The organism is Micromonospora sp. S-DT3-3-22 (assembly GCF_015354745.1).
GTDB classification, from domain to species: Bacteria; Actinomycetota; Actinomycetes; order Mycobacteriales; family Micromonosporaceae; genus Micromonospora; species Micromonospora wenchangensis.
The window spans coordinates 1-46,044 of sequence record NZ_JACGMO010000054.1; the positions used below are offsets into that span (position 1 = coordinate 1).

The following is a 46,044-nucleotide window of genomic DNA, read 5'->3' on the forward strand; positions in this document are numbered from 1 at the left end:
CCGTGGCCGCGCCGCCGAGCACCGGCGCGACCAGCACCGCCGCCCGGGCCGGGTACCGCGCCAACGCATGCGACACCACCAGGGCACCCGCGCCGTGCCCCACCAGCACCGCCTGCCGGGGCAGCCCCGCCGCCACCTGGACCACGTCATGGGTGTACGCCCGCAGCGTCGCCCCCGGCGCCGGTTCGCTGCCGCCGTGCCCGCGCAGGCTCATCGCGTACGCGGGGAAACCGCGCGACGCGGCGTGCTCCAGCCAGTGTTCGGCGAACGCCCACGCCCCGTGCCCGAACCCGGGGACGAACAGCAGCGGCGGACGCCCCTCGTCCAGCTCCGGGTCGACGCCGAGCACCTCGCGGCGGGCCGGACGGACCGGGTGGGCCCACTCCCGCCCCCGCATGATCCGGACCCGCTGATCGGTCGTGCCGGTCACTTGCCCTCCAGCTCGTCGAGGGCGCGCTGCACCGCGCGCAGGTAGTCGACGTGGCCCACCTCGAACCAGTGCCGGCTGCTGTCCTTGACCTTCCCCGCGTACCGCTCCCCCGCGCCGGCCGCCGCCCGGGAGGCGAACGCGGCGGCCCGCTGCGGCTGCTCCCGGCGCAGCCGCAGGGACCTGGCGAAGAGCACGGTCTGCCAGTGCGCCAGGGTGAACAGCCCCGAGTCGGGCTGCAACAGCCCGGCCACCGCCAGCGTCGGGTGGCCCGGCGGGAACGCGTGCAGCCACAGCCGGGGGCGGCCCGAGCCGTCGGCGTCGCCGAGGACACCCGGGTCGAGGAACTCGAAGCGGGGCAGGTAGCCGGTGGCGAAGACGACCAGCTCGGGGTCGATCTCCCGGCCGTCGGTGAGGGTCACCCCGCCGGGATGGAACCGGGCCAGCTCCGGCACGGGGGTGATCTCGCCGTGGCCGACGTAGTAGACCAGTTGGCTGTTGGCGATCGGATGCGTCTCGTAGACCCGGTGGTCCGGCTTCGGCAGCCCGAACCGGGTCAGGTCGCCGACGGTCAGCCGCAGCGTCCAGTGGTAGAGCCACTGCCGCAGCCGCAGCGGCACCCGCAGCGACAGCAGCGCGTCGTTGACCTGGTCGGCGGGGCGGCCGAGGACGTACTTCGGGGCGTACCAGTAGCCGCGGCGGGTGGAGTGCCAGCAGCGGGACGCCTGCTGGGCCGCCTCGACCGCCAGGTCGCAGCCGGTGTTGCCGGCCCCGACCACCAGCACCCGCTTGCCGCGCAGCTGGGCGGGGTCCTTGTAGGACGAGGCGTGCATGACCTCGCCCCGGAACTCCTCCAGCCCCTCGTAGCGGGGCAGCTTCGGCGACCAGTTGTGCCCGTTGGCGACCAGCACGGCGGCGTACCGGGAGGTGCGTTCCGGGCCGTACCCGCCGGTGCTGCGGGTGGTGACGTCCCACCGGTCGCCGTCGACCGGTTCCACCCGCACCACCTCGGTGCCGAACCAGATGTGCCGGCGCAGGTCGAAGTGGTCGGCGTACCGCTCGAAGTAGGACAGCAGCTGGCTGTGGTGCGGGTAGTCCGGCCAGGAGTCCGGCATCGGGAAGTCGGGGAACTGGGTGAACGGCCGCGACGAGATCAGATGGGTGCTGGCGTACACCGGGCTGCGGTCGTGCCGCCAGTTCCAGCCGCCGCCGACGCCGGTCTCGCGTTCGTAGCAGTCGACGCCGAAGCCGTGTTCGGTGAGGTTCTTGACGGCGGTGAGGCCGCTGGCCCCGGCCCCGATCACGCAGACCGTGTCGCCCCGGTCGGAGACCGGGCGGCCGTCCCGGTTCGGGGCGAGCGTCGTGGGCTCCGGATCGGGCCGGCCGTGCTCGGTGGAGGGGGACACCGGGAATCTCCTTATGTGCGGCCAGGTACGCCGGTTCGACCGGCATCCTTCCGGGCCCCCGACCCGTTGTCCAGCCCGGCTCGCGCGGGTGTCGGGACGCGACGCGGATCGGCCCCCGGGCCGCCGCGACGGCCGACCCGGGGACGCTGCCGCCGGTCAGCCGGTGACCGGCAGCAGCAGGTCGACCAGGACCGGGAAGTGGTCGCTGGCCCGGCGGGTCGTCGGGGTGTCCACCACGTCGTAGCCGACCACCTCGACCCGGGGGTCGACGAAGAGGGCGTCGATGCGGCGACGCGGGTCGGCGCACGAGTAGGTGTGCCGGTCGGCGGCGTCGGCGGCGATCGCGGCGTCGGTCAGGCCGGCCGCCACGGTGCCCCAGGCCGGGCCGTCCGGCCCCTCGTTGAGGTCGGCCCCGAAGACCACCGGCAGGTCGCTTGCGGACAGTTCCCGCCGCAGCAGCGCCGCCTGGCCGGGCCGCTCCGCCGGGTCGGTGGACAGGTGCGAGCCGGCCAGCAGGAACCGGGCCCCGCCGACCTGGCAGCGGGCGTACGCCGCGCCGCGCAGGTGCCGGCCCGGGGTCAGCGGGAACCGTTGGCAGTGCGTCCCGGTCACCCGGACCCGCAGGCTGGTCAGCAGCAGGTTGCCCAGCGACGGCAGCCCACCGGCGGCCACCACCAGGCCGAACGAGTCGGCCAGCGCGGCGGACTTCTGCCGCCACCGGAACCGGCGCGGCGCCTCCTGCACGATCACCACGTCCGGGGCGGCCTCGCGGACCACGCTCGCCAGCGCCGCCGTGTCGTCGCGCTGGCTGTGGATGTTGTACGACACCACCCGCAGCGGCAGCCGGCCGGCCGCCGGCTCGGGGACGGCGGCGGTGGGCCCCGGCCCGGTCGGCGCGGCGCTCATCGGCGGCGGGCCAGGTCGGCAGCGCCGATGACGCCGGCGCTGTTGCCCAGCTCGGCGGGGCGTACCTCGGCCACCGGGAGCCGGCTGCGCTGGGCCAGCGCGTCGGTGAAGGACCGCCGGGTCGGGCCGAGCAGCAGGTCACCGGCGTCGACCACGCCGCCGCCGACCACCAGCACCTGCGGGTCGAGGATCTGCGCCATGTCGGCGAGGCTGGTGCCGAGCCAGCGGCCGATCTGGGCGAACGCCTCGGCCGAGATCGGGTCGCCGGCCTGGGCGGCGGTGGTGACCATCGGGCCGGTGATCGCCTCGGCCTCGCCGCCGGCCAACTCCAGCAGGGCGGTGGCGCGCTGCGGCTCCTGGCGGGCGCCGGCGCGGGCGAACCGGACCAGGGCGCTGCCGCTGGCGTACTGCTCGATGCAGCCGAGCCGGCCGCAGCCGCACTGGTGGCCGTCGGGGACGGTGAGCATGTGCCCCAGCTCGGCGGCGATGCCGTGGGCACCGCGGACCAGTTCGCCGCCGAGGACGATGCCGCCGCCGACGCCGGTGCCGATGGTGAACATGACCATGGAGTCGTCGGCGTCGCGGGCCGCGCCGTGCCGGAACTCGGCCCAGGCCGCCACGTTGCCGTCGTTCTCGACGATCACCGGGAGGCCGGTGGCGGCGCTGACGTAGTCGCGCAGCGGTTCGTCGCGCCAGGCCAGGTTGGGGGCGAACAGCACGGTGGAGCGGGACGCGTCGATCCAGCCGGCCGCGCCGATCCCGACCGCGTCGACCTGGTGGCCGGTGGCCAGCTCGGTGACCAGCTCGATGATGACGTCGCGGGTCTTGCCGACGTCGTCCGCGGGGGTGTCCCGCCGGGCCTGCACGAGCACCCTGCCGGTGTCGTCCACGACACCGCCGGCCACCTTCGTGCCACCGACGTCGACTCCGATGGTCAGCGTCACCGCGGCCACTCCCCTCTGCTGTGCTGCCCGACATCGGCCTTACCGGCCGTACGCTGCCGGGATGTCCGGTGGTCAGGCCCCGTCGCCTGGTGCGTCCCCGTCCGCGCCGGCCGGCGCGCGCGAGGTGGGCACCACGGGACCGTCGGCCGTGGGCCGGACCTGCTGGGCCGGCGCGGCCGGCCCGGCGTCGTCGACGGGCGGTGCGGCGGCGGCGGGTTCGACCGCGTCCTCCGCCCGGGTGGCGGCGGACCAGACGTCCCGCTCCGGCGCCGACGCAGAATCATGCCCGGTGCGGGTGGCCTCGCGCCACACATGATCGGCTCCGGAATCGGAAGGGCTGGTCGGCGCGGCGGCGTCACCGGACGTCCCGGGGGTTGCTTCCCCTCCTGCGGGCGGGCCGAACGCGCGCATCAGGCTGGCGACGCCGGCCGCCAGATCCCCCGCGCCGGTGGCGAGCCGCTCGGCGAATTCGGGACTGGGATCACGCAGGGCGGCGACAGCCCGGCAGATCGGACAGATGCAGCACTCGGCCGATCCGGTGGCGAAACCCTCCGCCCGGTGGCTGCCGCCGGCCGACCGGGACGCGCCGGCACTGTGACCGAGGACACCCGAGACGATCCCACCGAGCGGACCCCACGGTCCCGCCCCCGGGCCGCCGCCGGCGGACGCCAGCCGGGCCGTCGCGAGCAGCGTGGCGACCAGCCGTTCCGCTTCCTCCCGGGCCGAGCCCGGTTCCGTTGCGCCCATGGTCGGCTCCTCCGTCGTGTCGCCGGCCGTCGCGTCGCTACGCCGCACCGGTTGCTTCTACCCGGCGCTTGAGCTGCTTCAACGCCGTATCCATGATCATTTTCTCGGCCTTGCGGCGAAACATGCCGAGCATGCCCACCGACAACTCGACCTCCAGCGTGTAGGTCACCGTGCAGGTGCCGTCCGGGTTGCCGACCAGGTCGTACGAGCCACGCTGGGACTTCTGCATCGTCGAGGGCGTCACCAGGTGCCACTCGATGCGGGACAGGTCCTCGGCGTACTCGTAGGCCAGCACGTACTCGTCGGCCATCACCCCGGCGTCGATGGTGAACCGGACCTGGCTGGCGTAGCCGTCCTCGTACTCCTCGACGACCTCGGTCCGGCGCACCGCCTCGGTCCACTCGGGGTAACGCGCGAAGTCGCAGACGACCGCCGCGACCCGGTCCGGTGACGCGCCGATGACGATCGACTGGGTGGAGGAGTCCGCCATGGGGGGAGGCTACCCGGCGCGTCCGGCGGATGCCCCGCTCCACCCCCCGGGCCGGGGTCGGGCCGGTGGACGGGCAACCTGGCTGGCGCATCCGCCCGGCCGGCCGGGTAGGTTTCGACCATGCCGGCCCGTGGTCGGCCCGGCCAGTGCGAGCACGAGGGAGTGCAGGTGCGCGAGTTCTCCGTCCCGCCGATCGTCACCATCGGCGACGCGGCAAACCTGACCGACCCGGTCTGGGACAACGCCGAGGCCGCGCCGGACGCGGTGCAGTTCGTCCGGCCCGCCGTCGAGGGTCGCGCCCGGGTCGACGTCACCTGCCGGCAGTTCCGCGACGAGGTGGTCGCGGTGGCCCGGGGGCTGGCCGGCGCGGGGATCTCCCCCGGCGACCGGGTCGCCCTGATGAGCCGCACCCGCTACGAGTGGACCCTGCTCGACTACGCCATCTGGGCCGCCGGGGCGGTCACCGTCCCGATCTACGAGACGTCCAGCGCCGAACAGGCCGCCTGGATCCTCGCCGACTCCGGCGCGGTCGCGGTGGTGGTGGAGACCAACAGCCACGCCACCCTGGTCGCCGGGGTCCGCGACCGGCTGCCCGAGCTGCGCGAGGTCTGGCAGATCGAGCTGGGCGGGGTCGACGAGATCGTCGCCGCCGGCACGTCGGTCGACCCGGACGAGATCGAGCGCCGCCGCACCTCCGTGCGCGCCGCCGACGTCGCCACGATCATCTACACCAGCGGCACCACCGGCCGTCCCAAGGGCTGCGTGCTGACCCACCGCAACATGTACGCCGACATCGCCAACGCGGTGCCGGTGCTGCCGAACCTGTTCCGGCCGGGGGCCTCGACCCTGCTCTTCCTGCCGCTGGCGCACGCCTTCGCCCGGCTCATCCAGATCGGCGTGGTGCAGGCCCGGGCCACGATGGCGCACTGCGCCGACACCCGCAACCTGGTCGCCGAACTCCAGGAGTTCCGGCCGACGTTCGTACTCTCGGTGCCCCGGGTCTTCGAGAAGGTCTACAACGGCGCCCGGCAGAAGGCCGAGGCCGACGGCAAGGGCGCGATCTTCGACCGGGCGGAGAAGGTCGCCATCGCCTGGAGCGAGGCGCAGGAGACCCCGGGCGGTCCCGGCTTCGCGCTGCGCGCCCAGCACGCGGTCTTCGACCGGCTGGTCTACCGCAAGCTGCGGGCCGCCCTCGGTGGCCGCTGCCGGGACGCGATCTCCGGCGGCGCCCCGCTCGGCGCCCGGCTCGGGCACTTCTTCCGGGGCATCGGGGTGACCATCTGCGAGGGGTACGGCCTCACCGAGACCTCCCCCGCCGCCGCGGCCAACCTGCCCACCGGCACGAAGATCGGCACGGTCGGCCGGCCGCTGCCCGGCGTGACGATCCGGATCGCCGACGACGGCGAGATCCTGATCGCCGGTGACCTGATCTTCCAGGGCTACTGGAAGAACGAGGCGGCCACCGCCGAGGCGCTCGCCGACGGCTGGTTCCGCACCGGCGACCTGGGGCACCTCGACGACGACGGCTTCCTCAGCATCACCGGCCGGAAGAAGGAGATCATCGTGACGGCCGCCGGCAAGAACGTCGCCCCGGCGGTGCTGGAGGACCAGGTACGGGCGCATCCGCTGGTCAGCCAGTGCCTGGTGGTCGGCGACCGGCAGCCGTTCATCGCCGCCCTGGTCACCGTCGACGAGGAGGCGCTGCCGAAGTGGCTGGCCGCGCACGGCCTGCCCGAGGACACCCCGGTCGGGCAGCTCGTGGCGCACGACGCGCTGCGGGCCGAGATCCAGGGCGCGGTGGACACCGCCAACCTGGCCGTCTCCAAGGCCGAGGCGATCAAGGTGTTCCGCATCCTGCCCCGTGACTTCACCGAGGCGACCGGCGAGTTGACCCCCTCGCTCAAGGTCAAGCGGCAGGTCGTCCACAAGACGTACGCGGCCGAGATCGCGGAGATCTACCAAGGCTGACTACGATCCGTCACGTGCCCGCCTCCACAGCCGTCCGCCCCCAGACGCGTCCCGTCGCCGCCGCCGCGCGTGCGGTGATGCTCGCGCTGGTCGGCGCACTGACCCTGATCGCCACCCGCGACCCCGCCCAGCTCTGGTGGATCGCCCTGCTGGCGGTCGCCGGAGCGCCCGCCCTGCTCGCCCCCGAGCATCGGCTGCTCGGCCCGCTGAGCCGGCTCGCCGAGGCGGTGGTGATCGGGCTGGCCGCCAGCCAGGTCGCCGTCTCCTCCGCCCTCGGCTCGTCGGTCGGCGGGCTGGGCGCCTCGGCGGTGCTGCCCTACCTGGCGGTGCCGGTGACCGTCACCGCGCTGCGCCGGCAGTTCCGCGAGGGCGCGGTGCTGCTCGGGGTCACCGCGGCCACCCTGCTGGTGGCGGGCGCCTTCACCGAGGTCGACGGTGGGCGGCAGCTCGGCCAGCCCGGTTACCTGGCGGTCTGCGCGCAGTGGCTGATCCTCGCCGGGCTCGGCCTCTACGCCGCCGGCACGCTGCACCAGGTGATGCGGGTCCGGGCCGAGGGCAAGCCCCAGCCGTACGCCGAGGCGACCCGGCTGCTGACCCAGTTGCGCACGGTCGCCCGGCAGCTGCCCGGGGCCACCCTCGACCCGGGCGGCATCTCCGAACACCTGCTGGAGGAACTGCGTACCGTCGCCCCCGGCAACCGGGGGGCGGTGCTGTCGGCCAGCGGCGGCGGGCGGCTGGTGGTGCTCGCCCAGGTCGGGGTGGACCGGGTCGACTGGGAGACGACGCTGGACGCCGACTCGGCGATCGCCGACGCCTGGGCCAGCCAGCAGCCGCAGACCTCGGCCCGGTCGCAGGCCCGCTCGCACACCGGCGGGGACGTCTCGGCGCTGATCGTGCCGCTGGTCGCCGGGGTCCGTACGGTCGGCCTGGTGGTGCTGGAGGCGGACGCGGCGCACGCCTACCCGCCGCCGGTGGTGTCCCGGGTGACCGCGCTGACCGGCCCGGCGGCGCTGCGCCTGGAGGCGGCGCTGCTCTTCGACGAGGTGCGGTCGCTGGCCACCAACGAGGAGCGGCAGCGGCTGGCCCGGGAGATCCACGACGGGGTGGCGCAGGAGCTGGTGATGGTCGGCTACGGCATCGACAACGCGCTGGCCTACGTCGACGAGGACCCGAAGGAGACCGCCGAGGCGCTGCGCACCCTGCGGGGCGAGGTGACCCGGGTGATCACCGAGCTGCGGCTGAGCCTGTTCGAGCTGCGCAGCGAGGTGGACCGGCACGGTGGCCTGGCGGCGGCGATCGCCGAGTACGCCCGGACCGTCGGCGCGTCGGGGGGCTTGCGGGTGCACCTGTCGCTGGACGAGTCGACCGCCCGGCTGCCGGCCGCCACCGAGGCCGAGTTGCTGCGCATCGCCCAGGAGGCGGTGACCAACGCCCGCAAGCACGCCGGGGCGGCTAATCTCTGGGTCACCTGTGAGGTGGACCCCCCGTACGCGCAAATTGAAGTGTCGGATGACGGTCACGGCATCGGTGACCAGCGCACCGACGGTCACTACGGCCTTGCGATCATGGCGGAGAGGGCGGAACGTATCCGGGGCCGGTTGGAGATCAGTCCCCGGCAACCCAGTGGTACGACCGTGGCGGTGGTGGTGGGTTCGTCGCCCCGGCGCGATAACGTGCGTGGCAGCGCAGCAGCAGAAGTGGAGTAATTCGAGGATGACCACAAGCCCGACACCGGCCACCCGTACCAAGGTCCTCCTTGTCGACGATCACGATCTGATCCGCAAGGGGCTGCGGCACGCCTTCGAGCGGGACCGTCAGTTCGAGGTCGTCGGCGAGGCCGCCACGGCGGCGGAGGGCGTGCGCCAGGCCGGCGCGCTGCAACCGGACGTCGTGATCATGGATCTGCGGCTGCCCGACGGCAGCGGCCTGGAGGCCACCCGGGCGCTGCGCAAGTCCAGCGCGTCGATGGGCATCGTGGTGCTCACCATGTACGCCGGTGACGACCAGCTCTTCGGCGCGTTGGAGGCGGGGGCGAGCGCCTTCGTGCCGAAGACCGCGCCGGCCGACGAGGTGGTGGCCGCCGCCCGGCACGCCGCCTCCTCGCCCAGCGCGTTCACCGCCGCCGACCTGGCCGAGGCGATGAAGCGCCGGCTGGCCCCGTCCGGCCCGCAGCTCTCCCCCCGCGAGGGGCAGGTGCTGCGGCTGCTCGCCGACGGCATGAGCGTGGCCGGCATCGCCAAGCAGCTCTTCGTCAGCGAGTCCACCGCCAAGACCCACATCTCGAAGCTCTACGAGAAGCTGGGCGCGGCCAACCGGGCGCAGGCGCTGATGACCGCCCTGCGGCTGGGCCTGCTCGAGGCGCCGGACGCCCCGAAGTTCTGAGGCGGGGCCACCCCGCCGGGACGGCAGGCCCGGGTCCACCCCGGACCCGGGCCTGCCGTCGGCACACCACCGGTTCGACTGCGCCCGGTGAGGGACCCGTCGCGCACTGATCACGGTCTTTGCACCCGGGCGGTGGGCGGGCAGAATACCCGGGTGAACCGTACGGTCGACCTTGCTCGCGGTGGTACTCGACAAAGGGGTTGGGGATGCAGCGACCGAACTGGGCACCCGACGACATCGACATCGAACGCCCCAGTGTCGCCCGCATGTACGACTACTACCTCGGCGGCTCGCACAACTTCGCCGCCGACCGGGTGGCCGCCCGGGCGATGGTGGAGGCGGTGCCCGACGCGCCGTTGATGGCCCAGGCCAACCGGGCCTTCCTGCGCCGGGTGGTGCAGCATCTGGTCGACTCCGGCATCCGCCAGTTCCTCGACATCGGCTCTGGCATCCCCACCGTCGGCAACGTGCACGAGATCGCCCAGCGGGCCGACCCGCGGGCCCGGGTGGTCTACGTCGATGTCGACCCGGTCGCCGTCGCGCACAGCCAGGAGATCCTCGCCGGCAACCCCAACGCCGCCGTCGTGCAGGAGGACCTGCGCCGGCCGGAGGCGATCCTGGCGCACCCCGAGGTGACCCGGCTGATCGACTTCTCCCAGCCGGTGGCCGTGATGATCGTGGCGGTGCTGCACTTCATCCCGCACTCCGACCATCCCGAGGACACCCTGCGGACGTTGCGCGCGGCGCTGGCCTCGGGCAGCTACCTGGTCCTCTCCCAGGCCAGCGACGACACCCGCAGCGGGGCCGAACGGGCCGAGGCGGAACGGGTCTACCGGCGTACCGACAACCCGCTGTGCATCCGCAGCCGGGCCGAGCTGACCGCGTTCTTCGACGGCTTCACGCTTGTCGATCCCGGGGTGGTCTGGGTGCCGCAGTGGCGACCCGAGACGCCGGAGAGCGCCGAGAACGCCGAGCAGGCCGTCTTCCTCGGCGGCGTCGGGCGTCTCGATGGGTGAGCCGGCGAGCCCCCGGGCGTCCTGCCCGGGCACGTTCGCCCGCGCCTGGGCCAAGGCCGTCTCCGGCACCAGCTACCTGCCGATGACCCAGGCCCAGCTGGAGGAGCTGCTGCAACGGCTCACCGTACGACTGGCCGCCGCGCTGCGGGCCGAGCCGTTCGACCCGCGCATCGGTCACCAGGTGGGTGCGGAGCTGGTGGCCGCGCACATCGCCTCGGCGGAGGGGCTGGGGCGTACCGTCGAGGTCGTCCAGCTCCGCCTGCTGCGCGACCTGGGCCTGGTCGGCGACGACATCTCCGACCGGCTGGCCCGGTTGCTCGCCACCATCACCACCGGGTACGCCCGCGCGCTGCGCGACCGGACCCTCGACGAGCAGGAGTCCATCCGGCGGGCGGCGATGGTGGCCCGCGCCCAGGCCGAACGGGCGCTGCGCGACAGCGAGTCCCGCTTCCGCCACCAGGCCACCCACGACCCGCTCACCGACCTGCCCAACCGCACCCTGTTCACCGAGCGGCTCGCCACCGCCATCGCCGCCCCGGGGCGGGGTTCCGCCCGGGTGGGGGTGTGTTTCCTCGACCTCGACCGGTTCAAGGTGGTCAACGACTCCCTCGGCCACCAGCTCGGCGACGCCCTGCTGGTGCAGGTGGCGCAGCGGCTGAGCCGGGCGCTCGGCGAGCACCTGGTGGCCCGCCTCGGCGGCGACGAGTTCGTCATCCTCGTCGAGCACACCGACGGCACCGACGACGTGGTGAAGGTGGCGGAGGCGGCGCTCGCCGCGGTCGCCGAGCCGGCCCTGGTCGAGGGGCACGAGCTGACCGTCACCGCCAGCGCGGGCATCGTCGAACGGCCGGTGGCCGGCACCACCCCGGGTGAGCTGATGCGGGCCGCCGACAGCACCCTGCACTGGGCCAAGGCGGCCGGCGGCGCCCGCTGGGCGCTGTTCGACCCGGCCCGGCACCGCACCGAGCTGGCCCGGTACGCCCTGTCGGCGGCCATCCCCGCCGCCCTCGACCGGGGCGAGTTCTTCCTCGACTACCAGCCGCTGACGTCACTGCGGGACGGCACCGTGGTCGGGGTGGAGGCGCTGGTCCGCTGGCGGCACCCCGAGCTGGGGGTGCTCGGCCCGGACAGCTTCATCGGCCTGGCCGAGGAGACCGGGCTGATCGTCCGGCTCGGCGGTTGGGTGCTCGCCGAGGCGTGCCGGGAGGCGGAGAGCTGGGCGGCCGGCGGCGGGCCGGCCCCGTTCGTCAGCGTCAACCTGGCCGTCCGGCAGGTCCACCGCCCCGACCTGGTGCAGGAGGTGCGCGGGCTGCTGGCGCAGACCGGGCTGCCGCCGCAACGGCTCCAGTTGGAGATCACCGAGAGCACCATGATGAGCACCGGCGGGGAGGACCCGGTCCGGGCCCTGCGGATGCTCAACGACCTGGGTGTCCGGATCGCCATCGACGACTTCGGCACCGGCTACAGCAACCTGGTCTACCTGCGGGACCTGCCGGTGACCGAGCTGAAGGTGGCCGGCGAGTTCGTGACCAGGCTGCGCCGCCCGCAGGTCGACCCGGCCAGCCGCAACGACGAGCAGATCCTGGCCTCGCTGGTGTCGCTGGCCCACGCGCTGGACCTGACCGTCACCGCCGAGGGGGTGGAGACCGCCGACCAGGCCGACCTGCTGCGCGCCATCGGCTGCGACGCCGGCCAGGGCTGGCACTTCGGCAAGCCCGCCCCCGCCGCCCGCATCCTCGAACAGATCCGCTGACCCACAACTTGAGGCCCGTTCCGGGGCGGGTCGACCGGCGGCTCAGCCAGGGGCGGCGGTGCCGGTGAGCAGGTCCGTCAGGCGGCGGGCCTGGGTCTCCCAGCGCCACTCCTTCTCCACCCAGGCCCGCCCGGCCGCGCCGAGCTGCCGGGCCAGGTCCCGGTCGGCGAGCAGGGTGGCCACCCGGTCGGCGAGCACGGCGACGTCCCGCCCCGGGACGACGTACCCGGTCTCGCCCTCGCGGACCGCGTCCGGTGCGCCGCCGGAGTCACCGGCCACCACCGGCAGCCCGGTCGCCGACGCCTCCAGGTAGACGATGCCGAGCCCCTCGACGTCCAGCCCCCGGTTGCGGGTACGGCAGGGCATCGCGTAGACGTCACCGGCCGCGTAGTGGGCGGGCAGCGCCTCCCACGGCACCGAGCCGGTGAACACCACGTCACGTTCCACACCGGTGGACCGGGCCAGCTTCTCCAGCGTCGCCCGGTACGGCCCACCCCCGACCACCAGCAGCGCCGCGTCGGGCACCCGGCGGCGGATCGCCGGCAGGGCCCGGATCAGCATGTCCTGGCCCTTGCGTGCGACCAGCCGGGAGACACAGACCACCACCGGCCGGTCGGCCAGCCCGAGCCGGGCCCGCACCGGAGCGCCGTCCACCCCGGGGTGGTAGGTGTCCACGTCGACCCCGGGGGCGAGCCGGTGCAGCTCGGTGACGCCGCGCAGGGCGCGTTCCAGCCGTACCCGGGTGTAGTCGCCGAGGTAGGTGACCACGTCGGTGTCCCGGCCGATCCGGCGCAGCGCGGCGCGGGCCCCCGGCAGCGTCGCCCAGCCGGCCTCGTGGCCGTGGGTCAGCGCCACGGCGCGGCGGATGCCGGCCCGGCGACGCAACCCCCCGGCGAGCAGACCCAGCGGGGCGGCGGCGCCGAACCACACCGTGTCGCAGCCGTGCTCCCGGGCCAGCCGGGCGGCCCGGCGGGCGACCCGCGGGGTCGGCAGCAGCACCCGGGTCGCGTCCCGGACCACCGGGAACGGCTGCGCGGCGTCGAACCCGGCGGTGTCGCGCCAACTGGAGGCGTAGACCACCACCGAGCCGGGCGGCTGGCGGACCGCCAGGTGGTGCACGAACGACTGGATGCCGCCGGGACGGGGCGGGAAGTCGTTGGTGATCAGCAGGGTCCGGGTCACCGGCCGGCCTCCCGGGCGTACGCGCGGGCGGCGGCCATCCGCTCCACCGTGGACGGGTGCGAGGCGAACCAGAGGTACTCCGCCCGGGGCGGGTCGGGATCGGCCAGGTTGACCCCGGCGAGCCGGCGTTGCATCGCCTCGAAGGTGGTCGGGTCGCCGGTGAGCGCCAGGGCGTGCGCGTCGGCCCGCGCCTCGACCCGGCGCGACACCAGCGCCTGCACCGGGCCGGCGACCAGCCCGACGACCGTCACCAGGGCGATCAGCAGCGCGAACGCCCGGGGCTCGGCGATCGAGTCGACGCCCGCCCGGCGCAGCAGCGGCGTCCAGGAGCCGACCAGGTAGAGCGCGACGACCGCGGCGGCGGCCCCGAGCGCGCCGGTCAGCGTGCCGGTCCAGACGTCGCGGTCCTTGGCGTGGCCCAGCTCGTGCGCGACCACGCTGGTCACCTCGGCCGGGGTGGCCTCGCGCAGCAGGGTGTCGTAGACCACCACCCGCCGGGTCGGCCCCAGACCGGAGACGTACGCGTTGACCGCCCGGGTGCGGCGGGAGGCGTCGGCGACCAGCACGTCCCGCACTGGTACGCCGTCGCGCTCGGCGAGCGCGGTCAGCTCGGTACGCAGCGGCCCCTGCTCCATCGGGGTGAACCGGTTGAACACCGGTTCGACCAGCACCGGCAGCACGAAGGACAGCAGCACCACCAGCCCGGCCGCGCCGGCCGCCCCGAACGCCCACCACCAGCGCGGGGCGAGCCGGGTGACGGTGTAGAAGCCGAGCAGCACGGTCGCGGCGAGCACCGCGCTGAGCGCGTACGACTTGAGCAGGTCGACCGTCCAGCCGCCCCAGCCCTGGGTGCTCAGCCCGTACCGGGTCAGCACCGACTGCCGCCAGGCGGCGAACGGGAGGGTGAGCAGGTCGGCGACGAGCACCACGGCGATCCCGCCGAGCACGGCGCGGGCGATCCAGTGGTCGCCGAAGGGTCGCCCGGCCAGCTCGACCAGCCGGGCGCCGAGCGGGGTCAGCCCGAGCAGCAGGGCGACCAGCAGGCCGACGGCCAGCCCGGTGTAGCGGCCGGGGCGCAGGGCCGCCTGCAACGCGCGCCCCCGGGCCACCTGGTCGGCGGGCAGGTCACGCAGCGCGGCGAGCTGGTCGGCGCGGGGGGCCGGGGGCCGGCTCCACGGGACCAGCAGGGCACCGACCACGACCAGGGCCAGCACCAACGCCGCCAGGGTGAGCACCGCCCAGCCGCGCGGGGTCACCGGGGCGCCCCGGGGCCGGGTCTGCGGGCATGGCGTCGTACCCGTGTCATGCCGCCGCTCCTCCCGCCGTGAGCGCCCATCCTATGGCCCGCCGGCGCGGCCCCGCCGTGGTGTCCACCAGCCGCCGCTCCGGCGGGGCGGCGGTCAGGCGACCCGGCGGCGGGTCGACCGGGCCCGGCGGGTCTCGTGGGCCAGCACCTCCACCTCGAAGCCGGAGCGGGTGAGCACCTCGATCGCCCGGTGCTCGGCGGCGCCCAGGCCGGCCGCCGGGGAGTCGGTGTCGAGCAGGGCCGTCACCAGGCAGCCGGCGCAGCCCGCACCCCGGACCCGGCAGCCGTCGCAGTCGATGAGCATCGTGCCTCCTGACGCTGTGCGGCGTCGGGCGGCAGACCCTCGTCACCGCCCGAGCACCGTCGGTCAGGTCGGACACTAGCCATCGGGTACGACACAACCGGACAACCGGTGATCAACACGTCAGGAGCGGGCCAGCCGGCGCAGCAGCGAGTCGGCCCCCAGCGGGTACGCCCCGTGCCGGCGTACCCCGTCGGCGACCTCCCGGTCGGAGGAGACCACCACCACCGGGCGGCCGGGCGGCTCGGCCCGGACCAGCCGGCGGATCAGCTCGTCGGCGGTCTCCCCCTTGCGGGAGAAGAGCACCCGCACCCCGCGCGGGGTGGGCGGCAGGCCGTGCATCCGCTCCGCCCCGTCGAAGACCACCGTCACCTCGTCGCCGGTCTGCGCGGCGATCCCGCCCAGCCCGGTGATCAGCCGTTTGCGCTGCTGCTCCAGGGACATCTCGCCGAACCCGCGTTTGGTGACGTTGTAGCCGTCCACCACCAGGTGCGCCCGGGGCAGGGCGAGCAACTGGTCCAGCCGGGCCGGGTCGTCGGTGTCCCGGGCGCGGGCGGCCGGCCCGCCCTGGGCGGCGGCCGGGGCGTCGGTGAAGGCGTCGGCCACGAAGTCGGCGGGGAGCTTGTCCACCGGGTCCAGGGCCAGTTCGCGGCGCAGCCCCACCGCGGCCTGGCCGATCGTCTCCAGCAGCAGCCACAGCCGGGCGTCGTCGACCGAACGGGCCTCCTTGGCGCTGGCCCTGGCCACGCCCGCCGCCGCCTCGGCCTCGGCCAGCCGGGCCCGTGCCCGGCGCAGCTCGGCGTCGCTGTCGGCGGCGGCACGGGCGGCCCGGCCACGCTCGGTGGCGAGCAGCTCGTTGGCCCGGCGTTCCCTGGCCTGGGTCTCCCGCAGGCCGCGCTGGAGCTGGCGGTTCTCCTCCCGGAGCTGGCCGAGTTCCTCGCGGACCCGGGCCAACTCGTCGCGGAGCTTGTCCGCCTCCACCCGGGCCACCGCCCGGTCGTGCTCGGCCCGGGTGGCCCGCTGTTCGGCCTCGCGGACCAGCTCGGCGACGACCGCGCTGTCCGCTTCGGCGCGGACCGCCGCGCCGCTGGCGTCGATCAGCTCCCGCCAGCCCCGGGGGCGCACCAGGTAGGCCAGGGCGGCCACCTCGACCGGGTCGGCGGCGGCCGGAGCGGTGCCCTCGACCACGGCCGCGCCGAGGTCACCGGCGTCGGTCAGCACCCGGGCGGTGACCCGCTGCCGGAACAGCGGGTCGGCGGTGAGCTGGGCGGCGATCACCGAGCCGCCGAGCCGGGCCCGCCGGTTGGGGGCGAACTTCGCCACCCGGCGCAGCGGCACCGGCACCTCGTCGGCGGGCAGACCGGGCAGGACCGCCGCGGTGAGCGCCACGATCCGCTGCCGGACCGGCTCGGGCAGGACGGGCTCCGGTTCCGGCAGCGCCGTCTCGGCGGCGTCCGCGTCGGTCGTGCCACCGCCGGACGGGTCCGCGTCGACGTCGTCGGCCCCGGCCGCAGCGGCACCGGCCGCCGGCTCCGGGTCGACATCCGGCGGGCCGGCGTCGACCGAGGGCGGGCCGACGTCGGGCGGGACCCCGGGATCGGGCCGGGCCGCCTCGGGCGCCCCCGCACCCAGGTCCCCGCCGGCCCCGGGCGCGGCGGTGGACGACCCCTCCAGCGGGAGGTGGTCGTCGTACGGGTCGGTGAGGGGCATGGGGCAAGTCTCCCACCGCGACCGGGCCCACCGCCGGATGAGTGAGCCGATCTCTCATCCTATGCCGCCCGGGGCCCCTGGGGCTGCGGTGACGGGAGTGTCGCACCGAACGGTTAGCCTGCCGCCCGTGGCACCTGGGGAGTACGTCCAGCAGACCCTGGCCGGCCTGGACCGGTCGGCCGGCGGCGTCGATCCGGCCCTGCCGCTGTACGCGACGACGTTCGTGGTGGTCGACCTGGAGACCACCGGCGGCTCACCCGACGGCGGGGGCATCACCGAGATCGGCGCGGTGAAGGTACGCGGCGGCGAGGAGCTGGGGGTGCTCGCCACCCTGGTCAACCCGGGGGTGCCGATCCCGCCGTTCATCACCGTGCTGACCGGCATCACCCAGGCCATGCTGGTGCCGGCCCCGCCGATCGAGCAGGTGCTGCCGAGCTTCCTGGAGTTCGTCGCCGACGCCGTGCTGGTGGCCCACAACGCGCCGTACGACGTGGGTTTCCTCAAGGCCGCCTGCGCGAAGCACGGCTACCGCTGGCCCAACCCCCGGGTGCTGGACACGGCGGCGCTGGCCCGGCGGGTGCTCAGCCGCGACGAGGTGCCCAACCGCAAGCTGGGCACCCTGGCCGCCTACTTCCGCACCGCCACCCAGCCCACCCACCGGGCGCTCGACGACGCCAAGGCCACCGTGGACGTGCTGCACGGCCTGATCGCCCGGCTCGGTGGGCACCGGGTCGACACCGTCGGCGAGGCGATCGAGTTCGCCCGCGCGGTCACCCCGACCCAGCGGCGCAAACGGCACCTCGCCGACGGGCTGCCCCGGGGGCCCGGGGTCTACATCTTCCGGGCCGCCGACGACCGGCCGCTCTACGTCGGCACCTCCGGCGACATCGCCACCCGGGTCCGCAGCTACTTCACCGCCGCCGAGAAGCGGGCCCGGATGTCGGAGATGCTGGCCGCCGCCGAGCGGGTGGAGGCGGTCCAGTGCGCCCACCCGCTGGAGGCGGAGGTCCGCGAGCTGCGGTTGATCGCCGCGCACGCGCCGCCGTACAACCGGCGGTCGAAGTATCCGGAACGGATGGTGTGGCTCAAGCTCACCGGCGGGCCGTACCCCCGGTTGTCGGTGGTGCGCGGCCTGGCCCCCGGCGACACCGCCTACCTCGGCCCGTTCCGCTCCACCCGGGCCGCCGAGCTGGCCGCCGCCGGGTTCCACGACGCGGTGCCGCTGCGCCAGTGCACCCACCGGCTGTCGCTGCGCACGGTCACGCCGGCCTGCGCGCTGGCCGAGCTGGGCCGCTGCCCGGCGCCCTGCGAGCACCGGATCACCCCGCAGGAGTACGACGACCGCGCGGTCGCCCCGTTCCGCACCGCCACCACCAGTGACCCGCAGGTGGTGGTGGACGCCCTGCTGGCCCGGATCGAGGCGTTGGCCGCCGCGCAGCGCTACGAGGAGGCGGCGGTGGTGCGCTCCCGGCTGGCGGCGGTGCTGCGGGCCACGGTCCGGATGCAGCGGCTGGCCGGGCTGACCCGGATCGCCGAGCTGGCCGCCGCCCGACCCGCCGCCGGGGGAGGCTGGGAGCTGGCGCTGGTCCGGCACGGGCGGCTCGCCGGGGCCGGGGTGTCCCCGCCGGGCGTCCACCCCCGACCGACGATCACCGCGATCCGGGCGACCGCCGAGACGGTGGAGCCGGGCGGTCACGGGCCGGTGCCCCGGGCCACCGCCGAGGAGACCGAGCGGATCCTGTCCTGGTTGGAACGGCCGGAGACCCGGCTGGTGGAGATGACCTCCGAATGGTCGTCCCCGGTGGCCGGCGCGGGACGGTTCCGCGACCTGCTGGCGAAGGCCGAGGGCGGCGGGTCCCACCAACTCTCGACCGAACGCTCATGAGCAAGTGTCCGATCGGACGACCTCGCCTCGCTTAGTCTGTTAAGGGAGTGCAGTCCTGCCCGTTTCGTGGGCCTGCTTCCGGTTGCCGGCGACGGTGACCGTGGAGCCGGGGTGAGGAGGTGTCCCTCGTGGACGTCGACGCCGGACACGGCGCCGCCCTGGGGGGTGCGCTCCCGGCCCAGCCGGGTGAGCTTCCCCTGGCCCGTCGGCTACGGTCCCTGCTGAGCTGGCCGGCCGGTGACGGCGACCCGGTGACCCAGTTGGTGCGTACCCACCGGGGCATCCATTCGAGCGCGGACGCCTCGGTGCTGCGCCGGGCGTACACGATCGCCGAGAACATGCACCGCGGCCAGTTCCGCAAGAGCGGCGAGCCGTACATCACCCACCCGCTGGCGGTCGCCCAGATCTGCGCCGACCTCGGGATGGACACCACCACCCTGGTCGCGGCGCTGCTGCACGACACGGTGGAGGACACCCGCTACACCCTCCAGGCGCTCAGCGAGGACTTCGGGCCCGAGGTGGCGCACCTGGTCGACGGGGTGACGAAGTTCGACAAGGCGTTCTACGGCAAGGCCGCCGAGGCGGAGACGATCCGCAAGATGATCATCGCGGCCGGCAAGGACGTCCGGGTGCTGATCATCAAGCTGGCCGACCGGCTGCACAACATGCGTACCCTCGGGGTCCGCTCGGCCGCCTCCCGGGAGCGGATCGCCCGCAAGACCCAGGAGGTGCTGGTCCCGCTCTGCGACCGGCTCGGCATCCAGACCCTCAAGCGCGACCTGGACGACGTGGTGCTGCTGCACCTGGAACCCGACGAGCACGCCCGGCTGGCCCGGCACGTGCACGACCGGCCCGGCTGGGACGCCTACCTCGACGACGTGGTGGCCCAGGCCAAGGTGGCGCTGCGCCGCAGCCGGGTCGACGCCGAGGTGAGCGTCCGGCCCCGGCACCTCTACTCGATCTGGAAGGACACCGTGGCCGGTGGGCACGCCGTGCCGTACGACCTGCCCCGGATCGTGATCGTGGTGGACGGCCCGGCCACCGACTGTTACGCCGCCCTCGGCGCGGTGCACGGCCGCTGGCGACCGGTCCCCGGCCGGTTCAAGGACTTCATCGCCTCCCCCAAGAACAACCTCTACCGCTCCCTGCACACCAGCGTCTGCGGCCCGCAGGACCGCACGGTGGAGGTGCTGATCCGCACCCGGGAGATGCACCGCTGCGCCGAGTACGGCGTGGCCGCCGACTTCCGTTTCCCCCGGGCCGCCACCGGGTCCAGCAACACCGACCAGCTCTCCTGGCTGCGCCGGGTGCTCGACTGGGAGCAGGAGGCCCCCGACCCGGCCCAGTTCCTCCAGTCGCTGCGGTGCGACCTGGCCGAGGCGCAGATCCAGGTGGTCGCCGACGGCCGGCAGGTGGTGCTCCCGGCCGGGGCCACCCCGGTCGACCTGGCCTACGAGTTGGGCACCGAGCGGGGCGACCACTGCCTCGCGGCGCGGATCAACGGCCGGCTCGCCCCGCTGGCGTCCGAACTGGACGAGGGCGACGTGGTGGAGATCTACACCGAGAGCGACGCGGAGAGCGGCTTCGAGGCCACGGCGGCCCCGCGTGGGCCCCGCCGCGAGTGGCTCGACTTCGTCAAGTCGCCGCACGCGCAGATGCAGATCAGCCGCTGGTTCACCGAGCACGTCGAGCCCGGCATCTCCATCGCCGACAAGGTCCGCCTCGGGCGGGCCACCATCGGCCTGGCGCTGCGCAAGCACAACCGGGGCCTGGCCAGCGACCTGCCGCTGCTGCGGCTGTCGGAGGAACTCGGCTACCCCGACCTGGAGACCCTGCTGGTCGCGGTCTTCGACCGGGCGGTCGAACCAGACACCGTGGTCCGCCAGCTCATCGACCTGGTCGACCATCGACAGTGAGGCCCTGGCCGGGTGACCGGTCGCCCCGCACCCCACGACACCGCACCGACGGCCTAGCCTGGAGGCCATGATCCTCCGTTCCCGCGCCACCGGCCGGGCCGTCGCGTACAAGGTCTTCTACCGGCTGCCGGTCTCGGTGCGTCGTCGCCTGGTCCGGCTCGCCGGGCCGAAGTACGTGGTCGGCGCGGTGGCCCTGGTCCGGGACAGCGGGGCCGCCGGGGCCGGCCGGCTCCTGCTGCTGCGCCAGCCCCCCGGGCACAGTTGGACGCTGCCCGCCGGTCTGCTCCAGCGCGGGGAGGCCCCGGTCGTCGGCGCGGCCCGCGAGCTGTACGAGGAGTCCGGCGTCCGGCTCGCCCCGGAGCAGCTCCGCCCGGCCGTGCCGAACGCCGTGGTGCACACCCGGGGCTGGGTGGACATGGTCTTCGAGGCGGAGGTGCCCGCCGCCACGACGGAGCTGGCCGTGGACGGCGCGGAGGTCTTCGAGGCGGCCTGGCACCCGCTGGACGACCTGCCCCGGCTGAGCCGGGCCACCGCCAACCTGCTCGGCCACTACGGCATCGGGCCGCAGGCCGGCCAGCCGACGACGTGACCGCCCCGGACGGCCTGTGCGCGGTGGTGCTCGCCGCCGGTGAGGGCACCCGGCTGCGCCCGCTGACCGCCCGGGTGCCCAAGGCGCTCTGCCCGGTCGGCAACGTGCCGCTGCTGGACCGGGCCCTGCACCGGCTCGCCGGGCTGGGCCTGACCGGGCCGGGGCGGGTGGCGGTGAACGCCTGCTACCTGGCCGACCAGGTGGTGACGCACGTCGGCGACCGGGCGCATCTGTCGGTGGAGCCGGGTGACCCGTTGGGCACCGCCGGTGGGCTGGGCAACCTGCGGGACTGGATCGCCGGCCGGGGGGTGCTGGTCGGCAACGCCGACGCGTACCTGGCCGATCCCGGTGCCGCCCCCGGGCCGGACGTCGCGGCGCTGCTGGCCGGGTGGGACTTCCGGTCCGTACGCCTGCTGGGCCGGCCGGCACCCGACCCGCGCGCCCCCGGCACCTTCGACGGGCACGTCTTCACCGGTTTCTCGCTGCTGCCCTGGCACCGGGTGCGGGAGCTGCCGGCCAGCTTCGGTGACCTGGTCCGCACGGTGTGGCGGCCGGCGGAGGCGGCCGGCGAGCTGACCGTGGTGCCGTACCCGGGCACGTTCTTCGACACCGGCACGCCCGCCGACTACCTGGCGGCCAACCTGCACGCCGCCGGCGACGACGCGCTGGTCGCCCCGGACGCCACCGTCACCGGCCGGGCCCGGCACGCGGTGGTCGGCGCGGGCGCGGTGGTACGCGGCGACGTGGAGCGCGTGGTGGTCTGGCCCGGCGCGACGGTCGGCCCCCACGAACGGCTCCGCGACGCGATCCGGGCGGGCGACGGGCTCACCGTGGCCGCCTCACCAGGCGAAGGTTGATCACCGGTGTCAGAATCACCGGCATGCAGCCCTCCGTGCCCCGCATCCCCCTGTCGGTCGGCTACCGGTCGAGCCGTACCGGTCGGGTCGTCTCGCTGCTGGTGCTGGGTGCCCTCCTGACGGTCACCTGCGGTTGTGTCGGCGCGTTCCTCGGGACCGGTCTGAACGCGGCGGGCGGTGACGGCAGCCCGGCGCTGCCGGCGCTCGTCGCGCTGCTGTCGGCCGGGCTGGTCATGCTCCTCGTCGGCCTGCTGGTGACCAGCATCGTGCGCACCGGCGCCTGGCTGGAGGGCAGCCGGCTCACCGTGGTCGGGCTCACCGCCAGGAGCGTCGACCTGCGGTCCGCCCGGTCGGTGTCGCTGCACGCGGCGGCCGTCGCGCATACCGGCGTCTCCGGCGACGGTTCGCTGGTCGCCACCGGCGCGGTCACCCGGACCCCGGTGCTCACCGTCACCGCCGACACCGGCACGGTCAAGCTGGGGCTGCGCAGCAGGGAGAGCCTGCTCATCCCGCCGCCCGAGATGTACGCCCTGGCCGCCGCGCTGGACACCGCCCGCTGCCCGGGGGCGGCCGAGGCGGCGGCCTGGCTGCGTGCCATGGCCGCCGACCCCCGCACCATGCTGCTCTGACCGGCACGCCCGGCCCGGTCTTGATCGACCCGATGTCGCCGATGTAGCGGCCTCCACCCGGCCCGGACAGCGCAATATCAGCGACATCGCGACAGGCCCCGACCCGGCGGCCCGGGGGCGGGTGGGGGCGGCACTAGCATGGTCAACGACGCCAGGTCGGCGTCGCGCCGGGCACGACGAACGGAGAATCGTCAAGTGATCACCGCGATCGTCCTGATCGACTGCGCCACCGACTCGATCCCCGAGGTGGCCGAGAACCTGGCCAACCTGCCCGGTGTCAGCGAGGTCTACTCGGTGGCCGGGCACGTCGACCTGATCGCCATCGTCCGGGTCCGGGAGTTCGAGCAGATCGCCAAGGTCATCGCCGGCAGCATCTCCAAGGTCCCCGGGGTGCTCAACACCGAGTCGCACATCGCCTTCCGCGCCTACTCCCAGCACGACCTGGAGGAGGCGTTCGCGATCGGCCTGGCCAGCGCCGACTGACCGCCGCCGGACAGGCGACGGTGGCCGGCCCGCTGGGGACCGGCCACCGTCAGGTGGTACGGGACGTCAGCTGTTGCCCGGAGCCGGCGTCTCGGTGGTGCCACCCGGTTCCGGCGACTCCGTGGTGCCGCCCGGGGCCGGGGACTCGGTCGTGCCGCCCGGAGCCGGCGTACCGCTGCCACCCGGGCTCGCGGTGCCGCTGGCGCTGGTCTGCGGGACCGGGACGCCCAACTCCTGGGCCAGGGCGACCAGCGCGTCGTAGTGCGCCTGCAACACCGGCAGCGCGTCCTGCGCGAGCTGGACCACCGACTGCTCGGAGCCCTGCGAGATCTCGGTCTGGGTGGCCTGGATGGCCTGCACGTGACCGGCCAGCTCAGCGGTCACCCACGCCTTGTCGAACGCGGCACCGTTGAGGCCGTTGAGCTTGTCGATCACCTTCTGCTGGTCGGCCGTCGGCGCGTTCGGCAGGGTCACGTTCAGCTGCTGGGCGGTGCTCTTCACCGTCTGGTCGAGCTGGGTGTGATCGGTGACGAACTGCTGCCCCAACTGCTTGACCTGCTCGTTCTGCCCCTTCTTCTGGGCCAGGTTCCCGGTGACGATCTCGGCCAGGTTGACCTGGTGCACCGCCTGCAGGTACTGGGTGTCCTGCGCCGACGGCTGCGCGGCGGCCTGCGCGGCAGCCGCGGGGGCCAGGCCGACCACCACCAGCGTGGCCAGCAGTCCCAGGCGTTTGATACCCAACATGTTCCCTCCCCGTTTTTCGTTGGACCGCACGGATACCCGGCTGGCGCGGGTTATTCCTGCGCTTTCCACCCGTTGGTGGCCGGTCACGCCGCCCGCCGACGGTGCGGCCGGCCGGCCGCCGGAACGGACGAAGCGCCCGCCGGAGGACTCCGGCGGGCGCTTCGGCGCAGTGGTACGGGAAGGTCAGCGGCGGGAGTCTCCGCTGCCGATCTCCTCCCGCTCGGGGCGGGGTTCCACCGGCGGGTGCCCCGGCGAGACCGGCGCCTCGACCGGCTTCTCGATCGGGTAGAAGAAGCCCCGGATCGCCGGGCCGAGCGCCCCGAGCCGGTTCATCTTCTTCGGCACCACCCAGCCGACGTAGTCCAGTTCACCGTGCCCGTGGCCGTCACCGGCGCTGAGCGGCTGGTGGACCTCCTCGAACCGGCCGTCGGGCAGCCGCCGGATGATGCCGGTCTCCACGCCGTGGGCCAGCACCTCCCGGTCGTGCTGCTGGAGACCGAGGCAGATCCGGTACGTGACGTAGTACGCCAGCGGCGGGATGAACAGCAGGCCGATCCGGCCCGCCCAGGTCATCGCGTTCAGGCTGATGTGGAACTTGTCGGCGATCACGTCGTTGGCCCCGGAGAGGGTCAGCACGATGTAGAAGGCGACGGCCATCGCGCCCACCGCGGTCCGGGCCGGCACGTCCCGGGGGCGTTGCAGCAGGTTGTGGTGCCGGTAGTCCTTGAGCTGCCGCGCCTCCACGAACGGGTAGAGCGTGGAGAGCCCGACCAGGATGCCCGGCAGCACGACCGTCGGCCAGAACAGCGGCGGGATGACGTACCCGTTGCCGATCGGGATGTTGATCTCCCAGGCGGGCATCAGACGGGTCGAGCCGTCGAGGAACATGACGTACCAGTCGGGCTGGCTGGCCGCCGAGACCACCCACGCCTCGTACGGGCCGAAGTACCAGATCGGGTTGATCTGGAACAGGCCGCCCATCAGCGCGATCACGCCGAAGACGACCATGAAGAAGCCGCCCTGCTTGAGCGCGTAGCGCGGGAACATCCGCTCGCCGACCACGTTCTCGTTGGTCCGGCCGGGGCCGGGCCACTGGGTGTGCTTCTGCTTGAACACCAGGCCCAGGTGGGCGCTGATCAGCGCGACCAGCAGGCCCGGGATCAGCAGCACGTGGGCGATGAAGAACCGGCTGATGATGATCTCACCGGGGAACTCGCCGCCGAAGACCGACGAGGTGACCCAGGAGCCGATCACCGGGATCGACAGCATGATGCCGGAGGCGATCCGCAGGCCGGTGCCGGACAGGCCGTCGTCCGGCAGCGAGTAGCCGGTGAAGCCGGCCAGGAAGCCGACCCAGAACAGCAGCGAGCCGATGATCCAGTTGGTCTCCCGCGGCTTGCGGAACGCGCCGGTGAAGAAGACCCGCATCATGTGCACCACGATCGCGGCCATGAACAGCAGCGCGGACCAGTGGTGCATCTGCCGCATGATCAGGCCACCCCGGACATCGAACGAGATGTCCAGGCTGGAGGCGTACGCGGCGGACATCGGGGTGCCCCGCAGCGGGGCGTAGCTGCCGTTGTAGACCACCTCGGTCATCGCCGGCTCGTAGAAGAAGGTCAGGAAGACCCCGGTGAGCAGCAGCACGACGAACGAGAAGAGCGCGATCTCGCCGAGCAGGAACGACCAGTGGTCCGGGAAGACCTTGTTGAGCAGCTTGCGCAGCGGGGTGGCGACCTGGAAGCGGTCGTCCACTCCCCCGGCGGCCTTGCCCGGCACCGCTGCTACGTCAAACTTTCGGCGCTTCATGGCCGCTCCCAGAAGTCGGGGCCGACGGTTTCGGTGTAGTCGGACTTCGCCACGAAGAAGCCGTCCTCGTCCACCTCGATCGGCAGCTGGGGCAGCCGCCGGCTCGCCGGGCCGAAGACCGGCCGGGCGTTGTCGGTGATCAGGAACTGGCTCTGGTGGCACGGGCAGAGCAGCCGGTTGGTCTGCTGCTCGTACAGGCTCGCCGGGCAGCCGGCGTGGGTGCAGATCTTGGAGTACGCCGCGTAGTTGCCCCACATGTAGTCACCGTGGCCGACCCGCGAGTTGGCCTGCCGGGACTTCTCCGCGTCGGTCTCCCGCAGGTGGATCAGCAGGGTCGGCGAGTCGGCGTGCTTGTTGCTGACGCCGTGCTCGATGCCGGGGAAGACGGTCAGCTGGCCGCCGGCGCTGACGTCGGCGGGGCGGATCGGCCGGCCGTCCTCGCGGACCAGCCGGATCTTCTTGCCGTCGGCCGGGGCGAAGCCGGTGGTGAACATCTGGTTGTTCTTGTGCGGGTTGGAGATCAGCCCACCGACCAGCGGGGCCGCGGCGACCGCGCCGACCGGCAGCAGGCCGGCGACCAGCGAGACGCCGAGCAGCGGACGACGCCGTACCCCCATCTCGTCGGCGAGGTAGAGCATGGTCTCGCCGGTGATCTTCCGGTCCTCCGCCGAGCCGGGACCGTCGTGCCGGTCCTGGATCGAGACCTCCTTGGGCAGCAGCTTCTTGCCCCAGGTGAGGATGCCGAAGCCGATGCCGAGCAGGGCGACGCCGAGGGTGAGGCCGAGCAGCGGGGTGTACCACTTGTCGCCGCCGCGACCCGGCTCGTACTCCCAGGGCCACCAGATGTAGACCACCAGGAACGCGGTGGCGGCCAGGCCGGTGAGCAGGAACATCGCCGCGACCGTACGGGTCAGCCGGCGCTCGGCCTTGCTGCCCGGGACGACCTGCTCCTCGTAGTGGACGATCTCGATGTCGTCCCGCCGGGCCCCCTCCTGGACGATGTCGAACCGGGAGAGCCGGGGGTCGTGGACGTCGAGCGGCTCCCGGTCCTGCGGGGCGTGCTGCTCGGTCTTGGTGCTCATGCCGTCACCTCGCTACGGGCGGTGCCGGCGCACGGCACCACGGCAATGGTGTTGACGATCCGCCCGGTCACGACTTGCCCGCAATCCACAGGCTCGCGAAGACCAGCGCGACGATGCCCACCAGGAAGATCGCCAGGCCCTCGGTGGACGGACCGTACCGGCCGAGGTTGAAGCCGCCCTGGTCCTGGTCGGCCTTCAGGGTCTCCTGGATGTAGGCGATGATGTCCGCCTTCTGCTCCGGGGTGATCTGGTTGTCGCCGAACACCGGCATGTTCTGCGGGCCGCTGAGCATCGCGGCGTAGATCTGCGCGTCGCTGGCCGGGGCCAGGCTCGGGGCGTACTTGCCGGAGGAGAGCGCGCCGCCGCCACCGCCGAAGGCGTGGCACTGCGAGCAGTTGATCCGGAACAGCTCGCCACCGGTGGCCAGGTTGGCGCCCTCGCGGAGGTTGCCCTGCGGGACCTGCGGGCCCCCGCCGAGCTCCTGGATGTACTGGCCGAGCTGACGCACCTGCTCGTCGGTGAAGACCGGCGGCTTGCGCATGGCCTGCGCCTCCTGCCGGGCCATCGGCATCCGACCGCTGCCGACCTGGAACTCGACCGACGCGGAGCCGACCCCGATCAGGCTCGGGCCACGACCCTCGACACCCTGGGCGTTGCGACCGTGGCAGGTCACGCAGCTCACGTCGAACAGCGCCTTGCCCTCGGCCGCGGCGCCGGTGAGCGGCGGGTTTTCCTGCGCCTGCACGCCGGGGGCGAAGACGGTGTAGGCGCCGCCGGCCAGCGTCAACGCGGCGATCAGCCGGAACGCCGCGCCCAGCCGGCGGCGGCCCCTGCTGCGCGCCGCGGGCCGCCCGCGCAGGCGCGCGAGCAGACCGCGTCGGCGGTCGTTGTCAGAAGTCATGACCTGTGTCCTTAACCGGTTGGACCTTGTCTCAGGGGACGGAGCAGCGGCGCGGAACGTGACACGCCAAGATCACTGAAGCCAGTAGATCATGCCGTACAGCCCGATCCACACGACATCGACGAAGTGCCAGTAGTACGACACGACGATCGCCGACGTGGCCTGGGCCGGGGTGAACCGGCCCATGGTGGTGCGGATCATGAAGATGATGAAGGCGATGAGACCGCCGGTCACGTGCAGGCCGTGGAAGCCGGTGGTCAGGTAGAACATCGACCCGTAACCGTCTTCGTTGATCTTCACGCCCTCGTGCACCAGGGTCAGGTACTCGTTCGCCTGGCCGAGCACGAAGATCAGGCCCATCACGAAGGTGATCGTGAACCAGCGCCGCAGGGCGTGGACGTCACCCTTCTCGGCCGCGAACACACCGAGCTGGCAGGTCACCGAGGACAGCACCAGGATCACCGTGAAGGTGGTCGCATAGGGGATGTTGAGGACCTCGGTGTGCTTCTCCCACTGCTCCGGCGCCGCCGCGCGGATCGAGAAGTACATCGCGAACAGCGCCGCGAAGAACATGAGTTCGCTGGAGAGCCACACGATCGTCCCGACGCTGACCATGTTGGGCCGCGTCAGAGAGTGGATCCGGCTCTTGTCAATGGCTGGGGCCGCAGTCACGCGGTCATTATTGCCCTTGACCGGGGCGGGCGATCAGCGGGGGGCCAAACCCGGGGAGGGGATGGCCCGATCGTGGCGGTCCGGTTCGCCTGGCCTAGCCTGAAAAGCGTGCTGCACGTCGATTCGATCTTCGCCGCCACCTCGGCGACCCCGCCCACCAGCCTCGCCGCCGGCGGCGTCGAGGTACCGCCGCCGTTCGACATCACCCGGGTCTTCACCGAGACCCGGCTGGACAGCTGGCTCGCCCTGGGCCTGGTCCTCGCCGCCGGCCTCTACCTCTACGGGGTCCACCGGCTGCGGCTGCGCGGCGACCACTGGCCGGTGATCCGTACCGTCTGCTTCCTCGGGCCCGGCCTGGGCGGCATCGCCGCGGTCACCGTCAGTGGGCTGCACGCCTACGACACCGCCCTGCTCTCGGTGCACATGGTGCAGCACATGGTGCTGTCGATGATCTCGCCGATCTTCCTGGCCCTGGGCGCGCCGGTCACCCTGGCGCTGCGCACCCTGCCGGTCGGCCCGCGCAAGCGGCTGCTGGCCGTCGTGCACAGCCGGATCGCCCGGATCTACGGCTTCCCGCTGGTGGCGTTCAGCATCTTCGTGGTCAACCCGTTCGCGCTCTACTTCACCGACCTGTACCGCTACACCCTCGAACACGCCTGGGCGCACGAGCTGGTGCACGCGCACTTCATCATGACCGGCTGCGTGTTCTTCTGGCCGCTGCTCGGGCTCGACCCGCTGCCCGGCCGCTGGCCGTACCCGGCGCGGGCGCTGCTGATGCTGCTGTCGGTGCCGTTCCACACCGTGCTCGGGCTCACCATCATGCAGAGCACCACGCTGTTCGGCGGCGACTGGTACCCGTCGCTGGGCCTGGCCTGGTCCGACCCGTGGAACGACCAGGTGGTCGCCGGCGGCATCCTGTGGGCCGGTGGCGAGTTCGTCAGCGTGACGATGATCGCCGTGCTGGTCGTCCAGTGGATCAAGCAGTCCGAGCGGGAGGCCCGCCGGGTGGACCGCGAGCTGGACCGGCAGGAGGCCCGCGACCGCGCCGCCGAGGCCGCCGCCACCCCGGCCGCGGCCCCCGGAACCCCGTCCTGAGCTGCCGCGACACCCGGTCCGCCGGGGGCCGGCAGGCGGGATGTCGGGTACGCCACACCGCCCGGTACGATCAACGGGCAGCAACGAGGAGTACAGCCCATGAGTGAGCGCAGCGAGCGAGTCAGGCTCAGTGCGACGGTGCCTCATCACGGCACGGAGCGAAGCGGAGTGCCGGCATGAGCGAGCGTCTTTGCACCGTCCTGCTCTACAGCGACGACCCGCAGGTCCGGGACCGGATGCGGCTGGCCGTCGGCACCCGTCCCGCACCCGGCCTGACGATCGAGTTCGTCGAGGCGTCCGACTACGCCGGCTGCGTCCGGCTGGTCGACGACTACGAGATCGACCTGATGCTGCTCGACGGTGAGGCCAGCCCCGGCGGCGGCCTCGGCATCGCCCGCCAGATCAAGGACGACCGGGACGACGCCCCGCCGACCTGCGTGGTCATCGCCCGGGCCGCCGACCGATGGCTCGCCTCGTACGCGCAGGTCGACGGCGTGCTGATGCACCCGCTCGACCCGGTGACCACCGGCACCACGGTCGCCGAGCTGCTGCGTACGCACGCCGCCGCCTGAGTCGCAGACACTCGGCGGCGCCCAGGCGCCCGGGGTGACGGGCGCACCCGTCCACCCGCACCCCACGCCCGCCTCGGGAGGCCCACCATGGGCGATCGGACCTGGCCGCACCTGCTCAACGCGCTGCTGCGCGGCGACGAGCTGTCCACCGCCGACACCGCCTGGGCGATGAACGAGATCATGGCGGGTGCCGCCGTACCGGCGCAGATCGCCGGGTTCGCGATCGCGCTGCGGGCCAAGGGCGAGACCCCGGCCGAACTGGCCGGCCTGGTCGAGGCGATGCTCGGCAACGCGGTGCCGGTGACCCTGCCGGAGGAGCTGCGGCGCACCTCGGTCGACGTGGTGGGCACCGGCGGTGACCTCGCCCACACGGTCAACATCTCGACGATGACCGCGCTGGTGGTGGCCGGCGCCGGCGTCCGGGTGGTCAAGCACGGCAACCGGGCCGCCTCGTCCCTGTGCGGCACCGCCGACCTGCTGGAATTCTTCGGCGTGCCGCTGGATCTCGGCCCGGAGCAGGTGACCCGGTGCGTGGCCGAGGCGGGGATCGGCTTCTGCTTCGCGGCCCGGTTCCACCCCGGGATGCGCCACGCCGGCCCGGTCCGCCGGGAGATCGGCGTGCCGACCGCGTTCAACTTCCTCGGTCCGCTGACCAATCCGGCCCGGCCGCACGCCGGGGCGGTCGGTTGCTTCGACGCCCGGATGGCCCCGGTGATGGCCGAGGTGTTCGCCCGCCGGAGCGACTCGGTGATCGTGATGCGCGGCGAGGACGGCCTGGACGAGTTCACCACCGCCGCGCCGACCCGGGTCTGGGTGGCCCAGCAGGGCACCGTACGGGAGGCCCTGCTGGACGCGGCCGACCTCGGGGTACCCCGGTCCACCCTGGCCGACCTGCGGGGCGGCGACGCGGCCCACAACGCCGCCGTGGCCCGGCGGCTGCTGGCCGGCGAGACCGGCCCGGTCCGCGACGCCGTCCTGGTCAACGCGGCCGTCGCGCTCGCCACCCAGGCCCCGCTGGACGGTGACCTCACCGAGGCGGTCCGTGCCGGCATGGCCCGGGCCACCGAGTCGATCGACTCGGGGGCGGCGGCGGCCGTCCTGGAACGCTGGGTCGACGTCGCCCGCTCCCTCTGACAGCGATGATGTGGGAACGGGTCACCCGGCCGGGCGGTGTGCCGGCCCCGGGCTGGTGGCGGCGCGTCGGGGCCCGGTGCGCCCGGCCGTGCCGTTGGGGCTGACGGGGGCGTGTCGGAGGGGCGTGGGAAACTACACGGGAGTAGTTTTTCCGTTTCCGACGATGGCGGCGATGCCCATCGGCGGGTTCCGGAGCGAGAGGAGACGCCCGTGTCGGACCGCGAGCTCTACTGCGACACCTGCGAGGGCGTTCAGCCGTTCGAGGCGCCGCCGTGCCCCGACGGTCACGGCGTCGACTGTCCCGAGCTGGCCTGCACCGGCTGCGGCGCGGCGGTGCTGATCGCGACCTTCGCCTTCCAGCCCACCCGCCTGGCCGACCGTCGCCGCCGCCCGTCAGCCGGCCGTCACGCGGCCTGACCCTGCGGAGGCACCGCCGGCTCCCGGGTCCCGTCGCGGGCTCCGGCCTGCTGAGCGGCATGACAGGATCACCGGATGCTCCGACTCACGGATTTCATCATCGACTGCCCGGACACGATGCGGCTGGCGGCCTTCTACGCCGCGGTGACGGGTCGCCCGGTCAAGGAGGGCAGCGACGAGGAGTGGGCCGGCATCCGGTTCGGCGAAATCGAGCTGGCCTTCATCAGGGTGGCGGAGTACCACGCCCCGCGGTGGCCCGACGGCGAGCACCCCAAGCAGTTCCACCTCGACTTCGAAGTCGACGACATCGAGGCCGAACAGCGCCGCGTCCTGACCCTCGGCGCGACCCTGGAGCAGGACTTCGTCGGCCCCGAAGGCTACGGATGGCGGGTCTACACCGACCCCGTCGGTCACCCCTTCTGCCTCTGCCGCAACCGGGGTGTCACCTGGACCGACCAGGGACCCGTCTGGCCCGATCGGCTCAACTGAGCCGAAGCGGCGGTGACAGGTCCGCCGGGACACCGCCACCTCGGCCCCCTGGAGTCGATCACGCGACGACGACGGGCCCGCCTCCCGGGTAGGGAGAGGCGGGCCCGTCGTCGTCGGATCAGTGCTCGGCGGTGCGCCGGGTGCCGGAGTAGTACTCGAAGAGCAGGCCGCAGGCGGCGAAGATGACCAGTACCAGGCCCAGGCCGAGCAGCCAGAACTGCCAGAACACCAGGCCGAGGCCGGCGATCGCGGCGGCCAGCGCCAGCCCGAACGGCCAGTAGCTGCCGGGGCTGAAGAAGCCGATCTCGCCCGCGCCGTCGGCGATCTCACCGTCCGGCCGGTCCTCGGGGCGCAGGTCGATGCGGCGGGAGACGAACCAGAAGAAGCCGCCGCACATCGCGCAGAGCAGGAAGGAGAGCAGCAGAGCCACCGTGCCGACCCACTCGACGTGGCCACCGGAGTCGCCGTACGTCCACGCGCCGTAGAGGGCCGTCGCGCCGAGCAGGAACACGGCGATGATCAGGAAGATACGCCACTCGGTCTTCATGCCGGATACCTCAGTTTCCCGCGCTCGCGGACGCGTCGTCCGGGTTGAAGTTGTCCTTCGTACGACGGGTGTCGAAGGGCTGCGTGGTCTTCGCGTACGGGTCCTGGCCGATGGCGGTCAGCGCCTCCTGCGTCGACTTGCCGTCCCGCTTCGCGGCGAGGAACTGGTCGTACGCCTCCGGGGAGACCACCCGCAGCTCGAAGTTCATGAAGGCGTGGTAGCTGCCGCACAGCTCGGCGCAGCGGCCCACGTACGCCCCCTCGGACTCCAGCTTGGAGACCTCGAACACGTTACGGATCTTGCCGGGCATCACGTCGCGCTTGAACAGCAGCTCCGGCACCCAGAAGGAGTGGATGACGTCGCGGCTGGTCTCCTCGAACCGGATGGACCGGTTGGTCGGCAGCACCAGCACCGGGATGACCTCGCTGGTGCCCAGCACCGACGCGACGGTGTTGGCCTCGGTGCCCTGGCCGTCGCGGTAGTTGAACTGCCAGTTCCACTTGAAGGCGACGACCTCGACGGTGACGTCGGGGTTCTTCGTCGTGCGCACCACGTCGGTCTGGACCACCGCCGTGTAGTAGAAGAGCACGGAGACGATCAGGATCGGCGCGATGGTGTAGAGGAACTCCATCGGCAGGTTGTAGCGGGTCTGCACCGGCAGCTCGTTGCCGCGCTTGCGGTAGCGCACGACGCACCAGAAGATCAGGCCCCAGACGAAGACACCGACCGCCAGGGCGGCGATGCAGGAGGCGATCCACAGGTCGTACATCCGGTGCGACTCGGGGGTGATGCCGCCCTGCGGCCAGCCGAAGCCGTCGACCGAGCGGCCGACGTCACACCCGGTGAGCAGAACCAGCAGCGCAGCTCCGCCGAGACCGAGCCCGGCGAGCCGGCCAGCACCACGCCGCCGACGCACACCGGCTCCGGGGGAAGCACCGTGCCGTACGGCCGACGGCCGTACCTCCGAACTCCTTGCGACCACCTGGTCCTGCCTCCCTAGCGCGCCGCGGTGGGGTATTCCATCAGCACCGACGGCAAAGGCGTCACCGACGGTCGCAGATTACTCGACCATGGCGGGCTCGACGGTCTTGGGGTCAGTGTCCGCCCCCATCGGGGGGTGCCGTCCGCCCCCACGCGATAGCGTCTGCGGTCGTGAGTGCCCACCCGGTCTACCTGGACGCGGCCACCGCCGCGCCGCTGCACCCGGTGGCCCGGCAGGCGCTGCTGGCCGCCCTCGACGACGGCTGGGCCGACCCCGCCCGCCTCTACACCCGGGCCCGCCGCGCCGGGCAGCTCCTCGACGCCGCCCGCGAGGCCACCGCCGCCACCCTCGGCGTCCGCCCCGACGAGGTCTCCTTCACCCCCAGCGGTACGCACGCCGCGCACTCCGCCGTGCTCGGTGGCCTGGTCGGCCGGCAGCGGGCCGGGGCGACGCTGGTGCACTCGGCGATCGAGCACTCGGCGGTGCTGCACGCCGCACAGCGGCACGGGTCGGCCGGCGGCGTCGCGACCTCCGTACCGGTGGACCGGCTCGGCCGCCTCGACCTGGACGCCTGGTCGGCGGCGGTGCGCTCCCCCGGGGTGGCGCTGGCGACGCTGATCGGGGCCAGTCACGAGGTGGGTACCGTGCAACCGGTCGCCGGGGCGGCCGACGCCTGCGCCACCGTCGGGGTGCCGCTGCACGTCGACGCGGCCCAACTCGTCGGCCGGATGCCGGTGCCGGCCGGCTGGTCGGTGCTGACCGCCAGCGCACACAAGTGGGGCGGTCCGCCCGGGGTCGGGCTGCTCGTGGTCCGCAAGGGCACCCGCTGGGAGTCGCCGTGGCCGGCCGACGAACGGGAGTTCGGGCGTACCCCCGGGGTGGTGAACCTGCCGGCGGTGGTGGCGGCGGCGGCGAGCCTGCGCGCGGCGGCGGCCGACGCGGCGGCCGAGGCGGCCCGGCTGACGCCCCTGGTGGACCTGATCCGGTCCCGGGTCGCCGCCGAGGTGCCGGACGTGGAGGTGGTCGGCGACCCGGTCGACCGGCTCCCCCACCTGGTGACGTTCTCCTGCCTGTACGTCGACGGCGAGGTGCTGCTGCACGCGCTGGACCGGCACGGCTTCGCCGTCTCCTCCGGTTCCTCCTGCACCTCCTCCACGCTGCGCCCGTCGCACGTGCTGGAGGCGATGGGGGTGCTGTCGCACGGCAACGTCCGGGTCTCGCTGCACCGGGAGACCACCACGGCGGACGTGGAGCGGTTCCTCGCCGAGCTGCCCGGGATCGTCGCCGAGCTGCGCGCCGACGCCGGCGTGGTGGGCCTGTGACCACCCCGACCGGGCCGGATCACCTTCCGGCCGGCGCGGGCGGCGACGAGGCCGGGCCGGTGGGCCGCCCGACCGGGATCAGCGGCGACGGGACCGCCCCGACCGAGGTGCTGGACTGTCGGGGGCAGCGCTGCCCGCTGCCGGTGATCGCGCTGGCCCGCCGCCTGCCGGAGCTGCCGGTCGGCGCGGTGCTGCGGGTACTCGCCGACGACCCGGCCGCCGCCGTGGACATCCCCGCCTGGTGCCGGATGCGCGCCCAGGAGTTCGTCACCGCCCTCCCCGACGGCCCGGCCTACGACATCCGCCGCACCCGCTGACCCACCCCGCCCCACCCCACCCCACCCCGCCCCGCCCCGCCCCGCCCCGCCCCTGTCGATCATGGAGTTATGGTGGTCGGTCTACGGCATTACTGCCGGTTCGGAGGCACCGCAACTCCATGATCGACAGGGGTGGGGTGTCGATCCGGATCGGGGGAGGCGGCGCGGCCGGTGTGGGTGAAGAGCCGTGACGCGCTCTCGGCGGTGGTGCGGGACCGGTCGACATCCTCCCGTCGCGGCTGCCGTGCTCCGCGCCTGCGGGGCCGACCAGCCCGCGATCGACCGGCTCACCGCGCTGGCCACCCGCTCCGGGACCAGGACAGCCGGCCGCTCACAGTCAGGCGAGGTACCGCAGGATCGCCGGGAGCGGGTCGATCGCGATGGTGGTGTCGACCACCAGCCGGGGGCCGATCAGCGGTTCGTACCCCGCGCCGCGCTGCCGGGTCTGCTCCCAGGTCGGGGCGAGCGGGTCGGCGGCGTGCCGGGCCTCGACCCGGCGACGCAGTTCCGCCTCGTCGCCGCAGTACACCTCGATCAGCCGCAGCGGCACCCCGGCCCGCTCGGCCAACTCGAACCAGAGCCCCCGGGTGCCGGCTCCCGGGTTGACCGCGTCGACCACCACGCTGGTGCCCAGCCCGAGCTGCACCTCGGCCAGCCCGGCCAGCGCGTCATAGCCGGCCAGGCCGGGACCATGGCCGGCCAGCCCCGCCCCGTGGCCGGCCAGCCCGTGTCGGGCCAGCGCCCGCTCGATCGGGTCGACCGGCAGCACCGCAGCGCCCAGCGCCACTCCGACCCGCCCGGCGAGGGTGCTCTTACCCACCCCCGGCAGACCGGCGAACACGACCAGGAGCTGCGTCATGGCACCAGGTGCGGCCGAACGTCCTCGGCGGCGGCCTCACCGTACGACTCGGCCATCCGCTTGACGAACAGGTCACGGCGTACGTCGTACTCCTGGGTGCCGACGGTCTCCAGCACCAGGGTGGCCAGCAGCGAGCCGACCTGGGCGGCGCGTTCCAGGCCGAGACCCCAGGACAGGGCGGCGAAGAAACCGGCCCGGAAGCCGTCGCCGACACCGGTCGGGTCGACGGCCCGGATCTCCCGGGCGATCGGCACCCGGAACGGCTCCGCGTCCCGGGTGGCGATCTCGACGCCGTCCTTGCCGAGGGTGGTGACCCGGACCTTCACCCGCTCCAGGAGCTGGGCGTCGGTCAGGCCGACCTTGCTCTGGAGCAGGGACTTCTCGTAGTCGTTGGTCATCAGGTACTCGGCGCCGTCGATCAGCGAGACCACGTCGTCGCCGTCCATCCGGGCGAGCTGCTGCGACGGGTCGGCGACGAACGCGTAGCCCCGGTCCCGGCACTCGGCCGAGTGCCGGACCATCGCCTCCGGGTCGTTCGCGCCGATCAGCACCAGGTCCAGGCCGCCGAGCCGCTGCGCGACGGGGCCCAGCTCGATGTTGCGGGCCTCGCTCATCGCCCCGGCGTAGAACGAGGCGATCTGGCACATGTCGGTGTCGGTGGTGCAGACGAAGCGGGCGGTGTGCGCCACCTCACTGACGTGCACCGAGTCGCAGTCCACGCCGTGCCGCTCCAGCCAGGAGCGGTAGTCGGCGAAGTCGGCGCCGACCGCGCCGAGCAGGATCGGGCTCAGCCCGAGCTGCCCCATGCCGAAGGCGATGTTGGCGGCCACCCCGCCCCGGCGCAGCACCAGATCGTCCACCAGGAAGGAGAGCGACACCTTGTGCAGCTGGTCGGCGATGAGCTGGTCGGCGAAGCGACCCGGGAAGCTCATCAGGTGGTCGGTCGCGATCGAGCCGGTCACGGCGATCTTCATGTCAACCCTCGGGGTCGGGAGCACGGCGCGGGTCAGCCTACCGGTCGCGCTCGGGCGACGGTCGGGGGTCGGACGACCACCGGCCACCACCTGCTCATCCGCCCGACACGGGCCGGCCACCCCGTGCCGGAGCCCCACCGACGGGCCGGACCGTCCGGCCGGACGGGTGGGCCGGACGCGACGACGGGGCCGTCCCGTGGTGGGACGGCCCCGTCGGGCGCGACGGCCCGCGACTCAGCTGAACGAGTCGCCGCAGGCGCAGGAGCTGCCCGCGTTCGGGTTGTCGATGGTGAAGCCCTGGGCGTCGATCCGGTCGGCGAAGTCGATGGTCGCCCCGGTCAGGTAGGGGGCGCTCATCCGGTCGACGACGACCTCGACCCCACCGAAGTCGGTGACGACGTCACCGTCGAGCGAACGCTCGTCGAAGAAGAGCTGGTACCGCAGGCCGGAGCAGCCACCCGGCTGCACCGCGACCCGCAGCCGCAGGTCGTCGCGGCCCTCCTGCTCGATCAGGGCCTTGACCTTCTGCGCCGCAACGTCGGTGAGGACGACGGAAGTGGGGGCCTGGGCCTCGGTCGGGTCGGTCTGCGCTGGCGTGGTCACGTGGAAATCTCCCTGCGCGGTATGGGTCCGGACACCCTGGCCAACAGCACGTCGCGGCCAGTGATTCCCGGTGTGGTCCACCTCCGATGGTACGCCGCCCCGGCGGAGCCCACCCGGCCGGCGCGATCGCCGCCGCCGGCGGGCCACGGCGGCCCCGGCCGTCCCGGTGGGCTCAACGGCTCCACTGCCGGGCCAGCCGCGCGCCGAGCGCCCGCAGCCCCTCGGCGGGCCGGCCCATCGCCGCCGCCACCCCGCCGCCTTCCTCGCCGCCGAAGTGCTCCACCAGGCTGTACGCCTCGGTCACCCCGGCCGAGGCGGCCTCCCGCCGGCCGGTGCTCACCCGTCCCGCCAGCACCACGCAGGGCACCCCCCGGTCGCGGGCCGCGCCGGCCACCCCGGCGACCACCTTGCCGCGCAGCGACTGGTGGTCGAACGACCCCTCCCCGGTGATCACCAGATCGCAGTCGTCCAGCGCGGCCTCCAGGCCGATCGCCCGGCCGACCAGGGCGATGCCGGATTCGCAGCGCCCGCCGAGGGCCAGGATCGCCGCGCCGAGGCCGCCGGCCGCGCCCCCGCCGGGCAGCCCGCCGAGGCCGGGCGGGCAGCCGGGCAGGTCCTTCTCCAGCACCGCCGCCCAGCGTTCCAACGCGGCGTCGAGCAGCAGCACGTCGGCCCGGTCGGCGCCCTTCTGCGGGCCGTAGACGCTGCTCGCGCCGTGCAGGCCGAGCAGCGGGTTGTCCACGTCGGTGGCGGCGACCAGGGTCGCGTCGCGCAGTCGGGGCGTCCCGTCGAGGGCGGCGACGGCGGTCAGCGCCGCCCCGCCGTACGGCAGGGCCCGGCCTGCGTCGTCGAGCGGCGTCGCCCCGAGGGCGGCGAACAGGCCGGCCCCGCCGTCGTTGGTGCCGGAACCGCCCAGCCCGACCACCACCGTCCGGGCCCCGTGCTCGACGGCGGCGGCGACCAGCGCGCCGAGGCCGTACGAGGTGGTGGCCTTCGGGTCGCGTTCGGCGGCGGTCAGCAGGTGCAGCCCGCACGCCTGGGCGCTCTCCAGGTAGCCGACGCCGTCGGCGGTGAGCAGGATCTCACCGGTCACGGGCCGGCCCAGCGGGTCGACCGTCGGCACCGGCACCCGCCGCCCGTCGAGCGCGTCGGCGAGCACCGTGACGAAGCCCGGCCCGCCGTCGGCGAGGGGACGGATGAGCAGCTCGTCGGCGTCGTCGACCTCGCGCCAGCCGGCGGCGACGGCGGCGGCCACCTCCGGGGCCTCCAGGGTGCCGGCGAACTTGTCCGGACAGAGCAGCACGCGCATGCCCCGAGTGTGGCAGGCCACATCGGCGCGGGGCAGTGTGGCAGCCCACACCGGCAGCGGTCGTGCGAACGGCCCGTTGTGGGACCATGAGGACGTGACTTCGACCTGGGTGGAACCCTCCAACACGGCGACCGCGCTGCTGCTCCTCGGCCGCGGCAGCGACCCCGCCACCGAGCGTGGCGTGGAGTGTCCGGGAGACCTGCCGGCGCCGAGCGACCCGGACCTGGTGGCCCGGGCGACGGCGGCGAAGGCCGCGCTGGGCACGAAGGTGTTCGTTCTCGGCCACCACTACCAGCGCGACGAGGTGATCCAGTTCGCCGACGTCACCGGCGACTCGTTCAAGCTGGCCCGGGAGGCCGCGGCCCGCCCGGACGCCGAGTACATCGTCTTCTGCGGCGTGCACTTCATGGCCGAGAGCGCCGACATCCTCACCACCGACGCGCAGCGGGTGATCCTGCCCGACCTGGCGGCCGGCTGCTCGATGGCCGACATGGCGGTGCTGTCGCAGGTCGAGCGGGCCTGGGAGGTGCTGACCGACCTGGGCGTCGCGGCGGACACCGTCCCGGTGACGTACATGAACTCCTCGGCCGACATCAAGGGCTTCGTCGGCCGCAACGGCGGCGTGGTCTGCACCTCGTCGAACGCGAAGCGGGCGCTGGACTGGGCGTACGCGCAGGGTTCGAAGGTGCTGTTCCTGCCCGACCAGCACCTCGGCCGCAACACCGCCGTGCTGGAGCTGGGCTACTCGCTCGACGACTGCGTGCTCTACGACCCGCACAAGCCGCAGGGCGGGCTCACCGCTGAGCAGCTGCGCGACGCGAAGATGATCCTGTGGCGGGGGCACTGCTCGGTGCACGGCCGGTTCACCCTGGACAGCGTGCAGGACGTCCGGGCCCGGGTGCCCGGGGTCACCGTGCTGGTCCACCCGGAGTGCCGGCACGAGGTGGTCACCGCCGCCGACCAGGTCGGTTCGACGGAGTACATCATCAAGGCGATCGAGGCGGCCCCGGCCGGCTCGGCGTGGGCGGTCGGCACCGAGCTGAACCTGGTCCGCCGGCTGGCGCTGGCCCACCCGGACAAGCAGATCATGTTCCTGGACAAGGCGGTCTGCTACTGCTCCACGATGAACCGGATCGACCTGCCGCACCTGGTCTGGGCGCTGGAGGAGCTGGTCGCCGGACGGGTCGTCAACCAGATCACGGTCGACGCGGACACCGCGCACCACGCCCGGGTGGCGCTGGACCAGATGCTCGCGTTGCCGGGTGCCGACACCCCGCCGCCCGCCACCGCCTGATCACCCGAAGTCACCACCGAAGTACGGAAACGTACCGGAATCGCCGGTTCGTTCCCGTACCGGCGCGGTGACCAATTCCTATTTCGTCACGGAGGGCTATGCTGCCGGGGCGACGTACCACGGGGACCGTTTTGGGCCGGCCCCGTTCCGGGTAGCTGGACAGCTCGTACCGGACAGCTGGACAGCATGCCCCATCATCGACTCACCCCGCACCACCCGACACGCGCTGGAGGTTTGCGTTGACGGACGATGTCCTGGTCGTACACGGAGGTACCCCGCTCGAAGGGCGGATCCGCGTGCGCGGCGCGAAGAACCTGGTCTCCAAGGCGATGGTCGCGGCACTGCTGGGCGACTCGCCCAGCCGGCTGTTCGACGTTCCCAGGATCCGTGACGTCGAGGTGGTCCGCGGGCTGCTCGGCCTGCACGGGGTGAAGGTGACCGACGGCACCGAGGACGGCGAGCTGGTCTTCGACCCGTCGAACGTCGAGAGCGCCAGCACCGACCAGATCAACGTGCACGCCGGCTCCAGCCGGATCCCGATCCTGTTCTGCGGCCCGCTGCTGCACCGCCTCGGCCACGCCTTCATCCCCGACCTGGGCGGCTGCCACATCGGCCCGCGCCCGATCGACTTCCACCTCCAGGCGCTGCGCGAGTTCGGCGCGACGGTCGACAAGACCCCCGAGGGCCTGCACCTGTCCGCGCCGAACGGGCTGCACGGCACCAAGTTCGCCCTGCCGTACCCGAGCGTCGGCGCGACCGAGCAGGTGCTGCTGACCGCGGTGATGGCCGAGGGCGTCACCGAGCTGCGCAACGCCGCCGTCGAGCCCGAGATCATCGACCTGATCTGCATCCTGCAGAAGATGGGCGCGATCATCAAGGTGCACACCGACCGGGTGATCGAGATCCAGGGCGTCAAGAAGCTGCACGGCTACACCCACCGGCCGATCCCCGACCGGATCGAGGCGGCGAGCTGGGCGGCGGCGGCGCTGGCCACCCGGGGGCACGTCGAGGTGCTCGGCGCGCAGCAGGCCGACATGATGACCTTCCTGAACGTCTTCCGCTCCGTCGGCGGCGAGTACGAGGTCACCGACGCCCGCCCGCCGAAGCTCGGCGACCCGGGCCAGGAGGGCGGCATCCGGTTCTGGCACCCGGGCGGCGAACTGAACGCGGTGGCGCTGGAGACCGACGTGCACCCCGGTTTCATGACCGACTGGCAGCAGCCCCTCGTGGTGGCGCTGACCCAGGCCCGGGGCCTGTCGATCGTCCACGAGACGGTCTACGAGCAGCGGCTCGGCTACACCGAGGCGCTGAACACCATGGGCGCCAACATCCAGGTCTACCGGGACTGCCTCGGCGGCACCCCGTGCCGGTTCGGCCGGCGCAACTTCAAGCACTCCGCGGTGATCGCCGGCCCGAGCAAGCTGCACGCCGCCGACCTGGTCATCCCGGACCTGCGGGCCGGGTTCAGCCACCTGATCGCGGCGCTCGCCGCCGAGGGCACCTCCCGGGTGTACGGCGTCGACCTGATCAACCGGGGCTACGAGGACTTCGAGGCGAAGCTGGCCAGCCTCGGCGCGCACGTCGAGCGGCCGTAACCAGCCGCGTCCCCCGGCCGGCCCGGACCCCTGCCGTCGTCCCGGCCGACCCGCTCCACCGAGCGCCCGGTGCACCCGTGATGTGCACCGGGCGCCGTCGTATGGCTACCCTTCACCTCGTGCCGTCGCTGTTTCGCCGCAAGTCCGCCGACTCCGACTCCTCCGCCACCGCCCCGGTAGTGACCGAGGAGCCATCCGCCGCGCGCCCCCGGGGCTACACCCCGAGCAAGAAGGAACTGGGCGTCGAGACCCCGAAGCGGCCGGTCGCCGGTCGCCGGCCGGCCGGCCCGACCCGGCCGCTGACCAAGGAGGAGGCCCGGGAGCAGCGTCGCAAGGCGCGCACCGAGGCCGCCGCCGAGTTCCGCCGCGAGGGCGGCCCCCGGGACCGGGGGCCGGAACGGCTGCTCGCCCGCAACGTGGTCGACTCCCGGCGGACCATCGGCACCTGGTTCTTCGGCGGCGCGTTGATCGTGCTGATCGGGTCGAACGCGGCGATGCCGTCGGCGATCCGGCTCGCCTCGAACGTCGTGTGGGGGGCGCTCGCGCTCGGCGTGGTGATCGACTCGGTGCTGATCTCCCGGCGGATCAAGAAGCTGGTGCGGGAACGCCACCCCAACAGCGGCGAGCGGATGGGGTCGCTCTACCTCTACGCGATCATGCGGTCGATCACCTTCCGCCGGATGCGCGCCCCGGCCCCCCGGGTGAACATCGGCGACCCGATCTGACCGACGTCTCCCGACGGCCCCGCCCGGCGGCGGGGCCGTCGTCGTGTCCGGCGGGCCGTCGTCGTGTCCGGCGGGCCCGGACGGCGGGGCGGGAGCGGGGCGGTCAGGACGGGCGGCGCGGGTCGGGGGCCGGGCTCCGGTAGAGCCGGGCCACCACGTCCTCGATGTCCGGTTCGACGATCGAGAGGTCCCGCAGCGCGGCCAGCCCGGCCAGCGCGGACACCACCTCCGCCACCCCCGCCGACTCCAACGCGTAGACCAGCCGGTGGCCGTCCGCCTCGACCCGGTGCAGCGCCGCCCCCGCCGGTTGCGGCGGGACCGCCAGCGGGGCGTCCAGGTCGGCGACGACGAGCCGGCGAGAGCCGTACCGGGCGTGCAGGGCGGCGATCGACCCGTCGTGCACCACCCGGCCGTGGTCGACCACCACCAGCCGGGCGCAGAGCCGCTCGATGTCGGCCAGGTCGTGGGTGGTGAGCACCAGCGTGGTGTCGCCGGCCCGGCCCAGCTCGGCGAGGAACCCCCGGACCGCCTGCCGGCTCACCACGTCCAACCCGATGGTCGGCTCGTCGAGGAAGAGCACCTGCGGGTCGTGCAGCAGCGCGGCCGTCAACTCGCCCCGCATCCGCTGCCCCAGCGACAGCTGGCGTACCGGGGTGGTCAGGAAGTCGTCCAGGTCGAGCAGGTCACGGCAGCGGCGCAGCCGGGCGGCGTGCGCGGCGGCCGGCACCCGGTAGAGGTGCCGCAGCAGGTCGAACGAATCGGCAAGCGGCAGGTCCCACCACAGTTGGGAACGCTGACCGAAGACCACCCCGATCCGCAGCGCCAGCCGGGTCCGGTCGGCGACCGGGCGCAGCCCGCACACCCGGGCCCGCCCCGCCGACGGACTCAGCACCCCGGTGAGCATCTTCAGGGTGGTCGACTTGCCCGCCCCGTTCGGGCCGATGTAGCCGAGCAGCTCGCCGCGCTCCACCCGCAGGTCGATGCCGTCCACGGCGGTGACGGTCCGTTTCTCCCGGCGCAGCCGGCCCGCCTTCACCCGTACCGTGAACTCCTTGCGCAGCCCGTCCAGTTCGATGACGCTCATGACCCCGTACTCCGGTAGTGGCGGATGCCGGTGCGCCAGGCCGCCGCCGCGCCGGCGACGGCGACCAGCGCCACCCCCGGCGCGACCCAGCCGGCCCACGACGGTAGGCCGAGCGGGTCGGCGCGGCCGAGCAGCGCCAGCGCCGGCTGGTAACTGACGAAGGCGAACCCCAGGCCGTACGCGAAGGCGGCCCGGAACCACCCGTCGAAGACGGTCACCGGGTACGTGGTGAAGTCCCGCCCGCCGTAGGTGACCGCGTTGGCCAGCTCACCGGAGTCGACCCACCAGAACGACACGGTGGCGGTGGCCACGAAGACCGAGCCGAAGAAGACCACCCCGGCCAGCGGGGCGACCACCGCCAACACCACCCGGGCCGGGGTCCAGTCGATCCCGGCCGAGGTCAGCGCCACCACCAGCACGCCCACCCCGAACAGGCCCCGGGACACCTTGCGCAGCGGCAGGTTCATCAGCAGCAGCTGGGGCAGCGCGCCGAGCGGGCGGAGCAGCACCGCGTCGAACAGGCCGGTGCGCACGTGCGCGGGCAGCCGTTCGATGTTGCCGACCAGCAGGTCCGCCACGGCGAAGGCGCTGGCCGACAGGCCCACCATCACCAGCGTCTCGCGCAGCGTGAACCCGCCCAGCTCCCGGGTCACCCCGTAGATCACCAGGACGGTGACCACGTCGAACACGGTGGCCCCGACGTTGCCCACCAGGTCCAGCAGGAACGACGCCCGGTAGGTGGTCTGCGCGCGGGCCTGCGCCCCGAGCAACGCCCGGTACGCCGCGAACGTCCCACCCGCCCGTGGCTCAACCACCCTGCACCACCAGGTGACGTTCGGCCCGCCGCTGCACCAGCCGGCAGACCGCCAGCACCAGCACCGCCCAGCCGAGCTGGAGCGCGACCAGGCCGACCTGGACCGCCGGCGGGTCCCGCTCCACGAGCACGTCGAGCGGGGTCTGCAGCAGGCTCGGGAACGGCGTGCCGCACCACAGCACCAGTTGCAGCCATTCGGGCAGGAAGCGCAGCGGGAAGTAGAGCCCGGCCAGCACCCCCGAACCGAGGGTCCACAGCAGCATCGGGCCCCGCGCGTCCTGCCACCAGTAGGCGGTGGCGTTGACCAGGAACCGGCAGCCGAAACAGAGCACCACGGCGGTCACCACCGAGACCACGAAGAGCCCGACCGTCGACCACCGCGACGGCAGGTAGACGTCGAAGAACAGCGGCCCCACCAGGACCGGCGGCAGCAGCCGGGCCAGGGCGGCGTACCCGGCCCGGCCCAGGTCGGTGGCGAGGTAGCTGGTCACCGGATGCACCGGGCGGAGCAGGTCGGCGGCCACGTCGCCGGTACGGATCCGGTCGGCCAGGTCCGTCCAGCCCCAGAGCAGCACGACGGCGATCAGCCCCTGACCCGCCCAGACGAAGGTGGCGAGCTGGGCCCGGTCGTACCCGCCGACGCCCGCGGAACCGGCGGCGGCCAGCAGCACCGCGCAGCGCAGGAAACCGAAAACGGTGTTGGTCACGGCCCCGGCCAGGGCCGCCTGCCGGTAGGTGGAGTAGCGCCGGAATCCGGCCCGGGATATGGCCCCGAATGTCCGGAACCATCGGGTAACGTTTGCGCTCGTGGACGGTGCCGCAGTGGCGGTGACCGAGCCCACGCCGTTACCCTCCTTCCGCAGCCCCGCCGTGCCGGACGGGGGACTCTACCGGCATCCCGGGGCGCCCTGCACGACAATTTGCAACGAGGTGACACCGCCGTGAGCGAGCGACGCGAGCCGGGCATCGGGCCGCGCCGCACGCGTGGACCCGGAGCCACCCGGTGACGGGCGGCTGGTCCGACCGCTGGGACGCCCCGGCGGAACCGTCCTGGGTGATCGAACCGACGAGCGAATGGCATCCGCAGTTCCCCGGCCAGCGCTACCCCGGCGACATCGGCTCCCGCTACACCGACCCCCGGGCCCGGGGCACCGCCTCCGGCCGCGCCGAGGTGCCCCCGCTCGCCCCGACCCGCCCCGACGGCACCTACCTCGGCCGGTCCTGGTCCGACCTGGACGACGAGCCGCCCCGCTGGGACGGTCCCCGCGACGAGCGGCACGGCGACCACGACCCGTACCGCCGGCTGGCCGACGAGACGTACCGGGGGCCCGCGGACGACGCGTACCGGGGGCCTGCGGACGACGTGTACCGGCGGCCCGCCGACGAGGCGTACCGGCGGCCGTCGGACGAGCCGATCTGGCAGCGGGAACGCCGGCCGCCCGCACCCGAACGGTACGACGACCGACCGGCCGACCGGATCAGCTGGTCGGACCGGCGGCGGGGCGGGGCCGAACCGGCACCGACCGGTTGGCACCGCGACCGGGCCGGCACCGACCGGTACGACGGCCCGCCCCGGCAGGAGCGGAGCGCACCCGGCATCACCCCGGTCTCCCCCGGCCGCCCGCCCGTGTCCCCCGCGCCCCGCCACGAGCCGCCCCGCGCCCGCCCCGACCGGTTCACCGAACCGGACCGGCCGCGCGAACCCGACGAGGGCCTGCCGAGGCGGCGTACCACGAGCGAACGCCCCACCACCGACCGCCGCCCCGCCGGCGACCGCCTGGGCGGGGACCGCCGACCGGTCGAGGAC

45 protein-coding genes and 1 pseudogene are annotated in these 46,044 nt (G+C 73.7%); 22 read left to right on the plus strand and 24 right to left on the minus strand.

Annotated features, from left to right (window positions below; genetic code table 11):
- The 6 genes from H1A17_RS17120 to H1A17_RS17145 all read right to left on the minus strand — a co-directional run.
- On the minus strand, nucleotides 1–397 hold a 397-nt coding region (locus H1A17_RS17120), incomplete at its 3' end, for an alpha/beta hydrolase (protein ID WP_194822341.1).
- Between the two features lie 29 nt (nucleotides 398–426).
- On the minus strand, nucleotides 427–1,833 hold the full coding sequence (locus tag H1A17_RS17125; protein WP_145921030.1) for an NAD(P)/FAD-dependent oxidoreductase: 1,407 nt from the start codon (nucleotides 1,831–1,833) through the stop codon (nucleotides 427–429).
- 156 nt (nucleotides 1,834–1,989) lie between these two features.
- Entirely contained in the window at nucleotides 1,990–2,739 is a 750-nt protein-coding gene (locus H1A17_RS17130) for an endonuclease/exonuclease/phosphatase family protein (protein ID WP_194822331.1), read from the minus strand.
- Entirely contained in the window at nucleotides 2,736–3,683 is a 948-nt protein-coding gene (locus H1A17_RS17135; protein WP_145921032.1) for an ROK family glucokinase, read from the minus strand. The genes H1A17_RS17130 and H1A17_RS17135 overlap by 4 nt, the downstream gene beginning before the upstream one ends.
- Before the next feature lie 72 nt (nucleotides 3,684–3,755).
- Complete coding sequence (locus H1A17_RS17140; RefSeq protein WP_145921033.1) at nucleotides 3,756–4,430, minus strand: hypothetical protein; 675 nt, start codon at nucleotides 4,428–4,430, stop codon at nucleotides 3,756–3,758.
- Nucleotides 4,431–4,467: 37 nt separating this feature from the next.
- A complete protein-coding gene (locus H1A17_RS17145) occupies nucleotides 4,468–4,920 on the minus strand; it encodes an SRPBCC family protein (protein WP_145921034.1) in 453 nt (150 codons plus the stop codon).
- Between the two features lie 168 nt (nucleotides 4,921–5,088).
- Here H1A17_RS17145 and H1A17_RS17150 point away from each other — a divergent pair, with 168 nt between their 5' ends.
- From H1A17_RS17150 to H1A17_RS17170, 5 genes are all read left to right on the plus strand, one after another.
- Nucleotides 5,089–6,888 (plus strand): long-chain fatty acid--CoA ligase, encoded by a 1,800-nt coding sequence (locus tag H1A17_RS17150; protein ID WP_145921035.1) that lies wholly within the window; start codon nucleotides 5,089–5,091, stop codon nucleotides 6,886–6,888.
- 14 nt (nucleotides 6,889–6,902) lie between these two features.
- Nucleotides 6,903–8,594 (plus strand): GAF domain-containing sensor histidine kinase, encoded by a 1,692-nt coding sequence (locus H1A17_RS17155; RefSeq protein ID WP_145921036.1) that lies wholly within the window; start codon nucleotides 6,903–6,905, stop codon nucleotides 8,592–8,594.
- A gap of 7 nt (nucleotides 8,595–8,601) precedes the next feature.
- On the plus strand, nucleotides 8,602–9,270 hold the full coding sequence (locus H1A17_RS17160; protein WP_007072219.1) for a response regulator transcription factor: 669 nt from the start codon (nucleotides 8,602–8,604) through the stop codon (nucleotides 9,268–9,270).
- Between the two features lie 206 nt (nucleotides 9,271–9,476).
- Complete coding sequence (locus H1A17_RS17165) at nucleotides 9,477–10,286, plus strand: SAM-dependent methyltransferase (protein ID WP_194822332.1); 810 nt, start codon at nucleotides 9,477–9,479, stop codon at nucleotides 10,284–10,286.
- A complete protein-coding gene (locus H1A17_RS17170) occupies nucleotides 10,279–12,039 on the plus strand; it encodes a bifunctional diguanylate cyclase/phosphodiesterase (protein WP_145921038.1) in 1,761 nt (586 codons plus the stop codon). The genes H1A17_RS17165 and H1A17_RS17170 overlap by 8 nt, the downstream gene beginning before the upstream one ends.
- A gap of 42 nt (nucleotides 12,040–12,081) precedes the next feature.
- On the opposite strand, the gene H1A17_RS17175 is transcribed toward H1A17_RS17170, so the two are convergent.
- The 4 genes from H1A17_RS17175 to H1A17_RS17190 form a co-directional block, all read right to left on the minus strand.
- Nucleotides 12,082–13,221, minus strand: a complete 1,140-nt coding sequence (locus tag H1A17_RS17175; protein WP_194822333.1) for a glycosyltransferase family 4 protein — start codon at nucleotides 13,219–13,221, stop codon at nucleotides 12,082–12,084.
- Nucleotides 13,218–14,477, minus strand: coding sequence for a M48 family metallopeptidase (locus H1A17_RS17180; RefSeq protein WP_194822334.1), 1,260 nt, complete (start codon nucleotides 14,475–14,477; stop codon nucleotides 13,218–13,220). The genes H1A17_RS17175 and H1A17_RS17180 overlap by 4 nt, the downstream gene beginning before the upstream one ends.
- A gap of 144 nt (nucleotides 14,478–14,621) precedes the next feature.
- Nucleotides 14,622–14,831: a hypothetical protein gene (locus H1A17_RS17185; RefSeq protein WP_091237684.1), complete on the minus strand. Its 210-nt coding sequence runs from the start codon at nucleotides 14,829–14,831 to the stop codon at nucleotides 14,622–14,624.
- A 120-nt stretch (nucleotides 14,832–14,951) separates the two neighbouring features.
- A complete protein-coding gene (locus H1A17_RS17190) occupies nucleotides 14,952–16,538 on the minus strand; it encodes an NYN domain-containing protein (RefSeq protein WP_194822335.1) in 1,587 nt (528 codons plus the stop codon).
- A gap of 127 nt (nucleotides 16,539–16,665) precedes the next feature.
- Between H1A17_RS17190 and H1A17_RS17195 the strand changes: the two genes are divergently transcribed.
- From H1A17_RS17195 to H1A17_RS17220, 6 genes are all read left to right on the plus strand, one after another.
- Nucleotides 16,666–18,423 carry a DEDD exonuclease domain-containing protein gene (locus H1A17_RS17195; RefSeq protein ID WP_145921042.1) on the plus strand — a complete coding sequence of 586 codons (1,758 nt, stop codon included), beginning with the start codon at nucleotides 16,666–16,668 and terminating at the stop codon, nucleotides 18,421–18,423.
- A 128-nt stretch (nucleotides 18,424–18,551) separates the two neighbouring features.
- Nucleotides 18,552–20,339, plus strand: coding sequence for a bifunctional (p)ppGpp synthetase/guanosine-3',5'-bis(diphosphate) 3'-pyrophosphohydrolase (locus H1A17_RS17200; protein WP_145922965.1), 1,788 nt, complete (start codon nucleotides 18,552–18,554; stop codon nucleotides 20,337–20,339).
- A 67-nt stretch (nucleotides 20,340–20,406) separates the two neighbouring features.
- Nucleotides 20,407–20,928, plus strand: coding sequence for an NUDIX hydrolase (locus H1A17_RS17205; protein ID WP_145921043.1), 522 nt, complete (start codon nucleotides 20,407–20,409; stop codon nucleotides 20,926–20,928).
- Complete coding sequence (locus H1A17_RS17210) at nucleotides 20,925–21,785, plus strand: sugar phosphate nucleotidyltransferase (RefSeq protein ID WP_145921044.1); 861 nt, start codon at nucleotides 20,925–20,927, stop codon at nucleotides 21,783–21,785. Before H1A17_RS17205 ends, H1A17_RS17210 begins: the two co-directional genes overlap by 4 nt.
- A gap of 23 nt (nucleotides 21,786–21,808) precedes the next feature.
- Entirely contained in the window at nucleotides 21,809–22,414 is a 606-nt protein-coding gene (locus H1A17_RS17215; RefSeq protein ID WP_145921045.1) for a hypothetical protein, read from the plus strand.
- A 195-nt stretch (nucleotides 22,415–22,609) separates the two neighbouring features.
- The gene (locus H1A17_RS17220; protein ID WP_088644676.1) at nucleotides 22,610–22,897 is read left to right on the plus strand and encodes an Lrp/AsnC family transcriptional regulator; all 288 of its coding nucleotides are present in this window, start codon (nucleotides 22,610–22,612) and stop codon (nucleotides 22,895–22,897) included.
- A gap of 66 nt (nucleotides 22,898–22,963) precedes the next feature.
- Here H1A17_RS17220 and H1A17_RS17225 read toward each other — a convergent pair whose 3' ends face one another.
- The 5 genes from H1A17_RS17225 to H1A17_RS17245 form a co-directional block, all read right to left on the minus strand.
- Nucleotides 22,964–23,641: a DUF4142 domain-containing protein gene (locus H1A17_RS17225; protein ID WP_088644675.1), complete on the minus strand. Its 678-nt coding sequence runs from the start codon at nucleotides 23,639–23,641 to the stop codon at nucleotides 22,964–22,966.
- 183 nt (nucleotides 23,642–23,824) lie between these two features.
- The gene (locus tag H1A17_RS17230; protein WP_088644674.1) at nucleotides 23,825–25,450 is read right to left on the minus strand and encodes a cytochrome bc complex cytochrome b subunit; all 1,626 of its coding nucleotides are present in this window, start codon (nucleotides 25,448–25,450) and stop codon (nucleotides 23,825–23,827) included.
- Nucleotides 25,447–26,532, minus strand: coding sequence for a ubiquinol-cytochrome c reductase iron-sulfur subunit (locus tag H1A17_RS17235; protein ID WP_145921046.1), 1,086 nt, complete (start codon nucleotides 26,530–26,532; stop codon nucleotides 25,447–25,449). The genes H1A17_RS17230 and H1A17_RS17235 overlap by 4 nt, the downstream gene beginning before the upstream one ends.
- Nucleotides 26,533–26,599: 67 nt before the next feature.
- Complete coding sequence (locus H1A17_RS17240) at nucleotides 26,600–27,433, minus strand: cytochrome c (protein WP_145921047.1); 834 nt, start codon at nucleotides 27,431–27,433, stop codon at nucleotides 26,600–26,602.
- 72 nt (nucleotides 27,434–27,505) lie between these two features.
- Complete coding sequence (locus tag H1A17_RS17245) at nucleotides 27,506–28,105, minus strand: heme-copper oxidase subunit III (RefSeq protein ID WP_088644671.1); 600 nt, start codon at nucleotides 28,103–28,105, stop codon at nucleotides 27,506–27,508.
- 108 nt (nucleotides 28,106–28,213) lie between these two features.
- On the opposite strand from H1A17_RS17245, the gene H1A17_RS17250 reads away from it, so the two are divergent.
- The 5 genes from H1A17_RS17250 (at nucleotide 28,214) to H1A17_RS17270 (ending at nucleotide 31,812) form a co-directional block, all read left to right on the plus strand.
- A complete protein-coding gene (locus H1A17_RS17250; RefSeq protein WP_145921048.1) occupies nucleotides 28,214–29,200 on the plus strand; it encodes a cytochrome c oxidase assembly protein in 987 nt (328 codons plus the stop codon).
- Between the two features lie 176 nt (nucleotides 29,201–29,376).
- Nucleotides 29,377–29,772 carry a hypothetical protein gene (locus H1A17_RS17255; protein WP_145921049.1) on the plus strand — a complete coding sequence of 132 codons (396 nt, stop codon included), beginning with the start codon at nucleotides 29,377–29,379 and terminating at the stop codon, nucleotides 29,770–29,772.
- Between the two features lie 87 nt (nucleotides 29,773–29,859).
- On the plus strand, nucleotides 29,860–30,906 hold the full coding sequence (gene trpD / locus H1A17_RS17260) for an anthranilate phosphoribosyltransferase (protein WP_194822336.1): 1,047 nt from the start codon (nucleotides 29,860–29,862) through the stop codon (nucleotides 30,904–30,906).
- Between the two features lie 210 nt (nucleotides 30,907–31,116).
- A complete protein-coding gene (locus tag H1A17_RS17265) occupies nucleotides 31,117–31,323 on the plus strand; it encodes a hypothetical protein (RefSeq protein WP_145921051.1) in 207 nt (68 codons plus the stop codon).
- A gap of 75 nt (nucleotides 31,324–31,398) precedes the next feature.
- Nucleotides 31,399–31,812: a VOC family protein gene (locus tag H1A17_RS17270; RefSeq protein WP_194822337.1), complete on the plus strand. Its 414-nt coding sequence runs from the start codon at nucleotides 31,399–31,401 to the stop codon at nucleotides 31,810–31,812.
- A gap of 118 nt (nucleotides 31,813–31,930) precedes the next feature.
- Here H1A17_RS17270 and H1A17_RS17275 read toward each other — a convergent pair whose 3' ends face one another.
- Together H1A17_RS17275 and coxB are read right to left on the minus strand one after the other, a co-directional pair.
- Nucleotides 31,931–32,359, minus strand: coding sequence for a cytochrome c oxidase subunit 4 (locus tag H1A17_RS17275; RefSeq protein ID WP_088644665.1), 429 nt, complete (start codon nucleotides 32,357–32,359; stop codon nucleotides 31,931–31,933).
- A gap of 10 nt (nucleotides 32,360–32,369) precedes the next feature.
- Nucleotides 32,370–33,341, minus strand: a complete 972-nt coding sequence (gene coxB, locus H1A17_RS17280) for a cytochrome c oxidase subunit II (RefSeq protein WP_088644664.1) — start codon at nucleotides 33,339–33,341, stop codon at nucleotides 32,370–32,372.
- Nucleotides 33,342–33,511: 170 nt separating this feature from the next.
- Between coxB and H1A17_RS17285 the strand changes: the two genes are divergently transcribed.
- Both H1A17_RS17285 and H1A17_RS17290 read left to right on the plus strand, forming a co-directional pair.
- Entirely contained in the window at nucleotides 33,512–34,663 is a 1,152-nt protein-coding gene (locus H1A17_RS17285; protein WP_194822338.1) for an aminotransferase class V-fold PLP-dependent enzyme, read from the plus strand.
- Nucleotides 34,664–34,740: 77 nt separating this feature from the next.
- On the plus strand, nucleotides 34,741–34,980 hold the full coding sequence (locus tag H1A17_RS17290) for a sulfurtransferase TusA family protein (protein WP_145922966.1): 240 nt from the start codon (nucleotides 34,741–34,743) through the stop codon (nucleotides 34,978–34,980).
- Nucleotides 34,981–35,317: 337 nt separating this feature from the next.
- Here the strand turns inward: H1A17_RS17290 and H1A17_RS17295 are convergent, their stop codons facing one another.
- The 4 genes from H1A17_RS17295 to H1A17_RS17310 all read right to left on the minus strand — a co-directional run bounded on the left by H1A17_RS17295 (nucleotide 35,318) and on the right by H1A17_RS17310 (nucleotide 38,725).
- Nucleotides 35,318–35,839 carry an ATP-binding protein gene (locus H1A17_RS17295; RefSeq protein WP_145921054.1) on the minus strand — a complete coding sequence of 174 codons (522 nt, stop codon included), beginning with the start codon at nucleotides 35,837–35,839 and terminating at the stop codon, nucleotides 35,318–35,320.
- Entirely contained in the window at nucleotides 35,836–36,813 is a 978-nt protein-coding gene (locus tag H1A17_RS17300) for a carbohydrate kinase family protein (protein WP_145921055.1), read from the minus strand. Before H1A17_RS17300 ends, H1A17_RS17295 begins: the two co-directional genes overlap by 4 nt.
- Before the next feature lie 234 nt (nucleotides 36,814–37,047).
- Nucleotides 37,048–37,416, minus strand: a complete 369-nt coding sequence (gene erpA / locus H1A17_RS17305; RefSeq protein ID WP_088644658.1) for an iron-sulfur cluster insertion protein ErpA — start codon at nucleotides 37,414–37,416, stop codon at nucleotides 37,048–37,050.
- A 172-nt stretch (nucleotides 37,417–37,588) separates the two neighbouring features.
- On the minus strand, nucleotides 37,589–38,725 hold the full coding sequence (locus H1A17_RS17310; protein ID WP_194822339.1) for a glycerate kinase: 1,137 nt from the start codon (nucleotides 38,723–38,725) through the stop codon (nucleotides 37,589–37,591).
- 94 nt (nucleotides 38,726–38,819) lie between these two features.
- On the opposite strand from H1A17_RS17310, the gene nadA reads away from it, so the two are divergent.
- The 3 genes from nadA to H1A17_RS17325 all read left to right on the plus strand — a co-directional run bounded on the left by nadA (nucleotide 38,820) and on the right by H1A17_RS17325 (nucleotide 42,339).
- Entirely contained in the window at nucleotides 38,820–40,019 is a 1,200-nt protein-coding gene (gene nadA, locus H1A17_RS17315) for a quinolinate synthase NadA (protein WP_145921057.1), read from the plus strand.
- Nucleotides 40,020–40,258: 239 nt separating this feature from the next.
- Complete coding sequence (gene murA / locus H1A17_RS17320; RefSeq protein WP_145921058.1) at nucleotides 40,259–41,614, plus strand: UDP-N-acetylglucosamine 1-carboxyvinyltransferase; 1,356 nt, start codon at nucleotides 40,259–40,261, stop codon at nucleotides 41,612–41,614.
- Between the two features lie 101 nt (nucleotides 41,615–41,715).
- Nucleotides 41,716–42,339, plus strand: coding sequence for a DUF3043 domain-containing protein (locus tag H1A17_RS17325; protein ID WP_145921059.1), 624 nt, complete (start codon nucleotides 41,716–41,718; stop codon nucleotides 42,337–42,339).
- 103 nt (nucleotides 42,340–42,442) lie between these two features.
- On the opposite strand, the gene H1A17_RS17330 is transcribed toward H1A17_RS17325, so the two are convergent.
- From H1A17_RS17330 to H1A17_RS17340, 3 genes are read right to left on the minus strand one after another with little or no spacing between them, the layout of a single operon-like run.
- On the minus strand, nucleotides 42,443–43,423 hold the full coding sequence (locus tag H1A17_RS17330) for an ATP-binding cassette domain-containing protein (protein WP_145921060.1): 981 nt from the start codon (nucleotides 43,421–43,423) through the stop codon (nucleotides 42,443–42,445).
- Nucleotides 43,420–44,238, minus strand: a complete 819-nt coding sequence (locus H1A17_RS17335) for an ABC transporter permease (RefSeq protein WP_145921061.1) — start codon at nucleotides 44,236–44,238, stop codon at nucleotides 43,420–43,422. Before H1A17_RS17335 ends, H1A17_RS17330 begins: the two co-directional genes overlap by 4 nt.
- Nucleotides 44,231–45,079 carry an ABC-2 family transporter protein gene (locus H1A17_RS17340; protein ID WP_194822340.1) on the minus strand — a complete coding sequence of 283 codons (849 nt, stop codon included), beginning with the start codon at nucleotides 45,077–45,079 and terminating at the stop codon, nucleotides 44,231–44,233. The genes H1A17_RS17335 and H1A17_RS17340 overlap by 8 nt, the downstream gene beginning before the upstream one ends.
- A gap of 161 nt (nucleotides 45,080–45,240) precedes the next feature.
- Between H1A17_RS17340 and H1A17_RS17345 the strand changes: the two are divergent.
- A pseudogene (locus tag H1A17_RS17345) lies at nucleotides 45,241–46,044 on the plus strand (hypothetical protein); the annotation flags it as partial.

Excerpts from the sequence above, each read along its gene's own strand:
- H1A17_RS17130 (WP_194822331.1), bottom strand. The coding sequence starts at position 2,739 with ATGAGCGCCGCGCCGACCGGGCCGGGGCCCACCGCCGCCGTCCCCGAG.
- H1A17_RS17140 (WP_145921033.1), bottom strand. The coding sequence starts at position 4,430 with ATGGGCGCAACGGAACCGGGCTCGGCCCGGGAGGAAGCGGAACGGCTG.
- H1A17_RS17145 (WP_145921034.1), bottom strand. The coding sequence starts at position 4,920 with ATGGCGGACTCCTCCACCCAGTCGATCGTCATCGGCGCGTCACCGGAC.
- H1A17_RS17160 (WP_007072219.1), top strand. The coding sequence starts at position 8,602 with ATGACCACAAGCCCGACACCGGCCACCCGTACCAAGGTCCTCCTTGTC.
- H1A17_RS17165 (WP_194822332.1), top strand. The coding sequence starts at position 9,477 with ATGCAGCGACCGAACTGGGCACCCGACGACATCGACATCGAACGCCCC.
- H1A17_RS17170 (WP_145921038.1), top strand. The coding sequence starts at position 10,279 with ATGGGTGAGCCGGCGAGCCCCCGGGCGTCCTGCCCGGGCACGTTCGCC.
- H1A17_RS17185 (WP_091237684.1), bottom strand. The coding sequence starts at position 14,831 with ATGCTCATCGACTGCGACGGCTGCCGGGTCCGGGGTGCGGGCTGCGCC.
- H1A17_RS17190 (WP_194822335.1), bottom strand. The coding sequence starts at position 16,538 with ATGCCCCTCACCGACCCGTACGACGACCACCTCCCGCTGGAGGGGTCG.
- H1A17_RS17205 (WP_145921043.1), top strand. The coding sequence starts at position 20,407 with ATGATCCTCCGTTCCCGCGCCACCGGCCGGGCCGTCGCGTACAAGGTC.
- H1A17_RS17215 (WP_145921045.1), top strand. The coding sequence starts at position 21,809 with ATGCAGCCCTCCGTGCCCCGCATCCCCCTGTCGGTCGGCTACCGGTCG.
- H1A17_RS17225 (WP_088644675.1), bottom strand. The coding sequence starts at position 23,641 with ATGTTGGGTATCAAACGCCTGGGACTGCTGGCCACGCTGGTGGTGGTC.
- H1A17_RS17230 (WP_088644674.1), bottom strand. The coding sequence starts at position 25,450 with ATGAAGCGCCGAAAGTTTGACGTAGCAGCGGTGCCGGGCAAGGCCGCC.
- H1A17_RS17235 (WP_145921046.1), bottom strand. The coding sequence starts at position 26,532 with ATGAGCACCAAGACCGAGCAGCACGCCCCGCAGGACCGGGAGCCGCTC.
- H1A17_RS17240 (WP_145921047.1), bottom strand. The coding sequence starts at position 27,433 with ATGACTTCTGACAACGACCGCCGACGCGGTCTGCTCGCGCGCCTGCGC.
- H1A17_RS17255 (WP_145921049.1), top strand. The coding sequence starts at position 29,377 with ATGAGCGAGCGTCTTTGCACCGTCCTGCTCTACAGCGACGACCCGCAG.
- trpD (WP_194822336.1), top strand. The coding sequence starts at position 29,860 with ATGGGCGATCGGACCTGGCCGCACCTGCTCAACGCGCTGCTGCGCGGC.
- H1A17_RS17270 (WP_194822337.1), top strand. The coding sequence starts at position 31,399 with ATGCTCCGACTCACGGATTTCATCATCGACTGCCCGGACACGATGCGG.
- H1A17_RS17275 (WP_088644665.1), bottom strand. The coding sequence starts at position 32,359 with ATGAAGACCGAGTGGCGTATCTTCCTGATCATCGCCGTGTTCCTGCTC.
- H1A17_RS17295 (WP_145921054.1), bottom strand. The coding sequence starts at position 35,839 with ATGACGCAGCTCCTGGTCGTGTTCGCCGGTCTGCCGGGGGTGGGTAAG.
- H1A17_RS17300 (WP_145921055.1), bottom strand. The coding sequence starts at position 36,813 with ATGAAGATCGCCGTGACCGGCTCGATCGCGACCGACCACCTGATGAGC.
- H1A17_RS17310 (WP_194822339.1), bottom strand. The coding sequence starts at position 38,725 with ATGCGCGTGCTGCTCTGTCCGGACAAGTTCGCCGGCACCCTGGAGGCC.
- H1A17_RS17325 (WP_145921059.1), top strand. The coding sequence starts at position 41,716 with ATGGCTACCCTTCACCTCGTGCCGTCGCTGTTTCGCCGCAAGTCCGCC.
- H1A17_RS17330 (WP_145921060.1), bottom strand. The coding sequence starts at position 43,423 with ATGAGCGTCATCGAACTGGACGGGCTGCGCAAGGAGTTCACGGTACGG.